General features: G+C 33.1%; 55 protein-coding genes and 1 other RNA gene (1 of these 56 running past the window's edge). 38 read left to right on the top strand and 18 right to left on the bottom strand.

The genetic code is table 11. The annotated features are described in order from the left end of the window. The 7 genes from V1T75_RS14305 to V1T75_RS14275 all read left to right on the top strand — a co-directional run. Window positions 1–77: the 3' portion of a hypothetical protein gene (locus tag V1T75_RS14305; protein WP_330489183.1), read on the top strand. Its footprint begins 838 nt before the window's first position; the window shows 77 of its 915 coding nt (coding positions 839–915); its start codon lies beyond the left edge, outside the window; the stop codon is at window positions 75–77. A 3-nt stretch (window positions 78–80) separates the two neighbouring features. Then, window positions 81–551, top strand: coding sequence for a thermonuclease family protein (locus tag V1T75_RS14300; RefSeq protein WP_330489182.1), 471 nt, complete (start codon window positions 81–83; stop codon window positions 549–551). A 7-nt stretch (window positions 552–558) separates the two neighbouring features. Next, the gene (locus V1T75_RS14295) at window positions 559–795 is read left to right on the top strand and encodes a hypothetical protein (protein ID WP_330489181.1); all 237 of its coding nucleotides are present in this window, start codon (window positions 559–561) and stop codon (window positions 793–795) included. A 93-nt stretch (window positions 796–888) separates the two neighbouring features. After that, window positions 889–2,745 carry a DNA topoisomerase IV subunit B gene (locus V1T75_RS14290; RefSeq protein ID WP_330489180.1) on the top strand — a complete coding sequence of 619 codons (1,857 nt, stop codon included), beginning with the start codon at window positions 889–891 and terminating at the stop codon, window positions 2,743–2,745. An 11-nt stretch (window positions 2,746–2,756) separates the two neighbouring features. Then, window positions 2,757–3,284 (top strand): hypothetical protein, encoded by a 528-nt coding sequence (locus V1T75_RS14285; protein ID WP_330489179.1) that lies wholly within the window; start codon window positions 2,757–2,759, stop codon window positions 3,282–3,284. Between the two features lie 58 nt (window positions 3,285–3,342). After that, window positions 3,343–6,051 (top strand): DNA gyrase/topoisomerase IV subunit A, encoded by a 2,709-nt coding sequence (locus V1T75_RS14280; protein WP_330489178.1) that lies wholly within the window; start codon window positions 3,343–3,345, stop codon window positions 6,049–6,051. Then, window positions 6,051–6,917: a mechanosensitive ion channel family protein gene (locus V1T75_RS14275; protein ID WP_330489177.1), complete on the top strand. Its 867-nt coding sequence runs from the start codon at window positions 6,051–6,053 to the stop codon at window positions 6,915–6,917. The genes V1T75_RS14280 and V1T75_RS14275 overlap by 1 nt, the downstream gene beginning before the upstream one ends. Window positions 6,918–7,110: 193 nt before the next feature. Here V1T75_RS14275 and V1T75_RS14270 read toward each other — a convergent pair whose 3' ends face one another. The 3 genes from V1T75_RS14270 to V1T75_RS14260 all read right to left on the bottom strand — a co-directional run bounded on the left by V1T75_RS14270 (window position 7,111) and on the right by V1T75_RS14260 (window position 8,615). After that, complete coding sequence (locus tag V1T75_RS14270) at window positions 7,111–7,413, bottom strand: hypothetical protein (protein WP_330489176.1); 303 nt, start codon at window positions 7,411–7,413, stop codon at window positions 7,111–7,113. Window positions 7,414–7,566: 153 nt separating this feature from the next. Next, window positions 7,567–7,878, bottom strand: a complete 312-nt coding sequence (locus V1T75_RS14265; protein ID WP_330489175.1) for a DUF6787 family protein — start codon at window positions 7,876–7,878, stop codon at window positions 7,567–7,569. Window positions 7,879–7,964: 86 nt separating this feature from the next. Next, on the bottom strand, window positions 7,965–8,615 hold the full coding sequence (locus tag V1T75_RS14260) for a DUF937 domain-containing protein (RefSeq protein WP_330489174.1): 651 nt from the start codon (window positions 8,613–8,615) through the stop codon (window positions 7,965–7,967). A 131-nt stretch (window positions 8,616–8,746) separates the two neighbouring features. Between V1T75_RS14260 and V1T75_RS14255 the strand changes: the two genes are divergently transcribed. The 3 genes from V1T75_RS14255 (at window position 8,747) to V1T75_RS14245 (ending at window position 11,440) form a co-directional block, all read left to right on the top strand. Next, window positions 8,747–10,072 (top strand): dicarboxylate/amino acid:cation symporter, encoded by a 1,326-nt coding sequence (locus V1T75_RS14255; RefSeq protein ID WP_330489173.1) that lies wholly within the window; start codon window positions 8,747–8,749, stop codon window positions 10,070–10,072. Between the two features lie 6 nt (window positions 10,073–10,078). Next, window positions 10,079–10,915 (top strand): sulfurtransferase, encoded by an 837-nt coding sequence (locus V1T75_RS14250; protein WP_330489172.1) that lies wholly within the window; start codon window positions 10,079–10,081, stop codon window positions 10,913–10,915. 264 nt (window positions 10,916–11,179) lie between these two features. Further along, window positions 11,180–11,440, top strand: coding sequence for a hypothetical protein (locus V1T75_RS14245; RefSeq protein WP_330489171.1), 261 nt, complete (start codon window positions 11,180–11,182; stop codon window positions 11,438–11,440). Window positions 11,441–11,468: 28 nt separating this feature from the next. Here V1T75_RS14245 and V1T75_RS14240 read toward each other — a convergent pair whose 3' ends face one another. From V1T75_RS14240 to V1T75_RS14230, 3 genes are read right to left on the bottom strand one after another with little or no spacing between them, the layout of a single operon-like run. Continuing rightward, complete coding sequence (locus V1T75_RS14240; RefSeq protein ID WP_159615756.1) at window positions 11,469–11,981, bottom strand: DUF7935 family protein; 513 nt, start codon at window positions 11,979–11,981, stop codon at window positions 11,469–11,471. Beyond that, a complete protein-coding gene (locus V1T75_RS14235) occupies window positions 11,971–12,684 on the bottom strand; it encodes a DUF3307 domain-containing protein (protein WP_330489170.1) in 714 nt (237 codons plus the stop codon). Before V1T75_RS14235 ends, V1T75_RS14240 begins: the two co-directional genes overlap by 11 nt. Continuing rightward, entirely contained in the window at window positions 12,681–13,298 is a 618-nt protein-coding gene (locus tag V1T75_RS14230; RefSeq protein ID WP_330489169.1) for a SatD family protein, read from the bottom strand. Before V1T75_RS14230 ends, V1T75_RS14235 begins: the two co-directional genes overlap by 4 nt. Before the next feature lie 229 nt (window positions 13,299–13,527). Between V1T75_RS14230 and V1T75_RS14225 the strand changes: the two genes are divergently transcribed. From V1T75_RS14225 to V1T75_RS14210, 4 genes are all read left to right on the top strand, one after another. Continuing rightward, window positions 13,528–15,858: an ATP-dependent helicase gene (locus V1T75_RS14225; RefSeq protein WP_330489168.1), complete on the top strand. Its 2,331-nt coding sequence runs from the start codon at window positions 13,528–13,530 to the stop codon at window positions 15,856–15,858. A gap of 46 nt (window positions 15,859–15,904) precedes the next feature. Continuing rightward, window positions 15,905–16,537 (top strand): DUF4290 domain-containing protein, encoded by a 633-nt coding sequence (locus tag V1T75_RS14220; RefSeq protein WP_073183666.1) that lies wholly within the window; start codon window positions 15,905–15,907, stop codon window positions 16,535–16,537. Next, window positions 16,538–17,851 (top strand): UDP-N-acetylglucosamine 1-carboxyvinyltransferase, encoded by a 1,314-nt coding sequence (gene murA / locus V1T75_RS14215; RefSeq protein ID WP_330489167.1) that lies wholly within the window; start codon window positions 16,538–16,540, stop codon window positions 17,849–17,851. It begins immediately after the preceding gene. 132 nt (window positions 17,852–17,983) lie between these two features. Next, window positions 17,984–18,748, top strand: coding sequence for a heat-shock protein Hsp90 (locus tag V1T75_RS14210; RefSeq protein ID WP_330489166.1), 765 nt, complete (start codon window positions 17,984–17,986; stop codon window positions 18,746–18,748). Window positions 18,749–18,817: 69 nt separating this feature from the next. Here the strand turns inward: V1T75_RS14210 and V1T75_RS14205 are convergent, their stop codons facing one another. Further along, window positions 18,818–19,009, bottom strand: a complete 192-nt coding sequence (locus tag V1T75_RS14205) for a hypothetical protein (protein ID WP_330489165.1) — start codon at window positions 19,007–19,009, stop codon at window positions 18,818–18,820. A gap of 196 nt (window positions 19,010–19,205) precedes the next feature. Between V1T75_RS14205 and V1T75_RS14200 the strand changes: the two genes are divergently transcribed. From V1T75_RS14200 to V1T75_RS14160, 9 genes are all read left to right on the top strand, one after another. Next, window positions 19,206–19,781, top strand: a complete 576-nt coding sequence (locus V1T75_RS14200; protein WP_443082050.1) for a nucleotide exchange factor GrpE — start codon at window positions 19,206–19,208, stop codon at window positions 19,779–19,781. Between the two features lie 69 nt (window positions 19,782–19,850). Beyond that, window positions 19,851–20,975 carry a molecular chaperone DnaJ gene (dnaJ, locus tag V1T75_RS14195; RefSeq protein WP_330489164.1) on the top strand — a complete coding sequence of 375 codons (1,125 nt, stop codon included), beginning with the start codon at window positions 19,851–19,853 and terminating at the stop codon, window positions 20,973–20,975. A gap of 184 nt (window positions 20,976–21,159) precedes the next feature. Then, window positions 21,160–21,468, top strand: an RNA gene (gene rnpB / locus V1T75_RS14190) — RNase P RNA component class A. 289 nt (window positions 21,469–21,757) lie between these two features. Then, the gene (locus tag V1T75_RS14185; protein ID WP_330489163.1) at window positions 21,758–24,538 is read left to right on the top strand and encodes a bifunctional aconitate hydratase 2/2-methylisocitrate dehydratase; all 2,781 of its coding nucleotides are present in this window, start codon (window positions 21,758–21,760) and stop codon (window positions 24,536–24,538) included. Window positions 24,539–24,727: 189 nt separating this feature from the next. After that, window positions 24,728–26,995 (top strand): aconitate hydratase, encoded by a 2,268-nt coding sequence (locus V1T75_RS14180; RefSeq protein WP_330489162.1) that lies wholly within the window; start codon window positions 24,728–24,730, stop codon window positions 26,993–26,995. Between the two features lie 101 nt (window positions 26,996–27,096). Continuing rightward, window positions 27,097–27,768 (top strand): Crp/Fnr family transcriptional regulator, encoded by a 672-nt coding sequence (locus V1T75_RS14175; RefSeq protein WP_330489161.1) that lies wholly within the window; start codon window positions 27,097–27,099, stop codon window positions 27,766–27,768. Window positions 27,769–27,844: 76 nt separating this feature from the next. Beyond that, window positions 27,845–28,732: an anti-sigma factor gene (locus tag V1T75_RS14170; protein WP_330489160.1), complete on the top strand. Its 888-nt coding sequence runs from the start codon at window positions 27,845–27,847 to the stop codon at window positions 28,730–28,732. A gap of 102 nt (window positions 28,733–28,834) precedes the next feature. Next, window positions 28,835–29,530, top strand: a complete 696-nt coding sequence (locus tag V1T75_RS14165; protein WP_330489159.1) for a peptidoglycan DD-metalloendopeptidase family protein — start codon at window positions 28,835–28,837, stop codon at window positions 29,528–29,530. Window positions 29,531–29,605: 75 nt separating this feature from the next. After that, window positions 29,606–30,079, top strand: a complete 474-nt coding sequence (locus V1T75_RS14160; protein ID WP_330489158.1) for a DUF6495 family protein — start codon at window positions 29,606–29,608, stop codon at window positions 30,077–30,079. A 15-nt stretch (window positions 30,080–30,094) separates the two neighbouring features. Here V1T75_RS14160 and V1T75_RS14155 read toward each other — a convergent pair whose 3' ends face one another. Beyond that, the gene (locus tag V1T75_RS14155) at window positions 30,095–30,778 is read right to left on the bottom strand and encodes an SIR2 family NAD-dependent protein deacylase (RefSeq protein WP_330489157.1); all 684 of its coding nucleotides are present in this window, start codon (window positions 30,776–30,778) and stop codon (window positions 30,095–30,097) included. An 88-nt stretch (window positions 30,779–30,866) separates the two neighbouring features. Here V1T75_RS14155 and V1T75_RS14150 point away from each other — a divergent pair, with 88 nt between their 5' ends. Beyond that, complete coding sequence (locus tag V1T75_RS14150; protein WP_330489156.1) at window positions 30,867–31,538, top strand: TrmH family RNA methyltransferase; 672 nt, start codon at window positions 30,867–30,869, stop codon at window positions 31,536–31,538. On the opposite strand, the gene V1T75_RS14145 is transcribed toward V1T75_RS14150, so the two are convergent. The 3 genes from V1T75_RS14145 to V1T75_RS14135 form a co-directional block, all read right to left on the bottom strand. Further along, window positions 31,531–33,870, bottom strand: coding sequence for a type IA DNA topoisomerase (locus tag V1T75_RS14145; protein ID WP_330489155.1), 2,340 nt, complete (start codon window positions 33,868–33,870; stop codon window positions 31,531–31,533). The two genes, V1T75_RS14150 and V1T75_RS14145, sit on opposite strands and share 8 nt — an antisense overlap. Before the next feature lie 86 nt (window positions 33,871–33,956). After that, a complete protein-coding gene (locus V1T75_RS14140) occupies window positions 33,957–34,661 on the bottom strand; it encodes a LytR/AlgR family response regulator transcription factor (protein WP_330489154.1) in 705 nt (234 codons plus the stop codon). After that, window positions 34,658–35,722: a sensor histidine kinase gene (locus tag V1T75_RS14135; RefSeq protein ID WP_330489153.1), complete on the bottom strand. Its 1,065-nt coding sequence runs from the start codon at window positions 35,720–35,722 to the stop codon at window positions 34,658–34,660. The genes V1T75_RS14140 and V1T75_RS14135 overlap by 4 nt, the downstream gene beginning before the upstream one ends. A gap of 239 nt (window positions 35,723–35,961) precedes the next feature. On the opposite strand from V1T75_RS14135, the gene V1T75_RS14130 reads away from it, so the two are divergent. The 4 genes from V1T75_RS14130 (at window position 35,962) to V1T75_RS14115 (ending at window position 41,728) form a co-directional block, all read left to right on the top strand. After that, window positions 35,962–38,145, top strand: a complete 2,184-nt coding sequence (locus V1T75_RS14130; protein WP_330489152.1) for a DUF5916 domain-containing protein — start codon at window positions 35,962–35,964, stop codon at window positions 38,143–38,145. Between the two features lie 173 nt (window positions 38,146–38,318). Next, window positions 38,319–39,140: a copper resistance protein NlpE gene (locus V1T75_RS14125; protein WP_330489151.1), complete on the top strand. Its 822-nt coding sequence runs from the start codon at window positions 38,319–38,321 to the stop codon at window positions 39,138–39,140. A gap of 184 nt (window positions 39,141–39,324) precedes the next feature. Further along, window positions 39,325–40,758 carry a hypothetical protein gene (locus V1T75_RS14120; RefSeq protein WP_330489150.1) on the top strand — a complete coding sequence of 478 codons (1,434 nt, stop codon included), beginning with the start codon at window positions 39,325–39,327 and terminating at the stop codon, window positions 40,756–40,758. Window positions 40,759–40,765: 7 nt separating this feature from the next. Then, window positions 40,766–41,728 carry a succinylglutamate desuccinylase/aspartoacylase family protein gene (locus V1T75_RS14115; RefSeq protein ID WP_330489149.1) on the top strand — a complete coding sequence of 321 codons (963 nt, stop codon included), beginning with the start codon at window positions 40,766–40,768 and terminating at the stop codon, window positions 41,726–41,728. A gap of 22 nt (window positions 41,729–41,750) precedes the next feature. On the opposite strand, the gene V1T75_RS14110 is transcribed toward V1T75_RS14115, so the two are convergent. Both V1T75_RS14110 and V1T75_RS14105 read right to left on the bottom strand, forming a co-directional pair. Then, window positions 41,751–41,945 carry a hypothetical protein gene (locus V1T75_RS14110; RefSeq protein ID WP_330489148.1) on the bottom strand — a complete coding sequence of 65 codons (195 nt, stop codon included), beginning with the start codon at window positions 41,943–41,945 and terminating at the stop codon, window positions 41,751–41,753. Between the two features lie 133 nt (window positions 41,946–42,078). Next, window positions 42,079–42,921, bottom strand: coding sequence for a DUF2911 domain-containing protein (locus tag V1T75_RS14105; protein ID WP_330489147.1), 843 nt, complete (start codon window positions 42,919–42,921; stop codon window positions 42,079–42,081). A 123-nt stretch (window positions 42,922–43,044) separates the two neighbouring features. On the opposite strand from V1T75_RS14105, the gene V1T75_RS14100 reads away from it, so the two are divergent. From V1T75_RS14100 to V1T75_RS14090, 3 genes are read left to right on the top strand one after another with little or no spacing between them, the layout of a single operon-like run. Beyond that, window positions 43,045–43,548 (top strand): DinB family protein, encoded by a 504-nt coding sequence (locus tag V1T75_RS14100; protein ID WP_330489146.1) that lies wholly within the window; start codon window positions 43,045–43,047, stop codon window positions 43,546–43,548. Window position 43,549: 1 nt separating this feature from the next. Next, window positions 43,550–44,215, top strand: a complete 666-nt coding sequence (locus V1T75_RS14095; protein ID WP_330489145.1) for an MIP family channel protein — start codon at window positions 43,550–43,552, stop codon at window positions 44,213–44,215. Further along, a complete protein-coding gene (locus V1T75_RS14090) occupies window positions 44,202–44,963 on the top strand; it encodes an NAD(P)H-binding protein (protein WP_330489241.1) in 762 nt (253 codons plus the stop codon). The genes V1T75_RS14095 and V1T75_RS14090 overlap by 14 nt, the downstream gene beginning before the upstream one ends. 59 nt (window positions 44,964–45,022) lie before the next feature. Here V1T75_RS14090 and gldG read toward each other — a convergent pair whose 3' ends face one another. From gldG to V1T75_RS14070, 4 genes are all read right to left on the bottom strand, one after another. Beyond that, entirely contained in the window at window positions 45,023–46,663 is a 1,641-nt protein-coding gene (gene gldG / locus V1T75_RS14085) for a gliding motility-associated ABC transporter substrate-binding protein GldG (RefSeq protein WP_330489144.1), read from the bottom strand. Then, window positions 46,656–47,375, bottom strand: a complete 720-nt coding sequence (gene gldF, locus V1T75_RS14080; protein WP_330489143.1) for a gliding motility-associated ABC transporter permease subunit GldF — start codon at window positions 47,373–47,375, stop codon at window positions 46,656–46,658. Before gldF ends, gldG begins: the two co-directional genes overlap by 8 nt. Before the next feature lie 67 nt (window positions 47,376–47,442). After that, a complete protein-coding gene (locus tag V1T75_RS14075) occupies window positions 47,443–47,739 on the bottom strand; it encodes a putative quinol monooxygenase (RefSeq protein WP_330489142.1) in 297 nt (98 codons plus the stop codon). A 5-nt stretch (window positions 47,740–47,744) separates the two neighbouring features. Beyond that, window positions 47,745–48,605, bottom strand: a complete 861-nt coding sequence (locus tag V1T75_RS14070) for an SAM hydrolase/SAM-dependent halogenase family protein (protein WP_330489141.1) — start codon at window positions 48,603–48,605, stop codon at window positions 47,745–47,747. Between the two features lie 119 nt (window positions 48,606–48,724). Here V1T75_RS14070 and V1T75_RS14065 point away from each other — a divergent pair, with 119 nt between their 5' ends. Genes V1T75_RS14065 through V1T75_RS14055 form a run of 3 tightly spaced genes read left to right on the top strand, consistent with a single transcriptional unit; the run spans window position 48,725 to window position 51,294 of the window. Beyond that, window positions 48,725–49,678 (top strand): PhoH family protein, encoded by a 954-nt coding sequence (locus V1T75_RS14065; RefSeq protein ID WP_330489140.1) that lies wholly within the window; start codon window positions 48,725–48,727, stop codon window positions 49,676–49,678. Next, a complete protein-coding gene (locus tag V1T75_RS14060) occupies window positions 49,675–50,295 on the top strand; it encodes a hypothetical protein (RefSeq protein WP_330489139.1) in 621 nt (206 codons plus the stop codon). Before V1T75_RS14065 ends, V1T75_RS14060 begins: the two co-directional genes overlap by 4 nt. A gap of 48 nt (window positions 50,296–50,343) precedes the next feature. Next, the gene (locus V1T75_RS14055) at window positions 50,344–51,294 is read left to right on the top strand and encodes a phosphoribosylaminoimidazolesuccinocarboxamide synthase (protein WP_330489138.1); all 951 of its coding nucleotides are present in this window, start codon (window positions 50,344–50,346) and stop codon (window positions 51,292–51,294) included. A 36-nt stretch (window positions 51,295–51,330) separates the two neighbouring features. On the opposite strand, the gene V1T75_RS14050 is transcribed toward V1T75_RS14055, so the two are convergent. After that, a complete protein-coding gene (locus V1T75_RS14050; protein WP_330489137.1) occupies window positions 51,331–52,440 on the bottom strand; it encodes a bestrophin family protein in 1,110 nt (369 codons plus the stop codon). A 113-nt stretch (window positions 52,441–52,553) separates the two neighbouring features. Between V1T75_RS14050 and V1T75_RS14045 the strand changes: the two genes are divergently transcribed. From V1T75_RS14045 to V1T75_RS14030, 4 genes are all read left to right on the top strand, one after another. Continuing rightward, entirely contained in the window at window positions 52,554–53,015 is a 462-nt protein-coding gene (locus tag V1T75_RS14045; RefSeq protein ID WP_330489136.1) for a (2Fe-2S)-binding protein, read from the top strand. Between the two features lie 12 nt (window positions 53,016–53,027). Then, a complete protein-coding gene (locus V1T75_RS14040; protein WP_330489135.1) occupies window positions 53,028–55,244 on the top strand; it encodes a xanthine dehydrogenase family protein molybdopterin-binding subunit in 2,217 nt (738 codons plus the stop codon). A 128-nt stretch (window positions 55,245–55,372) separates the two neighbouring features. Continuing rightward, a complete protein-coding gene (locus V1T75_RS14035) occupies window positions 55,373–56,626 on the top strand; it encodes an aminotransferase class I/II-fold pyridoxal phosphate-dependent enzyme (RefSeq protein ID WP_330489134.1) in 1,254 nt (417 codons plus the stop codon). 106 nt (window positions 56,627–56,732) lie between these two features. Then, complete coding sequence (locus tag V1T75_RS14030; protein ID WP_330489133.1) at window positions 56,733–57,458, top strand: DUF4294 domain-containing protein; 726 nt, start codon at window positions 56,733–56,735, stop codon at window positions 57,456–57,458. Window positions 57,459–57,671 lie beyond the last annotated feature (213 nt).

The raw sequence follows: 57,671 nt of genomic DNA, 5'->3' as shown, positions 1-57,671 counted from the left end.
AGAAGTTTCAAATAAAAAGAGCCGATTTACCTATTCATATAAATGATGTTATCAACGATTTTATTCTTACCAAGTAAACTATGTACCTAAAAACAATACTATTATTTTTATTAATAACTGTAATAGGGGCAAAAGTACCGAAAGAATTTAGTGCAAGAGTAATTGGGGTAGTAGACGGAGATACCGTAAAGGTGTTATATCAAAACAAACCAATACACATAAGGCTAGAACATATTGATTGTCCAGAAAAAGGACAAGCTTATAGCACCAAAGCAAAACAATTTGTATCCAACAAAATATTTGGAAAAACAGTTAAAATAGTTAACAAAGGGAAGTGGCATTGGAACCGTTTAATCGCCGAAATATATTTTGATAACCATCAAAACATTAATAAAAGCTTAGTTAAAAAAGGGTTGGCAATGCACTTTAAAAAATATTCAAAAAGTAAAGAATATGCCCTGTTAGAAAACAAAGCAAAACAACTTAAAATAGGTATGTGGTCATTACCCAATGTAACGACACCCTGGCAATATAGAAAACAACCAAACTAAATAACAAATGAAAAAAGTCATAATAATGCTACTATCAGTAGGTGTGTTAGTGGCATTTCAAAAAGTAGAAGACAAAAAAGTGTATATCTGTAGTAGTGTAGCAAGCACCAAATACCACTTTAAAAAAAACTGTAGAGGATTATCACAATGCAAAGCAACGATAAAAGAAAGTACAGAGAAAAAAGTGAGGAGATTTGGCAGATTGCTCTGTAAATGGGAGAAGAAAGCATTAAAAAAGAAATAAAACGAACTCTGTTGATAACTATATTAACAGAGTTTTTTATTTTTTCGGGCGAAGTACTATTTTAGCACGGACTTCAATTCACACGATTTTTTTATGACGCAAGAAACACAATATACCGAAGACAATATACGCTCGCTCGATTGGAAAGAACATATCCGTATGCGACCAGGGATGTATATTGGTAAACTGGGGGACGGATCATCACCAGATGACGGAATTTACATTTTGGTAAAAGAGGTTTTAGATAACTCCATTGACGAATTTGTCATGGGAGGAGGTAAAACCATAGAAGTTTCTGTACAAGGAAATAAAGTAATTGTGCGAGATTACGGACGTGGTATTCCGCTAGGGAAAGTAGTGGACGTAGTTTCGAAGATGAACACAGGAGGAAAATACGATTCTAAAGCCTTTAAAAAATCAGTTGGTTTAAACGGAGTAGGTACCAAAGCAGTAAATGCGTTGTCAACCTATTTTAGAGTAGAATCGAATCGGGATGGTAAATCGGCTTCTGCCGAATTTGAAAAAGGAAACTTAACCAATCAAGAAATACTAGATGAAACATCACGTCGTAGAGGTACCAAAGTAACCTTTATTGCAGATGAAACCATCTTTAAAAATTATAAGTATCGTCCTGAGTATATTTCTAAACTATTAAAAAACTATGTGTACCTAAATCCAGGGTTAACCATCGTTTTTAATGGAGAGAAATTTTATTCAGAAAACGGGTTAAAAGACTTATTGGAAGATAACAACAACAAAGAAGATATGTTGTATCCAATAATCCATTTACGAGGCAATGATATTGAAGTCGCAATAACACACAGTAGAACACAGTATTCAGAAGAATACCATTCATTTGTAAACGGACAAAATACCACCCAAGGAGGAACGCACTTAAACGCGTTTAGAGAAGCGGTAGTAAAAACAGTTCGAGAATTTTTTGGGAAAAATTTCGATGCTTCCGATGTGCGTAAATCAATTATTGGTGCAATCTCTATCAAGGTAATGGAGCCTGTTTTTGAAAGTCAAACAAAAACGAAATTAGGTTCTACAGAAATGGGAGGAGACCTGCCAACTGTTAGAACCTACATCAACGACTTTGTAAAAACACAGTTAGATAATTACTTACATAAAAACACTGAAGTAGCCGACAAACTTCAAAAGAAGATACTACAGGCAGAAAAAGAGCGTAAAGAATTATCAGGAATACGAAAATTAGCTCGTGAACGTGCAAAAAAAGCAAGTTTACACAACAAAAAACTACGCGATTGTCGTATACATTTTGGAGACACTAAAAAAGATGGATATTTAGATACGACCTTGTTTATTACAGAGGGAGATTCGGCAAGTGGATCCATCACTAAATCACGTAATGTAAACACACAAGCAGTATTTAGTTTAAAAGGAAAGCCACTAAACTCATATGGGTTGTCTAAAAAGATAGTGTACGAGAATGAAGAGTTTAACCTATTACAAGCAGCCTTAAACATTGAAGACGGACTGGAAGATTTACGTTATAACAATATCGTAATTGCTACCGATGCCGATGTTGATGGTATGCATATTCGCTTGTTATTAATAACCTTTTTTTTACAATTCTTCCCAGAAGTAATTAAAGATGGACACCTGTATATTTTAGAAACTCCGTTATTTAGAGTACGAAATAAAAAAGAAACCATTTATTGTTATTCAGAAGAAGAAAAGCAAGCTGCGATAAACAAACTAAGAGGAAAACCGGAAATTACTCGATTTAAGGGGTTAGGAGAAATTTCTCCTAACGAATTTGTCCATTTTATTGGAGATGATATTCGTTTAGACCCTGTAATGTTAGACAAAGAAATGTCGATAGAACAAATGTTAGAATTCTATATGGGTAAAAATACGCCGAACAGACAAAAGTTTATCATTAACAACTTAAAGGTTGAGTTAGATATTGTAGAAGAGGTTTAAAAAGAAATTATATGAAAGCATCGAAGTTATATCAATTGTATATTATAATTGGGATTATATTTTTTATTAGTTGTTCCTCTAACAAAGAAGAAGAAGAGTGTATGAAAACAGTTACCATCCCGCAGTTTTATACAGTAGGAGACCATATATATCGTTATGATGTAGAGCAGGAGGTGCCATGTGATGCTGTGTTAATTACAGAACCTGTAAATATAGAACCACCTTTACTAGAAGGATTTACGTATGAAGTATTACGCTTTGAATATACTTCAGATACAGGAAACAACACCTCAAGATTAGAGTTTGAGATAAAATTAAATAATCCAAACAATTACTCTGTACAAGGGATTCCTTATTTTACTTTATCAAGCGACGATGTAGTGTATACAACGAATTACGCTAACCTATTGAAGGTACCGTGTACTACTTTAAACGCAAATTCAAGTTGTACAGTAACTTTAGACTTAGAAGAAAATAGGGCTGTTGGCTTTCCAAGTTCACTAGAACTTGTAACTGTAAAGTATTACCTAACAGAGTAAGTTTTTAATTAGAATTAATAATAAATTGTTTAACGAATAAACGTTTAAACATTCATACATGAGTGAAGAAAATAACAATTACGAACACGACGAAGAACTAAACCAACCCCTTGAAAATACAGAGACCATAACCAAGGTTACAGGAATGTATAAAGAGTGGTTTTTAGATTATGCTTCGTATGTAATTTTAGAACGTGCAGTACCCTCAATGGAAGATGGGTTTAAGCCTGTGCAGCGCCGTATCATGCATTCAATGAAAGATTTAGATGATGGACGCTACAACAAAGTAGCAAACATTGTTGGACATACAATGCAGTATCACCCTCATGGAGATGCTTCGATTGCCGATGCTATGGTGCAAATGGGGCAAAAAGAACTGTTAATCGACATGCAAGGTAACTGGGGAAATATTTTAACAGGAGACCGTGCAGCCGCCTCGCGTTATATCGAAGCACGGTTGTCTAAATTTGCGTTAGATGTTGTTTTCAATGCTAAAACTACCGAATGGCAAGCTTCGTATGATGGACGAAAAAAAGAACCTATTAACTTACCTGTAAAGTTCCCTTTACTATTAGCACAAGGAGCAGAAGGTATTGCGGTAGGATTGTCTACTAAAATATTACCCCATAACTTTAACGAGTTAATCGATGCCTCTGTAAAATATTTAAAAGGAAGGAGTTTTACACTTGTGCCCGATTTTTTAACAGGTGGAATAGCCGATGTTACCAACTATAACGAAGGGAAACGAGGTGGAAAAGTAAGAGTAAGAGCAAAAATATCGGCTCTCGATAAGAAAACATTAGTAATTACTGAAGTGCCTTTTGGTACTACTACATCATCGTTAATTGATAGTATTTTAAAAGCTAATGAAAAGGGAAAAATTAAGATTAAACGTATTGAAGATAACACAGCAGCCAATGTTGAAATCTTAGTACATTTACCAGCTAATGTATCACCAGACAAAACAATTGATGCTTTATATGCTTTTACCAGTTGTGAAAATTCAATTTCTCCTCTATGTTGTATTATTGAAGACAACAAGCCAGTATTTGTTGGTGTAAACGAGGTATTGAAAAAATCAACAGATTTTACAGTAGAATTATTAAAGCGTGAATTAGAAATACAATTATACGAATTAGAAGAACAATGGCATTTTGCTTCTTTAGAACGTATTTTTATAGAAAACAGAATTTACCGTGATATTGAAGAAGTAGAAACTTGGGAAGGAGTAATTGAAGCAATTGATATAGGGTTAAAACCCCATACAAAACATCTAAAAAGAGAAGTAACAGAAGAAGATATTGTTCGTTTAACTGAAATAAGGATAAAGAAAATATCGAAGTTCGATATCGATAAAGCAAAACAATTTATTGAAGGCTTAGAAGAAAAAATAGCGGAGGTTAAGCATCATTTAGACAATTTAATCGATTTTGCAATAGACTATTTTAAAGAGCTAAAAGTAAAATACGGAAAAGGCAAAGAACGTAAAACCGAAATCCGAATTTTTGATGATATCGTGGCAACCAAAGTGGTAATGCGTAACTCAAAACTCTATGTAAATAGAGAAGAAGGATTTATAGGAACCTCGTTACGAAAAGACGAATATGTTACCGACTGTGCAGATATTGATGATGTAATAGTGTTTAGAGAAGATGGCTCAATGTTGGTAACTAAAGTAGACTCTAAAACCTTTGTAGGAAAAGGAATTATTCATGTTGCTATATTCAAGAAAAAAGATAAACGTACCGTTTACAACATGATATATCGTGATGGTGCTAAAGGACCTTCATATATGAAGCGTTTTAACGTTACATCAGTAACTCGCGATAAAGAGTATAACTTAGCCAACGGTGATGCCAAATCAAAAGTATTGTATTTTACAGCAAACTCTAATGGAGAAGCTGAGGTAGTTACTATTTTACTCCGAGCAGTAGGAAGCGTGAAAAAACTAAAATGGGACATTGATTTTGCCGATTTAGCGATAAAAGGACGTAGTGTTAGAGGTAACTTAGTAACCAAGTACTCGATTAAAAAAGTAGAGTTTAAAGAAGCGGGAGTTTCAACTTTAAAGCCTAGAAAAATTTGGTTTGACGATACAGTACAACGTTTAAATGTTGATGGTAGAGGAGAATTGTTAGGTGAGTTTAAAGCAGAAGATAAAATTTTAATAGCTACACAGTCAGGAAAAATTAAAGCAGTATCACCAGATTTAGCGATGCACTTTGAAAACGATATGATTGTGTTAGAAAAATGGAAACCTAACAAGCCTATTTCAGCAATTTATTTCGACGGAATTAAAGAACGTTATTTCGTAAAACGATTCTTAGTAGAAACACCCGATAAAGAAGAACTTTTTATATCAGAAGACGAAAAATCAAAGCTAGAAATCATAGCTACAGATTACCGTCCTATGGCAGAGGTAATTTTTTCAAAAAGAAGTTTAGATACCATAGTGGTTAATTTTGAAGACTTTATAGCAGTTAAAGGAATTAAGGCTCAAGGAAACCAATTAACCACCGATAAAATAAGAACAGTTAATTTGTTAGAATCGTTGCCTTATGAAGAGCCAGAAGAAGAAAAAGTAGAGGATATTGAGGTAAATGATGAAGAAGAAATTAAAGAAGAAGCATTAGCTTTAGAAGTAGAAGAAGCAAAGCCTAAAGAATTTGTAGAGTCTAAAGAAGACAAAGCAAAAAGGGCATTAGAAAGAGCACTTCAAAAAAAGAAAAAAGATAAAGATGACGAAAGCCAAACAGCATTGTTTTAATGGATAAATTTTTTCCATACCGGTTTAACTTAAATACCTTTTTTGGAGCTTTAGGATACATTATAGTTGTGTTCTTAGTATCTTGGGCTATTTCAAGATTGGTTAGAGCTATTATTTGGCAACTGATTAAAAGTAAGAAAGAAGATCGTTTTGGGAGAACGAGTATCCAGTTTTTGCGTAATTCCGTATCGTTTGTAATTGGACTCTTAAGTGTCATTTATGTAATTATGACGGTACCTGCTTTTAGAAGTAAAGCAACCTTAATTTTTTCTGGAGCCGGTATTTTAGCCGCTATTATAGGTTTTGCTGCACAAGCAGCACTATCGAACTTAATAGCTGGAGCTTTCATAGTCATATTCCGCCCATTTAGAGTAGGAGATTATATTAAGTTAGATGATACAAGAGTTGGTATTGTTGAAGACATAACATTGAGGCATACCGTAATAAATAACTTTGAAAACAAACGGTTAATAATACCCAACTCTGTAATTAGTACCGATTCTATTTTAAACCATACTATAGAAGACTCTCATGTATTGAGTTTTAACAACTTTAAAATAGGGTTAAAAGCAGACATTGATTTAGCACGAAGAATTATACAAGAAGAAGCTGTAAAGTTACCAACAGTTATTGACTATCGTACACCAGATCAAGTAATGAGTGATGTGCATCAAGTAGATGTTCGTGTTATTGATGTATATCCAGACCATATTCACATGCGTGCTTATGTGTGGTTAAATGAACCATTCCAAGAATTTAAGACGAAATGTGCTTTAAAAGAAGCGGTTCATAAACGTTTTCTTGAAGAAGGTGTACACTTGCCGATACCAATCAATATTAATGAAATAATAAAAAGAGTAAACTAAGGGTGCTTTTTTTTAATATACGTCAAAAGTTATAAATAAGTTTTTTTCGGAAGGATTGGGAACTTCAGCAATTAATCCGTAGATACCTTTATTTAAGATAGCAGTAAAATAAGCTTTATTACCCGTAGGCATATCGTTAACTCCACCTAAAAAAGTGACATCAGAAGGCGCAGGTTCAATTAGCCCTTTAGGATTAAGCCCAATTCATCCAATTTTCTAAGTTTTTCCCCTCAGGATACTTATCAATTAGAAAAAAATGGGTTTGCGGAGATTTGTTAATATAACGAAATGTATTCCATCCAGAAGCTATGGTATCGGACATTTGAAAATCCATACTTTCTGTAACAATTTCAATTACTTGTTTCTTTTTTAGAACTTCTTTTTTTATTTGGGTGGTACTATGAGTTTGCTTTTTATCTTTTTTACACGATTGAAAAATTAAAAATACATAACATATAATTGTGAGAGCCAATATCTCTTTACATAAAGTTTTCATATAGAAAAAAGTTTAGTTGGTAATTCTATTTTAAAACTAGGGAAGTAAAAGAGAGGAATTATTTATTATTTAGCCAAGGAATAATAATGTAAAAATAAAAAATACTTTAGAGAAAAAAAACAGGTAAATAACTGGTTTTAAGGATAGTGAAGATTAGTTGGCTTTTTTAAATAAAAAACTCAGTCCTAAACGGCTTAAGAACTTTTTTTCAAATTCCCAAAAGAACTTAAATTGACCAAAAAGCCATCCAACTAGAGGTAAAGTAGTTTGGTATATGGGAAATATAAGTAAAATTCTTAAAGGATAATATAGCCAAGGAGTCATGGTATCAGGAGATAATCCTAATAAATTGGTAACAGGTTTGGCAACCCAAGCAGCAAAAGAACCGTTTATAGCAAAAACAATAAAAATAGCAGCTAATGCCCAATTACTTTCTATACCCCAACGTTGTTTAAGTTTCTCCATAAATCCTAATATGGAGGCAAAAGTAATTAAAAGAAAAAGGGCAAACAAATGTTTGCCCCTTCATTACATTATATAAATCAACAAAGTTATTTTTTCCCAAATACTCCGCCTAAAAGCCCTCCTAAGAGTCCTCCAGACTTTTGTTGGCTGTTACCAGCATTTCCTAAAATCATTCCCGCTACATCATCAACAATACTACCATCACCATCAGCATCTAATATTTGTTCTAAGAAGCTCTGTTCTTTTTGAGCTGAATTACCGCCAAGTAAACCGCCTAAAAGGCCATTCAAATCACCAGCATTATTTATGTTTTCTTGTCGAGACTGCTTCCCCAGTAATCCCATTAAAATGGGAGCAGCCGTTTTTAAAATATCAGCAACAGCACTGGTGTCCATACCGGCTTTCTGACCAATAACTTTTTCTACTCCTTGTTGTTTACTTCCTAAAACATGACCTAAAATTTTACCCCCATCTTGTAAAACATCAGAGTTAACACCACCATTAAATAAGTCCCCCAAATTATCTAAGATTCCACCATCATGCTTATTTAATGCGCTTTTTAAACTTTCAGCACCTTGAGGTGTAGCAGCATTTCGCTGCATTGCTTTCATTAAAACAGGTAATGCCATTGTTAAAACACTACTAGTTTTGTTAGTGTCTTGTCCTGTAGAGCCAGCAACACCAGATATAATTGCTTTACCAGTATCGCTATTTAATAAATCTAAAATTCCCGTCATTTTTTTATTTTATAAGGTTAGTACTAAGTTTCTAATTAATGGGACACAAGATACAAACTCAAGGTCACTTTTTTTTTAAATAATTCTTTATACCTTACGGCCAGTAAAAAACTAATAGATTAATATATTGTATGAAGAAACTTGCATTACACTGGCAAATTTTAATAGGAATGGTTTTAGGTATTTTATTTGGGTTAGGAATGACTTTTATAGATGGAGGAGTATCGTTCGTATCTGACTGGATAAAACCTTTGGGAACTATTTTCGTAAAACTATTAAAACTAATAGCTGTACCATTAATTATTGCTTCTTTGGTAAAAGGAATCTCTGATTTAAAAGATATTTCAAAGTTTAAGAATATTGGTTTGCGTACTATATTAATTTATATAGGTACCACTGTAATAGCGATAACAATAGGGTTAATGCTAGTTAATATTGTACAACCTGGAGAAGGAATATCAGAAGATACGATAGCGAAACTAACAGCAGACTATGCAAATAGTGAAGGGGTTCAAGCAAAAATTGCAGAAGCCAGCAAACAAAAAGAAAGCGGACCGCTACAGTTTTTAGAAGATATGGTTCCTGATAATGCTATGCAGGCTATGAGTAATAATAAAGCAATGTTGCAAGTAATTTTCTTTACTATTTTCTTAGGAATTTCAATGTTATTAGTAGGAGAGAAAAATGCAAAACCATTAAAAAACTTCTTTGATTCATTAAACGAAGTTGTATTGAAAATGGTAGATCTTATTATGTTAACCGCTCCTTATGCTGTATTCGCATTGTTAGCAAATGTAGTAGTGTCTTCTAATGATCCAGATTTATTACTAGCATTGTTAAAATACGGATTAACTGTTATAGGAGGATTGTTGTTAATGATAGCACTTTACATGATTTTAATAAGCGTATTTACAAAGAAAAACCCACTGTGGTTTTTACAACAAATTAGTCCAGCACAGTTATTAGCATTTTCAACGAGTTCTAGTGCAGCTACCTTACCTGTTACGATGGAAAGAGTTGAAGAACATATTGGAGTAGACAAAGAAGTGTCGAGTTTTGTATTGCCTGTAGGAGCTACTATTAATATGGATGGTACAAGTTTGTATCAAGCAGTAGCTGCCGTTTTTATATCGCAGGCTTTAGGATTCGATTTAACTTTTGGAGATCAGCTGACCATTATTTTAACAGCTTTGTTAGCCTCAATTGGTTCAGCAGCTGTGCCCGGAGCAGGAATGGTAATGTTAGTAATCGTATTAGAATCTGTTGGTTTTCCAGCAGACAAATTAGCCATAGGTTTAGCATTAATATTTGCAGTAGATAGACCATTAGATATGTGTAGAACGGTTATCAATGTAACAGGTGATGCAACCGTATCAACTTTGGTGGCGAAGTCTGTAGGGAAGTTAGGAAAACCACATCCGCATAACTGGGATGAACATTACAATGAAGTTAAATAAAGTTATATGCTTACAGTAAATACTCCCATAGTTTCGGTTGAATGGTTATGTGAAAACTTGAAGGCAGATAACTTAATAGTTCTTGATGCAACGATTCAGAAAGTAGGAACTCAAGCAAATGATAAAAAAGAGAAACAGCAGATTCAAAATGCTGTTTTCTTTGATTTAAAGAATGTTTTCTTAGATGGAGAAGCGGAATATCCTAATACGATTCCGTCAGAAAAATATTTTGAAAAGGAGGTTCAAAAACTAGGAATTAATAATGATAGTTGTATTGTTGTTTACGACGATTTGGGAGTGTATTCGTCTCCAAGAGTTTGGTGGTTGTTTAGAACATTTGGATTTGAAAATATTACAGTTTTAAATGGAGGATTGCCTGCTTGGAAAGAGGCAGGTTATATGGTTGAGTCTAAAAAAGAAAGAACATTGTCTGTAGGAAATTTCAAAGCCACCATTAATAGAAGTAAAATTAGTGTAACAGAGGAAGTATTGAAAGCTTCTCGTGATAAACAAATTATACTAGATGCTCGTTCCAAAGGAAGATTTAACGCGACAGTACCAGAACCAAGACAAGACTTAAGAGGGGGGCATATTCCAAATTCTAAAAGTTTGCCTTATACAGAGTTACAAGTGGCAGGTAAAATGAAATCGAAAGAAGAACTTCAGATTATATTTTCTGAAATAACTCCAAGTAAAGAAGCAATGATTTTTTCTTGTGGATCAGGAATTACGGCATGCATACTTGCTTTGGGAGCTGAAGAAGCAGGAAATACGAATTATAGTGTTTACGACGGTTCTTGGACAGAGTGGGCAAGTAGGTTAGAATTACCTGTAGAAAAATAGTGAAAAAAGATAAAAAAAGGAGTAAATAGGAGTGTAAGTTTTTTTAACTAAATAAGTTATGTTTTTTAGTTTGCTTGAATAAAATGTTTAAGTTAGTAACTTAAACTGATTAATGATGAAAAAAACGATTCTTTTATTTTATTTGTATTTATAAGTACAATTAGCTTTTCTCAAAGAACCTATTGGTTAGGAGAATTTAAAAGTGGTTCAAAAATTTATTTAGCTTTAATTAAGAATGATAAAAATCATGGCTTGCATATAAGAATGTACAGTACTAATAATAATAGGGCTGTGTTAATTTATGCGAATAAAAAGAAAAACTCAGAAACGTATAAATTACAAAAACAATATGGAGGTTGGTCTGATAAAAATTACCTAACATTTTCTAATCTTTTAGGAAAAGATAATGGTTATCTGGTGATAAACGGTAAGCCTTTGAGTATAAGAAAGATAAGCAGAAACGATATTCCTAATTATATAAAAGGATCAAGAACCCAATATAAAAGAACATATGTTACAAATTAAAAAAGCCTCTAATTAGAGGCTTTTTTTATCATATAAGTTTTTTAACTTCCTGTTTTAAAAAGGAAATAGCTGTGTTTGCTGGACTTTCCTGTTGCGAGTAGTCAATTAATACATTTTCACGTAAATCTTTAGCAGTTTCAGAACTCTCTGCTGTATTTCGAAGTTTAGCTATAATAGCTAATTTAGCAGCTAAAACAGCTTTCCAACTATCATCAGAAATATATAACTGCTGTACTAAATTATGTTCAAACTCTTGTTCTATATTACCAATTAAAAGTTGTAAATAGTTATCGGTATCATTTCCTATTGGGTTTACTCTTAATAATAATTTTGAGGGATTGATACGCTCACAAAATAACAACATGCGTTCATAAGCTTGTAGTTTAGTAGGCAAACTTTCACGTTTTTTTTCAACCAAAGCTTTAAAGGTTTTTTCTTTATTGTTTTGTTCAATAAAGCGGCCTAAAATTAAGTAAGCTACACCGCCAGTTACTAATGCAGGTAGGGCATACGCAAGCCCTTCAATAATTTTATCTTCCATAATGCGAATATACGAGTCCTGTTAAAATAGCCAATCCAAAACTTAGTAAAGTTCCAATCAGTACATATTCAGTAAGCTTTCTATCTTTGGATGCCGTTAAATCTCCAAACCTAAATATAGATTTGGCTGCAAGTAAAAAACCAACACCTGCCCACTGGTTAATTGCGATAAAAACAAAAATTAATATACGTTCTAAAAAACCAATGTACCTACCTGCATTGGCTAACGATTGTTCTGTTGATTTATTACCCTTTTCAGGATTCCATTTAGAAATTAAGGTATTTATAATAATCGAAGAGGTATAAGTAACAAAAATTAAACAAGCAAAAAGTAATAAGTTTTGTTGAGTTAAAATAGCGTTGATACTAATGTTAAAAGGAGCGTACATGTACGTGGCTAAGCCTAAGAAGAATATATGTAGTATCTGATCTAAAAAGAAAAATAAACGCTTGCTTTTCTTTTTTTGAAGGTATAATTTTCCAAGATCAACTAAGTAATGAGAAATAACTACCAGTAAAAACACACTCCAATAAATAGGGTTAAACTGTAGGAATAAAAATAATAACACAGCATGAATACCTATATGAGCATAAAGTTTGGTAGACTGTATTTTCTTTTTCTCTTTATCTTTTACCCAATTTTTAGGTTGGAAGACAAAATCACCCAATAAATGAGCAATAAGTAGTTTTAAAAACAGTATCATAGATTATTTATTTTCTGATTCATGAGTTTTCTATAGCGCTTTTCTAACTTCATAATCTCATCATAACCAGCACGTTTTCTTCGTTCGCTAGCACTACTTTCTGAAATAGCTAACTTTTTAGCAATTACTTTTTGAGTGCACTCGGGGTTTTGTATAGACATATTTACAAAAGCAGCAGAGTTAGTTGTCCAATTGTCCATTATTAACAAGCTTAACCCTAAAGAAACTTCAAATTCTTCATTAATATCTTTCCATGGAGTATTCAAGGCTAAATTCTGCTTTTTTAGTAAATGATCAAATGCATAACCAGAATTTACAAAAGCGTCACCATTGGCTTCGGTAATTTTTTCGCTATCAAAACTTTTATCACCTATGCCAATAGCTAAACGAATGTCTAAATCTTTTATTTTCTTAATGTTAGTTTTTAATTCAATGACGAAAAGTAGCGCATCCGCAATGTTTTCAATTTCAATTTGAAAACTATCTCCACGAAAAAGCTCCCATGTTTTTGGAGTTTCTCCAACAGTATTGAAAGATTTTTTCAGTAAAGGGAGCCATGTTTCAGCAGAAACACCACGAGAATTAACAATATCACCAGTAATTACACTTGTCATGTATTTAATTTTTAGTAAAAATAAGCTTTCAAATTGAAAACTCCAAATAATTCGGGTTTTAAAACGAATATTTAAAAATAAGGGTTTTAAGGCGAATATTTGTTAATTCGGGTTTAAACTTGAATTTATAGCACTAAAAATTAGTGAATAAAAAAAAGGGGAGAATCTTTAAAAAACCTAAAAGATTGGTTAATTTTCCATTTTTAAAATACTTTCAATTTAATTTCCATTGAGTACTTATTTAGAGCAACTTAACGAACCACAGAGAGCGGCTGTTTTACAAAAAGACGGTCCAATGATAATTATAGCAGGAGCAGGATCGGGTAAAACGAGAGTGTTGACCTATAAAATTGCTTATTTAATGGAGCAAGGTGTAGATGCATTTAACATTTTATCGTTAACGTTTACCAACAAAGCTGCCCGTGAAATGAAAGATCGTATTGGTAAAGTAGTAGGGTATAGCGAAGCTAAAAATCTTTGGATGGGAACATTTCACTCGGTTTTTGCACGTATTTTACGATCTGAAGCTGATCGATTAGGCTATCCGTCAAATTTTACCATTTACGATACACAAGATTCTGTTCGGTTGATAACGGCGATTATCAAAGAAATGAATTTAGATAAAGACCGATATAAGCCAAAGCAAATCTTAAGTAGAATATCGTCTTTTAAAAACAGTTTAATTACGGTTAGGGCCTATTTTAATAACTCCGATTTACAACAAGCCGACTTAGAAGCAAGCAGACCAAGAACAGGTGATATCTATAAAGAATATGTAGATAGATGTTTTAAGTCAGGAGCTATGGATTTTGACGATTTGCTATTGCGTACTAATGAATTATTAGCACGTTTTCCAGATGTGTTGGCAAAGTATCAAGATCGTTTCCGATATATTTTGGTAGATGAGTATCAAGATACGAACCATTCGCAGTATTTAATTGTACGTGCATTAGCAGATCGATTTCAGAATATTTGTGTGGTAGGAGATGATTCGCAAAGTATTTACGGATTCCGTGGGGCGAATATTCAAAACATCTTGAACTTCCAGAAGGATTATCCAGATGTGAAAACATTCAAGTTAGAACAAAATTATCGTTCAACAAGTAACATCGTACGCGCTGCAAATAGTGTAATTGATAAGAATAAAACGAAGCTAGATAAAGAAATTTGGACAGCCAACGACGCGGGAGATAGTGTAAAGGTAATGCGTACAATTTCTGATGGAGAAGAAGGACGCTTCGTAGCACAATCTATTTGGGAAAACCAAATGAATCATCAGTTAACAAGCGATCAATTTGCTATTTTATACCGTACCAATGCACAATCAAGAGCTATAGAAGATGCACTGCGAAAAAAAGATATTAAGTATAAAATTTACGGAGGTATTTCATTCTACCAACGTAAAGAAATTAAAGACTTGCTATCGTATTTACGAATTTTAATCAACCCGAATGACGAGGAAGCATTAAAACGTATCATTAATTACCCAGCCAGAGGAATTGGAGCTACAACGTTAGATAAATTAACCATTGCAGCGAATCATTATAAAAAATCAATGTTTGATATTTTAAAAAATATCAGCACAGTAGATATCAATCTTAACTCTGGAACCAAAACAAAGTTGCAGAATTTTGTAAACATGATTCAGCGTTTTCAAATTGAAGCACAAACAAAAAACGCTTTTGAAATTGCTGATTTGGTAGTTAAACAAACCCAATTAGTAAAAGATTTACAAAAAGATGGAACTCCAGAAGGAGTTAATAAAGTTGAAAATGTTCAAGAACTTTTAAACGGAATAAAAGATTTTATTACCGATAAAATTGAAACAGGAGAGGATGCATCGTTAACGTCATTTTTAGAAGATGTAGCACTAGCTACAGATTTTGATTCAGACAAACAAGATGAAGAAGCCCGAGTTTCGTTAATGACAATCCACTTATCTAAAGGGTTAGAATTTCCTTATGTATACATTGTTGGATTAGAAGAAAGTTTATTTCCATCGGCAATGAGTATGAATACTCGTAGTGAACTAGAAGAGGAACGTCGTCTATTTTATGTGGCGTTAACAAGGGCAGAAAAAGGAGCGTACTTAACGTACGCGCAAACACGTTATCGCTGGGGGAAATTAACCGATGGTGAACCAAGTAGGTTTTTAGAAGAAATAGATGAGCAGTATTTAGAGTATTTAACACCAAAAGTACCTGAACCTTCGGTAAACAGGTTTATAGATGCTAGCTTGTTTGAAGAGGATTCACCAAGGAAAATACGTTTTCAAAAACCAATTCAAAAAAAGAGAAAAGAATTTTTAGCGAAGAAGGAAAAGCCAACTAGTGTTCCTCCAAAAAGTAAAATGAAAAAAGTCTCAGAAATGAGTCCGAAAATGAATTTGTTTGATGGAGAAATCACCGTAGGAAATGTAGTAGAGCATAACCGTTTTGGTACAGGAAAAGTACTAGCTATAGAAGGGAAAGGCCCCAATAAAAAAGCAGAAATAGAGTTTAGTACCGTAGGTAAAAAGAAATTATTGTTACAATTTGCAAAATTGAAAGTAATCGGGTAGTTAATTCATAATAATTACCTATTTTGCATAGATAAAATATAGAGAAATGACGTTTGATTTAGAATACAATTCGAAAAGATCCAAATTAATCATCCCAGAATATGGGAGGCATATACAAAAGTTAGTGAACCATTGCATCGCTTTAGAAGATAAAGAAGAAAGAAATACAATGGCTAAAGCTATTATTGATGTAATGGGAAATTTACAACCTCACTTGCGTGATGTGCCAGACTTTAAGCACAAACTTTGGGATCAGTTACATATAATGGCAGATTTTCAGTTAGATGTAGATTCTCCATACGAAACACCATCAAAAGAAGAACTACAGGAATCACCTGAGCGATTACCATACCCTAAATCAGCATCAAAGTATCGTTTTTATGGTACAAATATTCAAACCATGATTGATGTAGCCTTGACATGGGAAGAAGGAGATATGAAAGAAGCACTCGTGTTTACGATTGCTAATCACATGAAAAAATGCTATTTAAATTGGAATAAAGATACCGTTGAAGACAGTGTTATTTTTGATCATTTATATGAGCTGTCTGAAGGAAAAATAGATATTCGAGACATTGATGAAGACTTAACAGATAGCAAAAGCTTGTTAAGAAAACGTAGTGGTCAAGGGCAACACAAATCAAAAGGGAAAACAAATACTAAATACAGAAAAAAGTAAATGGCATCATTTAAAATTGAAGGAGGTCACAAATTAAAAGGAACAATAACACCACAAGGAGCAAAAAATGAAGCATTACAGGTGATATGTGCGGTGCTACTAACGTCAGAAAAAGTAATCATAAATAACGTTCCTGATATTATTGATGTTAATAAACTGATTTTTATTTTAGGAGAATTAGGAGTTAAAATAGAAAAACTGTCTAAAAACTCGTATAGCTTTCAAGCCGATGCTGTTAATTTACAATACCTTGAATCGTCAGACTTTAAAAGAGATGGTAGCTCTTTACGAGGTTCTATTATGATTGTTGGTCCGTTATTAGCTCGCTTTGGAAAAGGATATATTCCGCGTCCTGGAGGAGACAAAATTGGGCGTCGTCGCTTAGATACTCATTTTGAAGGGTTTATCAATTTAGGAGCAAAATTCCGTTATAATCGTGAAGAATACTTCTACGGTGTAGAAACAGAAACAGGCTTAGTAGGAGCGGAGATGTTACTAGATGAAGCCTCTGTAACCGGTACGGCAAACATTATTATGGCTGCTGTATTGGCTAAAGGAACTACTACGATATACAATGCAGCTTGTGAGCCTTATATTCAGCAATTATCAAAAATGCTGAACTCAATGGGAGCGAAAATTTCAGGAGTAGGCTCTAATTTACTTACAATTGAAGGAGTAGAAACCTTACAAGGCTGTGAACATACGATATTGCCAGATATGATTGAGATTGGTAGTTGGATAGGTATGGCTGCAATGACACGTTCTGAATTGACAATCAAAAATGTAAGTTGGGACGATTTAGGACAAATTCCTAATGTGTTTAGAAAACTTGGAATTCAGTTAGAAAGAAAAGGAGATGACATATACATACCAGAGCAAGAAAGCTACGAAATTCAAAGTTATATTGATGGATCAGTACTAACTGTAGCAGATGCGCCATGGCCTGGGTTTACCCCCGATTTGTTAAGTATTGTTTTAGTAGTGGCTACACAAGCTAAAGGAACAGTATTGATTCATCAAAAAATGTTTGAAAGTCGTTTGTTCTTCGTCGACAAGCTAATTGATATGGGAGCAAAAGTAATATTATGTGATCCACATAGAGCCACGGTTATAGGTCATGATTTTAAATCACAGCTAAAGGCAACCAAAATGACTTCACCAGACATTCGAGCAGGGATCTCATTATTAATAGCAGCATTGTCTGCTAAAGGTACAAGTATTATTAATAATATAGAACAGATAGATCGTGGGTATGAAGATATCGAAGCACGTTTAAAATCTATCGGAGCAAAGATTGAAAGAGTTGATAGTTAGCAAGTTAAAATAAAATACAAATAGAAATCTCGAATCATTAGATTCGGGATTTTTTTATGGTGAAAAGTTTTAAAATATGGTGTAATTAAAAGAAACTTGTTTCGACTAAGGTGTTTAATTTTAATCAATATTATGAAAACAAGAATCATACTTGTAATGTTATTACTTCAAATAACAATTTTCTCAGCACAAGAAAACTCTCAAACGTTTACATCTTCAATAGAAAAGACTCATAAAAAAGACGCGTTTATGAGTCAGAAATACCTTAAATATACTATCGATATTACTTTTGGAGGGAAAAAACATTTAAAAGGAGTTATCACACAAGAACCAGGAGGAGGAAAAATAAAAATAGAAAAAGAAGATGGCTCACTTATTATTTTTGACGGTGAAGAAGTATATTCATTAGGTGTAGAGGAAAAAGATATGGGAACAGCTCGTTTCGATATTTTTACTTGGGCCTATTTTTTAGGTTTGCCATATAAATTAAATGACCAAGGGACTATTTGGTCTGATTTTGAAAAGAACAAATGGGGGAAAGAGAAATTAACAACAGGAAAATTAACTTTTGCATCAGGAACTGGTGATGCCCCAGACGATTGGTATGTAATATATAAAAATACAGAAACCAATGTACTGGAAGGAGCAGCCTATATTGTAACCTTTGGAAAAGGAAAAGAAAAAGCAGAAAAAGAACCTCATGCTATTAAGTACAATCAAATTAAGCAAGTAAATTCAATACCAATTGCTACAAATTGGACATTTCATATGTGGTCGTTAAAAAATGGTTATGAAGAACAAATTGGGGAGGCAAAACTAGCTAATATAAAGTTCCTTAAAGAAGCAGAATTTATTGTACCTACCAAGGCTAAAATAGTTAAGGCGTTACCAAACTAGTTAAGTAGAAGAAATAAAAAAGCTGTTACCGGAAATGTCCGATAACAGCTTTTTCTTATGTTTTAATTTCTACATTTCTTCATTACAAGTATACTCTTGTGTACAAGCAAAATATTGCTCACAATAAATAGGACCAGTAACGCTTCCAGAGCAGTCACATCCACACTTACTTAGGTCAATTGCTGCACCACCAGTTAAGTTTTTTTGTTGGTTTTTTGAAAGAATACTAACTCCTGAAATGTTTAAAAAATTCTGTTTCATAATGAGGGACTTTTTTGTGTTATAAATTAATTAATAAAAAATTTCTTAAATATATAATTTTGAAATCTTTGAACAAAAGATAAATGTGTTTTTTTACTCTCATACTATAAGTTTTTTGGTAAAGTTACATTACGGTGTCATTATGACACATTTTTTTTATTGGCAGTATTCTTGCTAATCAAAAAGTGTTAAATACATGAAACGATTTACAATGAGTAAAGATCAATATACAAAAGAAGACGAAATTAACGACGCTATTAAAAATGGCGATTTAGGAGAGAATCAAGAAGAAACTCAAGAAAATAAAGAACTTGAGGCTAAGGAAGCGCCAACAGCAGAAGAATTAATTCAAGTAGAGAAGGACAAGTACTTGCGATTATTTGCAGAGTTTGAAAACTACAAAAAACGTACTTCAAAAGAACGTATTGAACTTTTTAAAACAGCAAGTCAAGAATTAATGACAGCTTTACTGCCAATTATGGATGACTTCGACAGAGGTTTGGCAGAAATTAAAAAAACAGAAGACTCAGAGCTACTAAAAGGTATGGAACTTATTAATCATAAGTTTAAAAATACCCTAACTCAAAAAGGGTTAACCGAAATAGAAGTAAAAGCAGGAGATGATTTTGATGCAGAAGTTCACGATGCAATAACACAAATACCAGCACCTTCAGATGATTTAAAAGGAAAGATTATAGATTGTGTAGAGAAAGGATATAAGTTAGGAGATAAAATTATTCGTCACCCTAAAGTAGTAATGGGGCAAGCGTAAAACAATCATCATTAATACAATTATTAGTTCTTAAACCAAATACTTACTAATAATTGAACATTGAAAGTTATGGCAAAACAAGATTATTACGAAATATTAGGAATATCAAAATCGGCCTCAAAAGCTGAAATCAAAAAGGCATATCGTAAGATGGCAATTAAACACCATCCAGATAAAAATCCTGATGATAAAGAAGCTGAAGAAAAATTTAAATTAGCCGCTGAAGCGTATGAAGTATTAAGTGATGACAATAAAAAAGCTCGTTACGATCAGTACGGTCATGCTGCTTTTGAAGGAGGTCATGGAGGCTTCGGAGGAGGTGGTATGAATATGGATGACATATTTAGCCAGTTCGGAGATATTTTCGGAGGAGCTTTCGGAGGTGGTTTCGGAGGTTTCGGAGGTGGCGGTCACCGTCAAGCACGTGTAAAAGGAAGTAACTTACGTATTCGTGTAAAATTAACCTTAGAAGAAATTGCTAAAGGTGTTGAAAAGAAGGTAAAAGTTCGTCGAAAAGTTCAAGCCGAAGGAGTAAGCTATAAAACATGTTCAACATGTAACGGTAGTGGGCAACAAATGCGTGTTACCAATACTATTTTAGGAAGAATGCAAACGGCTACTACTTGTAGTACTTGCCATGGAGCAGGAGAGATGCTAGACAAAAAGCCTAATGGTGCCGATGCACAAGGAATGGTAGTAAAAGAAGAAACGGTTTCTATCAATATTCCAGAAGGAGTAACCGAAGGGGTACAATTAAAAGTAGGAGGCAAAGGAAATGAAGCTCCAGGTAAAAACTCAATTCCTGGCGATTTATTAGTGTTGATTGAAGAAGTACCACACGAAAGGTTAAAGCGAGAAGGAAGCAACATTCACTATGATTTATATATCAACTTTTCAGAAGCAGTTTTAGGAGTATCAAAAGAAATAGAAACGGTTACTGGAAAAGTAAAGATTAAAATAGAACCAGGAACCCAATCTGGTAAGATTTTACGATTAAAAGGAAAAGGGTTACCAAGTATTGAACGTTATGGTCACGGAGATTTCTTAATTCATATAAATGTATGGACACCACAAGAGTTAACGAAAGATCAACGTAAGTTTTTTGAGGAAATGCAAGAAGATGAGAACTTTAGCCCAAATCCGCAGAAATCAGACAAATCTTTCTTTGAGAAAGTGAAAGATATGTTTTCTTAAAAAAATCATAAAAATGATAATTTTTTTCAGATAAAATTTTTTTAAAACGAAAAACAGTTATATATTTGCAGTGTCTAGGAGACGTTCTAGACACTTTTTCTTTTTCATAGCAATTTTCCCACTCAATTCTTTTGAGTGGGTTTTTTTATGAATAGAGGTGTGAACTTTTAGTTATAACCTAATAATAGCAGACCTATCTTATCGACTTATAGAAAATATAAGTAGGAAAGTCTGGACACCATAGAGTAGCATAGCGGATAACATCCGTCCGGTGTAAACCGAGGACAAGTGCAACAGAAAGAATGTACAGGTAATGCTGTAGTGAAACCAGGTAAACTCTATGCGGTGCAATGCCATGTACATTAGAGCTCGAGCGCTACTCGCGCGATTCTAAGGGGTAGGCAGATTGATTCTGAGAGTAATTTCAGAACTAGATAAATGATAAGAACCTTATTTTAAGGAACAGAATCCAGCTTATGGGTCTGCTTTTTTTCCTATTTAGAATCATTATAGCATTTTTTTAAATTCTTTCGAAAATGGTAAATTATCAATTTGATAATTTTTAGGGGTTTTTACGCTTGTTTTTTTGAGATATTTTTAAAAAGTAGACTTTTAAATTAAATTAATTTGGTTTTTTGGCTGTTTTGTTGTTTATTTTTAAAATTAAGGTTAAAATATTACTTTTGCTAGGCAAAAATTAACGGGATAAAGCTGTAACAACCAGTTTTAATAGATAGTAAATTTTTACTATTTCCTTCAAAATATTTTAAACAAAACTTTTTATGAACACATACTCAGATTACCTAAAGGAAATTGAAGTAAGAAAAGGTCAAGGGCTTCACCCAAAACCAATCGATGGAAGTGAATTGTTAACTGAAATCATCTCACAAATTAAAGATGAAAACAACCCTCACAGAAAAGATTCTCTTAATTTCTTTATTTATAATGTTTTACCAGGTACAACAAGTGCTGCAGGAGTAAAAGCAACCTTTTTAAAAGAAATTATTCTTGGTGAATTTGTAGTAGAAGAAATAAGTCCATCGTTTGCTTTGGAGCAGTTAGGACACATGAAAGGGGGAGCTTCTGTAGAAGTTTTACTCGATTTAGCATTAGGTAGCGATGCTGCAATTGCTGAAGCAGCAGCAAAAGTGTTAAAAACACAAGTGTTCTTATATGAAGCAGACACTGAACGTTTAGAAGAGGCTTATAAAGCAGGAAGCAAAATAGCCAAAGAACTTATAGAAAGCTATGCACAAGCAGAGTTTTTTACAAAACTTCCTGAAGTAGAAGAAGAGATTAAAGTTGTTACTTATATTGCGGGTGTAGGAGATATTTCAACAGACTTATTATCACCAGGTGCTGATGCACACTCAAGATCTGATCGTGAATTACACGGACAGTCAATTTTTGAGCACAATAAAGACATGCAAAATGAGCTGTTAGCATTGAAAGAACAACATCCAGACAAACGTGTGATGTTAGTCGCTGAAAAAGGAACTATGGGAGTAGGATCTTCAAGAATGTCAGGTGTTAATAACGTGGCTTTATGGACAGGTATTGAATCAAGTCCATACGTTCCCTTTATCAATATTGCACCAGTAATTGCAGGTACTAATGGAATTTCTCCAATTTTCTTAACTACAGTTGGGGTAACCGGAGGTATTGGTATAGATCTTAAAAACTGGGTAAAACAAAAAGATGCTGCAGGAAATACAATAGTCGATGAAGATGTAGAGCCAGTTTTAAAGCAAGAATATTCCGTAGAAACAGGAACAGTTCTTACAATTAACACAAAGACTAAAAAATTATACAACGGAGCTACTGAATTAAAAGATATCTCTACAGCATTAACTCCGCAAAAAATGGAGTTTATCAAAGCTGGAGGTTCTTATGCAGTTGTTTTTGGTAAGAAATTACAAACATTTGCAGCCAAAGTATTAGGAATCGAAGTTCCTCAAGTATATGCTACTTCTAAAGAAATTTCTGTTGAAGGACAAGGCTTAACTGCGGTTGAAAAAATATTCAATAAAAATGCAGTAGGAACTACTCCAGGTAAAACATTACATGCAGGTTCTGATGTCCGTGTAGAAGTTAATATTGTTGGATCACAAGATACGACAGGATTAATGACTTCTCAAGAATTAGAAATGATGGCTGCTACCGTTATTTCTCCAATAGTTGATGGAGCTTACCAATCTGGTTGTCATACAGCTTCTGTGTGGGATGATAAGTCAAAAGCAAACATTCCTAGATTGATGAAGTTTATGAACGACTTTGGCTTAATTACAGGGCGTGATCCTAAAGGACAATATCCAGCTATGACCGATGTAATTCATAAAGTATTAAATGACATTACAGTAAGTGATTGGGATATTATTATTGGAGGAGATTCACATACCCGTATGTCAAAAGGTGTTGCCTTTGGTGCCGATTCTGGTACCGTAGCATTAGCGTTAGCAACAGGTGAAGCAACAATGCCTATTCCACAGTCAGTTAAAGTAACCTTTAAAGGGAACATGAGAAGCTTCATGGATTTCCGTGATGTTGTTCACGCAACACAACAACAAATGTTAAAGCAGTTTGATGGAGAGAATGTGTTCCAAGGAAGAGTGATTGAAGTACATATTGGTACTTTAACTGCCGATCAAGCCTTTACATTTACTGACTGGACTGCAGAAATGAAAGCAAAAGCTTCTATTTGTATTTCTGAAGATGAAACATTAATTGAATCATTAGAGATTGCTAGAGATCGTATCCAAATCATGATTGATAAGGGAATGGATAACGAAAAGCAAGTATTAAAAGGATTAGTTGATAAAGCGAATACTAGAATTCAAGAGGTTAAAACAGGAATTAAACCAGCATTAAAACCAGATGCAGATGCAAAATACCATGCAGAGGTTGTGATTGATTTAGATGAAATTGCTGAGCCAATGATTGCAGACCCTGATGTAAATAATGAAGACGTTTCTAAGCGTTATACTCACGATACCATTCGTCCTTTATCATTCTATGGAGGAACTAAAAAAGTAGATTTAGGTTTCGTAGGTTCTTGTATGGTGCATAAAGGAGATATGAAAATCTTAGCTCAAATGTTAAAAAATATTGAAGCACAAGAGGGTAAAGTAGCGTTCAACGCTCCATTAGTAGTAGCTCCACCAACATACAATATTGTAGATGAGTTAAAGGCTGAAGGAGATTGGGAAGTATTACAGAAATATTCAGGATTTGAATTTGATGATAATGCACCTAAAGGATTGGCACGTACAAAGTATGAAAATATGTTATACTTAGAGCGCCCTGGATGTAACTTATGTATGGGGAACCAAGAAAAAGCTGAGCCAGGAGATACAGTAATGGCTACATCAACACGTTTATTCCAAGGAAGAGTTGTAAAAGATTCTGGAGAGAAAAAAGGAGAATCGTTATTATCATCTACCCCAGTAGTAGTACTATCTACTATTTTAGGAAGAACTCCTACTATGGAAGAATATGAAAAAGCAGTTGATGGTATTGTTTTAACGAAGTTTAAACCGTCTCAAAAGCAATTAGTAACTTCATAAATGGTAATTTTTTTACTCTTATAATACAAGCCCGTGTATAAAAACACGGGCTTTACTATTTTTCATTTATTCAAGAGCAAGTCTCCATCATAGAAAAAACTTATTTTAACGTAGCATAATTATATGGTTACTCCATTTCTATCCTGTTTTTTTTTGGTAAATTCGTAGAGCAACAAAAAAATTACATATATGGCTTTTGATATTAATATGATAAAAGAGGTATACAATAAAGTAGTTGAACGAGTAGATGCTGCTCGCGAGATTACAGGTAAACCTTTAACATTAGCAGAGAAAATTTTATACACACACCTTTGGGATGGAAAACCTACGGAAGCATTTGAAAGAGGAAAGGATTATGTAGATTTTGCTCCAGACCGTATAGCATGTCAAGATGCAACAGCTCAAATGGCGTTGTTACAATTTATGCAAGCAGGTAAAAACAAAGTGGCTGTACCTACAACAGTACATTGTGATCACTTAATTCAGGCAAAAGTTGGTGCCTCGACAGATTTACAAACCGCGTTAAATAACTCAAATGAAGTATTCAATTTCTTAGAATCAGTTTCTAATAAATATGGAATTGGTTTTTGGAAACCTGGAGCTGGTATTATTCACCAAGTAGTTCTGGAAAATTACGCCTTTCCTGGAGGAATGATGATTGGTACCGATTCTCATACCGTAAATGCAGGAGGATTAGGAATGGTAGCCATCGGTGTTGGTGGTGCTGATGCAGTAGATGTTATGGCAGGGATGCCTTGGGAATTAAAATTCCCTAAATTAATAGGGGTAAAGTTAACAGGGAAGTTATCTGGTTGGACAGCACCAAAAGACGTAATTTTAAAAGTGGCAGAAATTTTAACCGTAAAAGGGGGAACAGGTGCGATTGTTGAATATTTCGGACCAGGAGCCACGGCGATGTCATGTACAGGTAAAGGAACTATTTGTAATATGGGGGCAGAAATTGGAGCTACAACTTCTACTTTTGGCTACGATGCCTCTATGGAACGTTATTTACGTGCTACAGATAGAAACGATGTGGCAGATGCTGCAAACGAAATTAAAGAATATTTAACGGCAGATGCTGAAGTATATGCAAATCCTGAGCAATATTTTGATCAGGTAATTGAGATTAATTTATCAGAATTAGGACCATTATTAAACGGACCTTTCACTCCAGATTTATCTACTCCAGTAGGAAAAGAAATGACGGAGAAAGCACAAGCAAATGATTGGCCATTACAAGTTGAATGGGGACTAATAGGATCTTGTACAAACTCTTCATATGAAGATTTATCACGAGCGGCTTCTATAGCACAACAAGCTATAGATAAAGGGTTAAAAACAAAAGCAGAGTTTGGAATCAACCCAGGGTCAGAACAAGTACGGTACACCGCGGAAAGAGATGGGATTTTACAAGTTTTTGAAAATTTAGACGCTAAGATATTTACCAATGCATGCGGACCATGTATTGGTCAGTGGGGACGTTATGAAGACCCTAAAAATGCTCCTAAAAATTCTATTGTGCATTCATTTAATAGAAATTTTGCCAAACGTGCAGATGGAAATCCAAATACACATGCCTTCGTAGCTTCACCAGAATTGACTGCTGCTATTGCAATTGCTGGACGTTTAGATTTTAATCCGTTGACAGATAAATTAATTAATGAGAATGGAGAAGAGGTCATGTTAGATGAACCAACAGGTTGGGAATTGCCTCCAAAAGGATTTGAAGTTGATGATAATGGATATATTGCACCTGAAGAAGACGGAAGTGGTATAGAAGTAGTAGTAAGCCCTAATTCTGAACGTTTGGAACTATTAACACCGTTTGAACCTCTAGGAGATACTATTAAAGATGCTAAATTATTAATCAAAGCATACGGAAAATGTACGACAGACCATATATCTATGGCAGGTCCTTGGTTACGTTATCGTGGACACTTAGATAATATCTCTAACAACATGTTAATTGGGGCAGTAAATGCGTTTAATATGCAAACAAATTTTGTTAAAAATCAATTAACAGGTGAGTATGATGCAGTGCCTAAAGTACAACGCGAATATAAAGCGAAAGGAATTAAAACAATTGTAGTAGGTGATCATAACTATGGAGAAGGGTCTTCGCGTGAACATGCAGCTATGGAGCCTCGTCACCTAGGAGTGGCTGCTGTATTAGTAAAATCATTTGCACGTATTCATGAAACAAACTTGAAAAAACAAGGAATGTTAGGGCTAACATTTGCTAACGAAGCAGATTACGATTTAATTCAAGAAGACGATACATTCAACTTTTTAGACCTACATGAGTTTGCTCCAAACAAACCATTAACTATTGAAGTGGTTCATGCAAATGGATCAAAAGATACGATTATTGCAAATCATACTTATAACGAAGGGCAGATAAAATGGTTTAAAGAAGGCTCAGCCTTAAACTTAATAAAGAAACAAAATGCCTAAGAGGTATTTTTAATAATAAAACTCGAAAGCTCTGGAATTTTCCAGAGCTTTTTTTGTAATGTTTTTTAGTTTTTTCGACCTAAAACTTAAAAGTCAAAACGATGAGTGCACTTTGGTATTTAGAGGATGTTAACTTGTTTAAAATATTATGCCCGCATAAATATCCTGCTTTCAAGGAAAACCACACCTTAAATAGATATAAAAAGAAAGACTATATCTATTTTGAGGAAGACACCGCAAACAAAATTTACCTAATAGATAGGGGGAAAGTTAAAATTGGCTATTATACAGAAGATGGAGAAGAGGTAATTAAGGCCATATTAACCAAAGGCGAAATATTTGGAGAAAAAGCCATTTTGGGAGTCGAAAAACGAAATGAATTTGCCCAATCGATAGATAATACAACAGAAATTTGCCCAGTATCTAGAGATACTATGTATTCATTAATGCGAGATAATGTATCTGTAAGTTTTAAGATATACAAATTTATTGGGTTGCGAATGAAAAAGTTAGAAAGAAGACTTCAATTATTACTATTTAAAGATACACGTACTCGTTTGTTAGAGTTTTTTAAAGAACTGTGTGAAGAATATGGACATGAGTGTGAAAAAACAGGAGATCAAGTAATTGAACATCCCTATACACAAAAAGATATTGCCACTCTAATAGGAACTTCAAGGCCTACATTAAATACCTTAATGAACGAGCTAAAACAAGAAAAAGTGATTGATTTTAACAGAAAAGAAATACGATTACTTAAAAAAGTAGCATAAATGTAAGCTAGCTAACATTTTAATAGAAAATGTGCAGGTAACTTTGTTTTTGTATAAATTCAAAATTACAAAAACAATGAAAAAAATATTTTTAACACTGGCGGCAGTGAGCGCATTAACTTTTACGGCTTGTAGCGATGACGATGACAATACACCAAAGACATCAAACTTAAGTTTAAATGTAAGTGGGTTAGAAAATTTAGGAGCAGACTATGTGTATGAAGGTTGGATAATCGTAGGAGATAGGCCAGTGTCAACAGGAACGTTTAATGTAAATGATTCAGGGACATTATCGCAAAATTCTTTTGTGATTGATTCAGATATGTTATCAGTAGCATCTACTTTTGTTTTAACCATTGAACCGACAAACGATTCAGATCCAGCACCTTCAGATACTAAAATTTTAGCAGGAAATTTTTCAGGAAATACAGCTTCAATAAACTCTAATATTGTTGGAGATTTTAGTAGCTCTTGGGGTAAATTTATTTTAGCAACTCCAACAGATGGAGAAAATACAAATGAAAGAAGTGGTGTTTGGTTTTTAGATCCAGGAATGCCACCGCAAGTAGGTTTAGGATTACCAGAGTTAGATGAAGGATGGAAATATGAAGGATGGGCTGTAATCAATGGAGTACCAGTAACTACAGGTAAGTTTACAAAACTTGCAGCAACAGATGAGTTTGATGGTTTTAGTGGACCTATAGATTTGCCAGCACCTAATGGAGCTGATGGATTCTTTCCAGGAGAAGATTTCCTTATGAATGCTCCAGACGGGCTAACCTTTCCAACAGATTTAAGAGGTGCAACTATTGTAATTACAGTTGAGCCGAATCCAGACAATAGCCCAGCACCCTTTACATTAAAACCATTAGCTAAAACAGTAGCTGATGATGCTCAAGAACATGTAGCTATTGATTTAGGAGCTGGTCCTTTGGTAACCATCACAGGAACCGTTTCAAGATAATAAACTATATCAGAGGTAAAATTTAATTAATACCTCTAATTCCCCTTATTTTAAGAGTAATCAACTATTTTTGATTACTCTTATTTTTATATAAACTATTTTATGACAGATTTTTTAAGAAGTATATCTCAGCAACCATTACCTGTAGTTGACACAAGTATATCTTTTAATGAATACAAACCAATTTCAATAGCAGCCTCTAATAAAGAGCTAACCTTTGATGTTGCTTCATCAAAAGAATGGGAAGCATATTTAGAAAGTTATTTATTAAAACATAAAAAAACAGTTGCTTTTGGAGGCTACTTAGAAATAAGAGATATTTATAGTAGAAGTGAACATTTCAATAAATTATCAGAAGAAAATCAACGAAATATTCATTTGGGAATCGATTTATGGTGTGATGCAGGCACAGGTATTTTAGCAGTATTAGAAGGTGAAATTCATAGTTTTAAAAACAATGTAAATTACGGTGATTACGGACCTACAATTATTATAAAACATTCAATTGAAGGAAATGAGTTTTATTCATTGTACGGTCATTTATCATTAGCGTCTTTAGCAGGCATATCTGTTGGTAAAAAAGTCAAACAAGGAGAGAAGATTGGAACTCTAGGGGATAGTTCTGTAAACGGAGACTACGCTCCGCATTTGCATTTTCAGTTAATAATAGATATTGAAGATTATAAAGGAGATTACCCAGGCGTGTCTTCAAAAAAGACCTTAGATTTTTACAAGCAAAATTGCCCTAATCCTAATTTATTATTAAAATTGCCTCAAGAAACCCTCATAGAGGAATGAAGTAAAACAAGATAATCGCCCTAAGTAAAGAGACTGAAAATAATTAGGGTTAATTAATTATTAAAATTTAGATTTTTGAAATATAGACAACTTACAAAAGAGCAGTTTGAAGGATTACACGAAGAATTTGCACGTTTTTTAGCATCACAAAACATTGATAAAAAAGAATGGGATGAACTAAAAAAAGAGAAACCACATGTAGCAGAAGATGAAATGAATGTGTTTAGCGATGTTGTTTGGGATGATGTATTAACGAAAACAGAGTACTTAGAACATTTTTCTCCAAATTTAGTAAACCTATTTAAATGCGAAGAAAAAATAATACATCGTATTGTGATAAAAATTAATAAAGAGGTCAATGTTTTAGAGCAAGATGGGTTTGAATGGTTACTAAAAAACCCAAATGATGAAGCACTTGAATTTTTACGAGGTTCAAAAAACTATCAAGAAGAAAGAAATGTTGAAATTTTTGATTTAATTGAAAAAGGAAGTACTATTTCTAAAGGAGAACTGTACGAGTATTTTAATCAATTAACATCAAATGTATAATGCTCGATACCAAGCTTATTTTAGCAGCGTAATTAACGTATCTGTACCAGAACTAGCAACGTCTTCAATAATAGTTAAGTTATGGAAGGCGTTTTTGTTTACAGCAGGCTTAGGATCTATAAAATAAATAGGTGTATTGTGTGGTACATAGTTAATCAAACTAGCTGCGGGATATACCTGCATCGAGGTTCCTATAATTACTAAAATATCTGCTTGTAAGGTTATTTCAGCCGCTTTTTCCAATAACGGAACATCTTCACCAAACCAAACAATATGCGGGCGTAATTGAGCATTTTCTTCACATACATCACCCATAACAATATCTTTATTCCAATTATAAACAAGATGTTTGTTTTTAGTACTGCGAGCTTTTAATAGTTCGCCATGTAGGTGTATTACATTTTTGTTTCCTGCTCTTTCGTGTAAATCATCTACGTTTTGCGTAATAATATCAACTTCAAAATTATTTTCTAAAGAAACTAGGTTATGATGTGCTTTATTAGGAGAAACTTCTAAAAGTTGTCTTCTTCGTTGATTATAAAAATCTAACACCAATTCAGGGTTTGCATGAAATCCTTGTGGAGAAGCCACTTCATAAATATCATGACCTTCCCACAAACCATCAGCATCTCTAAAAGTTTTAATACCGCTTTCGGCACTAATTCCTGCCCCTGTTAATACAACCAATCGTTTTTTCATAAATATAAATTTTGTTGCAAGTTTAAGAAAATAAATACTAGGCTGTCGCCCTGCGACTAAAAATAGGAAAATTCACTATGTTTGTTGCATGATAGATGATGGATTATTAGCCTATTTAGAAGGCTATATTACTGAGAAAAGAAAAGAAACCTTTTATAAGGTTTTAAATGAACGCACGCGTCATTTTACGGTAGTGTTAGAAGATATTTACCAACCACACAATGCCAGTGCGGTGGTAAGAAGCTGTGATATCTTTGGCATACAAGATGTATATGCAATTGAGAATAAATTTACCAATAAAGTATCAAGGCATGTAGCAAAAGGAAGCCAGAAATGGTTAGACATTCATCGGTATAAAGAAGACGGAGACAATACCAAAGCCTGTTTAGAAGATTTACGAGCAAATGGGTATCAAATTATAGGAACCACTCCACATACTGATTCTTGTATTTTGCCCGATTTTGATGTGACAAAACAATCAGCATTTGTTTTTGGAGCTGAAAAAGATGGGATTTCAGATTATATCAAACAAGAAGCAGATGGATTTTTAAAAATTCCGATGGTTGGTTTTACCGAAAGCTTAAATATTTCAGTAGCAGCAGCTATTACCCTACAAGATGTAACTACACGCTTGAAAAGAACAGATATACATTGGCAACTTTCAGAAGAAGAAAAGAAGATACTCTACTTTAAATGGATAAAAAACACCATTAAAAATCCAGAGAAATTAATAGAATACTATTATAAAGAGCTTACTTAGAAGTCAATATTTTAGATACTAACTCTTTGGTTAACGGTTGTCCGTTAGCCATTTTTTTGATGTTTTCAAAAGTAAACACAAAATCACAACCATTTTTGTAATTAGAACATCCATAGGCAGACTTTCCTTTTAAAACAATTCCTTTGTTGCATTTAGGACAAGCGAGAGTGTCTGATTGAGATTTAGCTTCGTTGAACTTACGTTTCTCGCTATCGTTTGAAATAGTATTAGAACTCGTTTTTTTAGGTTCAAACTTTAAATTGAAATGATTGTCAAAACGAACCAAGCCTTCTACTTTTTTATTTTCTTGTTTGAAGCCTTTTAAATTCGTTGTGTATCCTTTATCAAGTAAACGAATTAGTTGGTTTTCAGATATTTTTTTATCCATAAACTCAAAAGGAAGTGTAAAATCACAACCGTTTTTATAGGCAGAACACCCATAAGCAGTACTTCCTTTTAATAAATGCCCTTTTTTGCATTTTGGACATTCTTTACCAACGACAGTTTTCTTTTTAGAAGTTGTTTTTTTAGGTGGTTGTTTCGTTTTTTGAACCTCATGAGAAATTCGTTTCGTTTTAGAGCTCGAACGAACTTCGTAGACTAAATCGTCCACCATTCTTTTCATCTGATTGATAAACGTAGCTGCATGATATTCTCCACGTTCAATTTCTTTCAAACGCTTTTCCCAAAGCCCCGTTAATTCAGCAGACTTTAACAATTCATTGTCAATTAGATCAATCAAATCGATGCCTGTTTGGGTAGGAAGAATTAATTTTTTTTGACGTTCAATATATTTTCTTCTAAATAAGGTTTCAATAATACTTGCACGTGTAGATGGTCGTCCAATACCATTTTCCTTCATCAATTCGCGCATCTCATCGTCATCTACTTGCTTTCCAGCAGTTTCCATAGCACGTAGCAAACTCGCTTCGGTATAGTTTCGAGGAGGTTTAGTTTCCTTTTCTAAAAAAGAAGGTTCGTGCGGACCTTTTTCTCCCTTTTCAAAAGTAGGAAGTACATCTTTTTCTTCTGTTTTTTTAGAGTCATTTCCATAGTCAAAAACAATTCGCCAACCTTTGGTAAGTATTTCTTTTCCTGAAGTTCTAAAAGGAACTTTATCTGCTTCTCCTTTAACTTCTGTTTTAGAAATATCACTATCAGGATAAAACACGGCAATAAATCGTTTTACAATAATATCATATACTTGTTGCTGATTGTATTGCAGGTTAATTTCTATTCCTGTAGGGATAATAGCATGGTGATCGGTCACTTTTTTATCGTTAAAAACTTTACTCGATTTACGTATTTTCTTTCCTAATAAAGGTTGTGTTAACGAAGCATATTGTTTTAGCCCTTTTAAAATATTCGGGACTTTAGGATAAATATCATTCGGTAAAAAAGTAGTATCTACTCTTGGGTAGGTAACCACTTTCATTTCATATAGTTTCTGAACAATTTTTAAGGTTTCATCTGCTGAAAATCCAAATTTGTTGTTACAGTACACCTGTAAGCCCGTTAAGTCGAAAAGTTTTGGTGCGTATTCTTTTCCTTTTTTCTTCGTAACCGAGGTTATCTCAAAATCACTTTCTTTTACTTTATCAGCAAAAGCTTGTCCTTCTTCTTTTTTAAGAAAACGACCTTCTTCACAACTAAATAAGGTTTCACGATATTGAGTTTGTAACTCCCAATAAGGTTCAGGTTTAAAGTTTTGAATTTCTTTATAACGATCCACCAACATAGCCAGGGTAGGAGTTTGTACTCTACCAATAGACAACACTTGTTTGTAACCACCAAATTTTACAGTGTACAAACGAGTAGCATTTAATCCTAATAGCCAATCACCTATAGCACGAGAAAACCCCGCATAATATAAATTGTTATAATCGTCGTTGTCTTTTAGGTTTTCAAACCCTTCTTTAATAGCCTCTTCCGTTAGGGAGGAAATCCATAATCGTTGGATTTTACCTTTGTAATTTGCTTGATTGATAACCCATCGTTGAATGAGTTCTCCTTCTTGTCCAGCATCCCCACAGTTGATAACCACATCGGCTTTTTCAAATAAAGACTTAACAATTTTGAACTGTTTCTGAATACCACTATCATTAGTTACTTTCGTATCGAAACGTTCAGGAAGCATGGGAAGGTTGTTCAAGTCCCAGCTTTTCCAGTGTGGTTTGTAATCTTTAGGCTCTAAAAGGGTACATAAATGACCGAATGTATACGTAACAGCATAGCCATTCCCTTCGAAATATCCATCTCGTTTGGTATTGGCTCCTAAGATATTAGCAATCTCACGGGCTACACTTGGTTTTTCGGCGATACAAACTTTCATTTACATAAATTAGAAAGCCGAAATTACTAAATTATTTGTGAATGTTAAAGGTTGTTTTTTGAGGAAATTTTAACAACTGTAATTAATTATGAATCCATAAAAGTTAGATTGTTTCGAAAGTTTTCACCAATAGGGATTTCAATTTTCTCTATTTCAATGTCGTTTTTAGTATATGCAGTAATTTTATCTATATTAACAATGTATGAGCGATGTATCCTGATAAATCGCTGATCTAACTTTTCTTCAAAAGCGGATAGACTAAATTTGGTAATATGCTTTTCTTTTTCTGAATGTATTTGAATGTAGTCTTTTAGACTTTCTATATACAAAATAGAATCGAAATGAACTTTTACCTGCTTTCGGTCTTTTCTTATATAAATAAAAGAGCTTTTACTTTTGGGAATAGAAACCGTTGAAGGACTAATAATTGGTTCTTTTTGTGAAGCCTTAAACTTTTGTATGGCATTAAAGAAGCGTTGAAAAGTTATGGGTTTTAAAATATAGTCGATTGCATTTAATTCAAACCCTTCAACAGCATAATCTCTATAAGCTGTGGTAAAAATAACTTTAGGTTTGTGCACAAGGTTTTTAAAAAAATCAGTGCCTTTTAAAACAGGCATTTCAATATCTAAAAACAATAAATCGATAGTTTCTTTTTGAAGTATATTACTGGCTTCAATAGCACTACTGCAAGAAGCAACTAGTACAAAATCATCTAATTGAGATAAGTGTGTCTTTATGAGACCTCTCGCTAATTTTTCATCATCAACAATCAAACATTTGTACATCATTTTACAGGTAATTTTAAAAACAAGTTAAAGGTATAAGTATCTTCCTTAATGTCTAAAGAATAGTTAGTAAGGTATAATAATTCCAATTGCTTTTTTACGTTGGTTAGTCCAATACTCTTTTTATTTCCAGCGATACTATTTTTTGCTTTTGAATTTACTATATGAAACCTTATAAACTCTTCTTTTACAGAAATATTTATATGTATAAAAGCTTTCTTTAATTCTTGAGAAACCCCATGTTTAAAAGCATTTTCTATAAATGTTAAAAGAATCAAAGGAGCAATTGTAACATCGGATGTTACTTCTTTATTAAAACTAATATCTACACGCTCATCATACCTAACTTTTTCCAAAGCGAGATAGTTTTCTATTAGTTCAATTTCTTTATTTAATGAAACGTATTTGTCGTTACATCCATACAACATATAATCTAACATTTCTGAAAGCTTAGCAATTACCTCAGGAGCTTCATCTGATTTTTCTATTGATAAAGCATATAAATTATTTAACGTATTGAATAAAAAATGCGGATTCAATTGGTGCTTTAAAACAGATAGTTCTGTATACATTTTTTGCTCATTAAGTTGTAAGTAAGCTTGTTGATCTTTGTAAAACTTAGCGATAACCAGTAGTATAGTAGGAGTTAAAATGATTGTAGATTTTCCCAGAAATACTCGGAGATCCAATAATTTTTCCCAAAACATCTTACTAGAATCATATACGTTGTTATTACTAGACTTAAAATATTTAGGAATGTGATAATATTCATGAAACCCAACAAAAAAGATAAACACACCAACTAATAAAAGCAAAAGAGATATTGTAAATTGAATATTTTTTTTGGGGACTAAAAAATTAGGAATTAAAAAGTTAAGGCAAGTGTAAGCGACAATAAACTGACATAAAACATAAATAGCATAATGTTCTAAAACTTCAGGATAACCACTGTAATAATTCATGTTTACAGTACCAATAAAATAGAGGTACACTCCCAACCAAAACAAAAACTGTTTTACTGTCGGAAGCTTAAAAAAATGTAGGATGTTTTTTAAAATACTCATGTGTGCGCTAAAATACAATTTTAAAAAAAAGGCAGATAAAAAGTAGCTCAAAGCTTGTTTTTTGTAGTTAGTAGTAAAAAAATCATAGACCAAACTAGGTTTCTTTTAAATATAACTTTCCGACAATAAAAGCAGCTTGTTAGTCTACTTTTTAAAATACAAGTAGATCTCTAAAATAGTTTTGTTTGCTAAATGTGCTTAAAAATAAGGAGCACGCTGTTAATTTTTAATTTAAGTAAATGAAGAGAATTGTATTTTTTTTAATGTTAGTTTTTAAAATGTTTTATGTTCAAGCCCAGTCTGATGTAAAAACAAGCAAAATAATTTTTAGTGATAGTAGTATTCAATTAGACGGAAAATTAAATGAACCTATATGGAACAAATTAATTCCTGAAGGAGAATTTCTTAATTATATACCTAATAATGGAGATTTAGCGTCTAACAAAACTGAGGTAAAAATGTTTCATAACGGTAAAAAGTTATATATAAGTGCTGTATATCAAGATACAACTGATGTTGTTCAAATTGGGTCTTTAAAACGGGATGATATTGGAACATCAGGAGCTGATAGCGATTCTTTTGCGATACTTTTAGATACCTACAATCAACAACAATCAGGTTATTTTTTTATCGTCAATATGGGAGGTGCTTTAGTAGATGCATTGGTATCCAGAAATGGTGATGGTTTTAAAGTAAGTACTAGTTGGAATACTGTTTGGAATGCAAGAACATCTGTAAAAGGAAAGTTAAAAATAGTTGAAATAGAAATTCCTTTAAAGGCACTAGGCTATAAGGTTGATTCTGCCGAATGGGGAGTCATGTTTCACACGAGAAATATTAAATTAAATGAATGGACAACGAGCACATTAATAGATCGTAATTATACGCAATTTGATTTACGATTTACCAAAGTGTTCGAAGTAGAAAAGTTGTCGAAAAATAAATCATCCAGATTTGTTGTTACACCATCAGTAACTACAAATTATTCAAAGGATGTAATTGGTAATGTAGAAGATACCATGGTTAAACCAAGTGTAGATGTACAATTTAATGTAAGTTCTTCTTTAAAGTTAGATGCTACTATAAACCCTGATTTTTCACAAATAGATGTAGATAGGCAAGTTACAAACTTAAGTAGGTTCTCCATATTTTTTCCTGAACGACGAAACTTCTTTTTAGAAAATAGTGATTTATTCACAAGCTTAGGAGTTAGTGGTGTAAATCCTTTTTATTCAAGACGTATTGGTGCGGATAGCGAACTATCTTTTGGAATAAAATTGTCTGGAAATATGACTAAAAAAACACGATTAGGAATACTGAATGTTGCCACCAAAGCCAAAAACGATAATCCTGCTCAGAATTATGGAGCGTTGGTGGTACAACAACAACTATCCAAATTTTTCACAGCAACAGGGTATTACGTTAATAGACAAGAGACAGATGGTTTTTCTTTTATGGATGATTATAATAGAATTACTGGAATTAATGTAAATTATCAATCGAAAAATAATAAATGGACAGGATTAGCAAATTTTTCGAGTAGTTCAACAAGTAATGTTTCTGGAAAAAATAAATTTTACAATACAGAAGTTTGGTACAATAATATTAATGTTTCTGCGTATGCTGGAATCAGAAAAGTTGAGAAAAACTATATTACTGATGTTGGTTTCGTACCTCGTTTATATAACTATGACGCCGTTTTAGATGAAGTTATACGTGAAGGGTATACACAAGCCAGTGGACGCATTCGTTTGACCAAATTTTATAAAAATGCTAAATTCTTTGATCACCATCGTTATTTAAATTTGTCTAACGATACCTATTGGGATGATCAAGGAAATGTTAGTCAATCAACTACGGTGTTAAATAATGATTTGGTGTTTAAAGATCAATCGTTTTTGTACGGTGGATTTCGTCATGAATATGTAAATCTAAAATATGCATTTGATCCTTTAAATAACGGAAAAGCCATTACAGCAGGAAAGTATAAGTATTTCGATGCTGGTTTTGGATATGCCTCAGCTTATAATAAAAAGTTCCAATATGGAGGAAATATAAGTTATGGGAGTTATTATAATGGTTATAAAAACGGTATTAGTATGAATGCAGAATATAGATTAATGCCCTTAGCACGTTTGCAGGTTCGGTATGAAAGAAACAGAATAAATTTAAAGGAGTTAGGAAAAGAAACCTTTCATTTAGCCCGTTTTACTGGAGAAATATTCTTTTCTAACCGATTAAATTGGACTACTTATGTACAGTACAATACTCAGTTTGATAATTTTAATATCAATAGCCGTTTGCAATGGGAATACAAGCCATTATCTTATATATACTTAGTAGTTTCAGATAATTATAATCAAGATATATCACGTAAAAACTGGGGGCTAGCTTTAAAAGCAAATTACAGGTTTGATTTCTAAGAAAACACAAGTAAAATTGAATTGATTTAGAAATAACTTAAGACAAGTTTTAAAAAGGAAAGAAGCTCAATTTATTGGTACAATATTTGTCTGTTTATAAATAAATCCAGTATGTATACTAAAAACAGCAGAGAACAAAGTGTTTTAATTGTTAAGTTAAAGTAAGATAAAAAATGCGAGCATTAAAATTTTTAGGAACCTTATTATTAGTTCTTTCTCTATTCGTAGGATGCAATTTTAAGAATCAGAAACTAAAGGAGAGTAAAGAAGAAGTTAATGAAATGAAAGAACCTGTAACAGTGACTTATAAAGTTGCGTCAAAATATTTTATTAAAAACGATGTAGATGAACTACCTAACAAAATAAATAGTAGAGAGGAATTTGAAAAGTATTTTGGAGCGGCAGCACTTATGGGAAAAGACGGTAAGCCAACAGCAATTGATTTTGAAAAAGAATACGTAATTGCTGTTACTGTTAAAGCTAGTAATAAATCAATTGAGCTTCAACCAATATCTCTTACCAAAGCAGGAGAAGAAATTAATTTTGACTATTCTGTTACTGAAGGTGGAGAAACTAGGTATACTTCACAACCTGTGTTGATCATAATAGTATCAAATAAAACAGAGGGTAATGTAAATACAAATCCAATAAAGACGGTGATTGTTGACGAGCATAATGCAAAAAACTCTTTAGACTGGAGTGGAAAATATGAAGGAGTATTACCGTGTGCAGATTGCGAAGGAATTAAAACCACCATTCAGTTAAAAGATAATGGAACTTATACCATGACTACAAAGTATATAGGAGAAGGGGAAGAAGAGACAGTAGAAGGACGTTTTAAATGGGATATTGCAGGAACTGTTATTACGTTGCTAAATGAAGAAAAAGAATCATATAAGTTAAAAGTTATTGAAGGAGCTATACAGAAACTAGATATTGAAGGTAAAGAAATAACAGGAGAACTAGCGCAATTATATTTTTTACAAAAAAAGTAAATTAAGGCATATATCATTTGAAGAAAAACGCTTACCATTGGTAAGCGTTTTTTACTCTTAAATACCCCCAAAAAAAATATGTTTATAAATTAACGAGGGTAAAAGCAAGATCGTCTGTTTTTTTGTTATTTTTAATTGTATATAAATAACTATTTACAAGAGATAATAAATTTTTAAAAGACTAATGAAAACAATAGAGCTTATAAAACCTAATACATTTAACAACGAGAATCATTGGTATCCTAAGGTGCTGAATGCCACAATTCATCCAATGGTAAACTTTTTTTTAAATTTAGATAAGGAACGAATTATTGCTAGGTATTGTCACTTACATCCAAAAGTAAATGCGGATAAACTTAGAGAAATTTTATCGTATGAATGTAAGTACTTTTTATGGGGAGGAGCAGATTTAATCAATTCAACATCAGCAGATGGAGATAAAAACATGGTTATTATAGAAAATAATTCATGTCCATCAGGCCAAAAATCAATGCCTTTGTTAGATGATAATAAAGAAGACGGAGTATATCGCTTGTTAATTGAAAGAACGTTTAAGCCTATCTTAGAGAAAAAGCGAAAACTTGTTAAAGATGGTAGATTAGCGGTACTTTATGATAAAAACTATATGGAAACATCAGGGTATGCAGCCGTTATAGCTGATGTTTTTAAAGAAGATGTTTTTCTTGTACCTTATTATTCAAACAAAGATAACGATCATATAAAAATAGAAAATGAAATCTTTTATCTAAAACAAGAAGAAGAATGGATTCCGTTACGAGGTATTTTTAGATATGTAACTCAAAAGCCATGGAATAGATTCCCAATTAATAGTAAAACAAAGATTTTAAATCCGATTATTACTTGTTTGGCTGGAGGAAGAAATAAAATGGTAGCTGCCAAAGCATATGATATTTACAACACGGAATTAGAAGAATATGGAATGAAAATAAATATCCCAGATACTATTTGGGATGTTAGCAAGAATGAAATTCCGTTGTGGGTAAAAAAAATGGGAGGGCAAGCAGTTATAAAAATACCTTATAGTAATGCAGGACAAGGAGTTTTTACGATTGTTAACGAACAAGAACTAGAAGAGTTTATGAAGTTAGAAATCGAATATGAACGTTTTATTGTACAGAGTTTAATAGGTAACTATAATTGGAGTTCAGTAAGCACAAAAGGCAAATATTATCACGTTGGTACAATGCCAAATGCTAAAGGAGAAACATTTGTGTCAGACATTCGTATGATGATTAGTAGTACAAAAGATGGAATAAAACCATTGTGTATGTACTCGAGAAGAGCATTGTTACCATTGGAAAACGACTTAAAAAGTAGTAAAGATTCTTGGCAAATGTTAGGAACAAACTTATCGGTTAAGTTAGGTGAAAATGAATGGACCTCAGATACTAATCGTTTGTTAATTATGGACAGAAGAGATTATAACAAGCTAGGTTTAGGAATAGACGATTTAATAGAAACATTTATTCAAACCGTACTCTCTACTATTGCTATCGACAAAATGTGTATTAGTTTAATAAATTCAAATAAAAAGTTTAAAAAGAAACTATTTACCTCATTAAATAACGATAGCACGCTGTTAAACGAATTATATTAAAATGAGTATGGGACACCAAATTGAATATATTACCGAGTTTGATGTGAATCAAACACCAAAAAATTCTATTAAAAATTACTGGTTAAAAGTAACATCTAACGCAATGGGAATTCCCACGTGTATTCCTGTTATGGTAGCCAGAGGAAAAGAAGATGGTATTGTATTAGGGCTTACAGCTGCAGTTCATGGAAATGAATTAAACGGAATATCAGTTATTCAACGATTGTTTAAAGATTTGGATACAGAAAATTTAAAAGGAACAATTGTAGGAATTCCTGTGGTGAATGTACCTTCGTTTGTTCGAGGAACAAGAGTTTTTAGCGATGGGGTAGACATTAACAGAATAATGCCAGGAAAAGATAATGGAAATACCAGTGAAGTATATGCCAATCGTTTTTTGAATTTGGTAGTAAAGAAGTTTGATTATTTGTTAGACCTACATACAGCTAGTTTTGGTAGAGTGAATTCATTTTACATCAGAAGTGATATGAACAATAAAGTCACCGAAAAATTAGCCTTATTACAAGATGCTGAAATTATAGTGCATACCCCTCCATCTGATGGTACTTTACGTGGAGCTGCTGAAGAACTAGGAATTCCATCTATAACTATCGAAGTTGGTAATCCACATAGCTTTCAAAAGAAAATTATTAAAAGTGGAGTAGCAGGCGTGCACAATGTATTGGCATATTTAGGAATTACCGATGATGAGTACGAAACCTCGAAAAGAAATACCGTAGTTTGTAAAAAATCGTATTGGTTATATACTCAAGAAGGAGGATTGCTTACAGTACATGTAGATTTAAGAGATATAGTGGAAGAAGGAGATCATATCGCTACATTACGGGATGTGTTTGGTAATAGAATTAAGAAATACCACGCACCAGAAAGAGGGATTGTAGTAGGGAAGAGTGTAAACCCTGTAAATCAATCAGGAGGACGTATTATTCACTTAGGAATTATAAAATAACTAGTTTTTAATTCAAAACTAGTTATTCGCCTGCTTTTTTAGCTTGCAGGTTACTATTGGCAATCGCCATAATCAGCAAACCAATCCCAATACCAATACTCAAGCCATGTGTTAGGTCTGATACTTTTACATAGCGAGTAAGTATTTGTGAAGAGGCAATGGTTAAAATTCCTATTGATAATAATATCAATGATTTTTTATGATATAAATTTTTCATAGTATAATTCTTTGGTAAGGTATTGGTAGAAAAAGAGTATCATTTGTTACATAAAAAGAAAGCTTTGAGGAAGTATAAGATAAAAAAACTCGCTATTTGCGAGTTTTTTTATCTTGTAATTTAGTATAAAGAATTACTTCATTTCAGCAAGAAACTCTTTGTTCATTTTTACATAATCAGCATTTTCAGCTTTTTCAGCACCAGCTAATGAAGCTTTAGCTGCTTTAACTGCTCCTTTTTTGTCACCAGCTTTAGCTAAGATTAACGACTGTTGACGTAAGTACCAAAAACGAGGTTGGTCTTTAGTCATGTCAACCGCTTTGTTAATCCAGTTTTTTGCTTTGTTAATGTCTTTTCCTTCTTGTAAATAATACACCGCTGAAGAAAAATAATCATTAGCAGAAGGTCCCCCCATCACTTGCGCAATACTTTTTTCTACTGCTTTATCAGTAGGAGTATTAAACTTTACACCTACATAAGCATTCTCCCATAAAATTCCTAACACAGCAGAATCGTTTGTTAAGTCGTCAATACTCATTGTAAACGTTTCAATTTTCATAGGCATAGCTTCAACTTTGGCAGTAGTAGATACAGCAACTTTAGCATCATCCCATTTTCTTGGAGTACCCCAGTTGTTGGCGTCAGAATAAAATAGTACTTCCCAAGAATCTTTTCCTGGTTTAGTATATAAAGCGTAGGTTCCTTTTTTTAAGGTTTTACCGTCAATAGTAACATCGTCACTAAAAGTAACTTTTGTGTTTGCGTTTGCACCAGTTCTCCATACTTTTCCATAAGGAACTAAATCACCAAAAATAGCTCTTCCTTTCATACTCGGACGAGAATATTCAATTGATACATCTGTTAAACCTACAGTTTGCTCTAACTTAGCAGTAGGACTAGGGGCTGGAGTCTTTAATTGTGCATTGATATTTGTTGATAAAGCAACAACAAACAAGCTTAAAAGTATTTTTTTCATGTTGATAGATTTGTTTTTTAATTAGTTTTGTTAAAATTACGAGGAATTCTTGGGATTAATGTTAACAAAAACTTAAAATACCTAAGAGTTGTTTTTAATAGATATTTGCAACCAAAGTTACGAATGACAAAAAAAGGAACACATAGAAATAACGGAGCTATTGGGGCTTTGTTAGATGAGTATGAAAAATCAATAACCGAGTTTAAAGCAGTTATTAAGGATGTAAATTCAAATGCACTAATTCAAATAGTGGATAGTGAAACTAATGATGAAGATTGTAGGTCCATTCAAACTATAATAACGCATGTAGTTAGGGCTGGATATACCTATGCTATTGAAATAAGAAAATGGTTAGGAGAAGAGGTAAAGTATAAAGAAAAAGAGATATTAAGTTCTGTTCTGGAGTATAATGAGGCATTGGATACAATGTTTGCTTATAATGAACAACTCTTTAATGATTATCCCAATATACAATTAGAAGAATTAGAACCTCACAAGAAAGTACAGGTTAGGTGGGGACAGAAATATGATGTAGAACAACTTTTTGAACATGCTATCGTACACATACTAAGGCATAGAAGACAAATAGAATTATTTAAAGAAAAATTAGTAGATAGAAATTCCTAAAATGAAAAAATACATAGCTGAAAGTATAGGAACCTTTGCTTTAATTTTCTGCGGAACAGGAGCAATGACAGTAAATGAAGTTACCAACGGTGCAGATCTAACACATATTGGAGTGGCAATTACTTGGGGATTGATAGTAATGGCTATGATTTATGCTTTTGGAGAAATTTCTGGAGCACATTTTAATCCGGCCGTAACCATCGCTTTTGCCTATGCTAAAAAGTTTTCATGGAAAGAAGTACCTAACTATATTATAGCGCAATTGTTAGGCGCTATACTAGCAAGTGCAATACTTTGGATTTTATTTCCCACGAGTGAGTTCTATGGAGCAACACTACCCTCAGTAGTACCTTGGCGAGCCTTTATTTTAGAACTGCTATTAACTTTCTTTTTAATGCTAACGATCATAAACGTATCTACAGGAAGTAAAGAAGTAGGAGTAATGGCAGGGATCGCTATTGGTGGAGTAGTATTGTTGGAAGCGATGTTTGCAGGCCCTATAACAAAAGCCTCTATGAACCCAGCACGCTCTATAGCACCCGCATTAGTTTCTGGTCACTTAGAGCATTTATGGCTGTATATACTAGCACCAATTATAGGAGCTTTATTGGCAGTGATTTCATGTAAACTTGTAAAAGACGATAATTGTTGTGATGAAAAATGTTAGTGTTTTAGGCTGTGGATGGCTAGGAAAAGAACTAGGAATAGCATTAGTTAAGAATGGATATACCGTTAAAGGTTCAACAACTTCTAAAGATAAACTTCAAGAATTAGAATCGGTTGCAATAGCCCCTTATTTAGTTGATATTTCAAAGGAACATATTTCATCAGAATTTTTAGATGCTGATGTATTGATAATTGCGATAACCTCTAAAGAAGTAGAAAACTTTAAAAAGTTGATTTCTTCAATAGAAAAGTCAAACATAATTAAGGTTATCTTCATTAGCTCTACCTCGGTGTATCCTAGTTTAAATAAGGAAATGATTGAAGAAGATAAAACTGTAGATTCTCCGCTAGTAGAAATAGAAAACCTATTTAGAAATAATAATAAGTTTCAAACAACTATACTTCGTTTTGCTGGATTATTTGGAGGGGAAAGGCAACCAGGAAACTGGTTTGCTAATAGAAAAATACCACATCCAAAAGGCTATGTAAACATGATTCACCGTGAGGACTGTATCGCAATTATACAAGAAATTGTAGAACAAAATGTTTTTGGAGAAGTATTTAATGCTTGTGCAAATGACCATCCAACCAGACAAGAATTTTATATAAATGCTAGAAAAACTCTAGGAAAACCAATTCCTGAATTTGATGATTCAAAACCATTAGTTTACAAAATAATTAGTAGTAAAAAACTTCAAAAAGTATTGAGTTATCAGTTTATACACAACAATTTATTGAGCATTTATTAGTTTTAGCCAACAGCCAACAGCCAACAGCCAACAGCCAACAGCCAACAGCCAACAGCCAATTATTGATACTTCTTCTTCCTCCAGTAATTAAACCCAATACCAAACAGGGCTAACAAAACTAACGGAATACCAATATTGATAAATTGCCAAGAACGTTTTTCAGCAAAAGCACGTTGCTTATCCAATAAATTCATTTGAATGGTTTTATTACGCAGTTGAATCAATCCAGAATCATCTAATAAATAATCAATCGCATTAATTAAAAACTCTTTATTACCAAACTGTTCTCCTGTCCATTTATCCAGTGATAAATCGTGAGGTTTTCCTTTTAAAATCTGATTTCTACCTACATCACCATCAGCAATTACAATCATTTTATTGTTTGTACTCTCAGCTTTAAAATCAGGAGTGTTAAAAGGTTTTATTCTATTTTTATAGGCAGAAGGAATGTTTCCTTCTATAAGAACGGCTAATAATTGCGGACCAGAAGCAAATTCATTTTCTTTAGGTTCTTTCGCAATACTTTGTAATTCAATAAAGTTGGGAGTTCCTGTTTGTTTGGTAAGTACAGAAGTTACTAATAACGGAGTCTTTTTTAAGTTTCCTTTTAACGTATCTATTTGAGTAGTAAAACGAAAACGAACAGGTGCAACATTTTTAGTAATCGGGTGGTTAGGATTACCATTAACTAGTGGATGATAAAACCAATTTAAGTGTTGAAACTGTGTTTGATTACCTACATTTCCTGTAGCTAACGGAATTTTAGCAGCATATAAATCCTGTATCAATTTATTGTTTACACGAACTTGATACCCAAACAATAAGTCCGTTAAATTCAAATCACGAGGAAAAGCCAACATTTTTCCTTCATTATACAAACTATCGGTATCCGCATAGTTATTATCTAACATCCATAAACTTTTACCACCATTGGCAATAAATTGATCGACGGTAAGCTTTTCCTCTTCGGTAAAGCGCTCAGTAGGTTTAGCAATAATTGCTAAATCGTATGCTCTTAAGTCTTTTAAAGTTTTTTGCGGATTATTAGCAACACTATCTAATGTAAACTTAGCCAAACGATATTTTTTACCAATTTCACTTAACAAACTATATTGATAAATATCTTGTAGTTCACCATTACCAGCTAATACCGCTATTTTTTGTCTTTCTTTTAAAGTAATACTATGTAGTGCATTCGCAAAAGAATACTCTAATTTTTCAACAGCATTTTGTAGCTGAGCTTCTTGAGTCTTAGCAATTGAGTTAGGAAGTAAAGAAATTAACTCTACTTTTTTACCATACGTAATTTCAGCCCAAGGAAAAATAATAGCTTCAGATAACTTTCCATCTTCTTCTACAGTTAACTGGCTAGGCATCATTCCTCTTTTTACCAAACGTTCACGAATATTATCAGGGTTGATAAAACGGAAACGAATATTAGAATTTTTAGCTTGTAATTCTTCTAAAAACTGGCGTGTTTCTATTTGTAAACGTTTAAATTCCGCAGGAAAATCACCTTCTAAGAATACATGAATCGTTAGTGGGGTATCAATTTTATCAATAAGACGTTCACTTACTTCAGATAAGGTATAACGTTTGTCTTGTGTTAAATCAAAACGTTGGTAAACAACGTTAGCCAAGTAGTTAACAATAAATAATACTATGAAAGCGAATGCGGTATGTTGTATTTTCTTATTCATTTTTTAACTGTTGTTTAGTGATGAATAAAAAGAAGACAGTAACACTGATAAAATAGATTACATCACGAGTGTCTACCACACCACGGCTAATACTTTTAAAGTGTTCGTTAATACCAAATTGTTGTAAGGTGTATCCTGAGTTTCCTAAAGAAGAGCCTACAGCGTCAAAACCATAAAATAAAGCAAAAGTGATAAACACACTTAGAATAAACGCCACAATTTGATTTTTGGATAGGGTAGAAGTAAACAATCCAACTGCGGTATAGGTTGCTGCTAAAAATAACAACCCTAAATAAGAACCTATAGTACCACCTAGATCTAAATTCCCAACCGGACTTCCTAATTGATACACAGTATAAGCATAGGTTAAGGTAGGGATTAATGCGATAACAACTAATAAAAGAGCAGCAAAAAACTTACCTAATACAATTTGCCCATCGGTAAGCGGTTTGGTTTTTAAAATCTCAATGGTTCCACTATTAAACTCATCAGCAAAACTTTTCATCGTGATGGCAGGAATTAGAAATAAGAACAACCATGGAGCCAAATAAAAAAAGCTATTTAAATCGGCAAAACCCGCATTTAAAATATTGAAATTATCTTTAAATACCCATAAAAATAAACCATTTACAAGTAAAAATACCCCAATTACCAAATAGGCAATAGGAGAGGCAAAAAATGAGTTAAATTCTTTCTTTAGTAGTGGTAACAATGTATAACTGTTTAGTTGTTTATAATGTTTAATTATTTTTATAAGACTATTGTCTAACGCCTATGGACTAAGGTAACGATTCAACTTTATCCACACTCCAAGCAAGAGGCTTGTCGTTAAATAATACTTTGGTTTGTGCCCAAACACCTTTAAATAAATCAGATTTTCTGTAGTTTTCTAAATCTTGCTCAGTTTCCCAGTAACTATAAGTGAAAAATATGTTTGAGTTTGTTTTGTCTCTGTACAATTCTAATAAACGGCAACCAGGTGATTTTCGTATAAATTCTTTTTTGGCGTTAAAGTTGTTTAAAAATACTTCAATTTTTTCTGGCTGAAAGCTCATTTTTACAATTCGTACAAACATACATTTTAATTTATAGGGATAAACTCTGGTTTAACAGGATTTTCAAATTCAACAGTAATGGTGTCACGATATTCTAAACCCAGTAAGGTAGAAGCTCCACCAACCGTTTCTAAATTGCTTCGGTAAATAGCAATTTCTAAAAAGCCAGCAGAATTAAAAATAGCTAACTTTTCACCATCGTATTGTCTTTTATCAGTAACCGAAAAATCAACAATTTCGTTATATCGGTTGTAAATTTTAGAAAAAGTATAGCGTCTAGCTGTAACTTTATAATCACGACCTTTTCCAATGGTATTGAATTGTTTTTTGCTAATGTTCGTAATTACATTTCCATAGTTATCAATGTAAATAACACCACCTGCAATGATAGTTTGCTGCTCGTTTATTTTCGGCTTAATTTCAACAATCTTTTTATAAGTTTCAATCTCTCTACCAATAACACTCAAACTACCACCACGAGCAATATGAGAAGCAACTTGTACAAAAACATCCAATACTGGAAAACTACTCTCAATACGATCGTGAATATTAATTTCAACAATTTTAGTAGGTTTGATTTCAGAAGCAATCATTGAAATTAGCCCGTTATCAGGACAAATAAAATAATGATTGTCTAGTTCTAGTGCAATGTGTTTATTATCTACACTTAATTCTGAATCGACCCCAATAACATGAATTGTTTTATCAGGAAAGCTCTTATAAGCATTCTTTAAAATATAAGCAGTTTCAGTAATGTTAAAAGGAGAAATTTCATGCGTAATATCAACAATCTTGGCATCAGGTAACTCAGAATAAATAGCTCCTTTTACAGCCCCTACAAAGTGGTCTTTCGTTCCAAAATCAGTAGTTAATGTAATAAGAGACATTAATTTAGGTGTTTGTTAATTAATTTGTGAAAAATTATGCTGAAATTTTAAACAAAACTACGTAATTCAAGAAAAATAATCATTATTTTTAGTGTGAATAATATTAAAACTTTTATCATTTGAACGAACGCGTAATTGAATTAACAGAAATCAACCCAAACGATTTTTTTGGAGCTCAAAACAGCACTATTACTCAGTTAAAAAGCTTCTTTCCTAAAATAAAAATAGTTGCTAGAGGAAATAAACTTAAAATTTTTGGTGAACCTGAATTGTTAAATGAATTTGAAAAGCGGCTAGAGATGCTTATCAAATACTTTAACAGATACAACAAGTTAGATGAAAATAGTATTGAGCGAATTTTAACATCAACTGGCAAGGAAGAAGAAATACGAAAATCGGGGAATGCTAAAGACGTGTTAGTACATGGTGTTAGTGGAAAGTTAATTAAAGCACAAACAGCCAATCAGCGTAAAATGGTGGAGCTAATGCAAAAAAACGATATGTTATTTGCTGTAGGCCCCGCTGGTACTGGTAAAACATACACAGCAGTTGCTCTGGCGGTAAAAGCATTAAAAGAAAAAGAAGTAAGACGAATTATATTAACAAGACCAGCTGTTGAGTCGGGTGAAAACTTAGGATTTCTTCCAGGAGATTTAAAAGAGAAGTTAGATCCATACATGCAACCTTTGTACGATGCTTTAAGAGATATGATTCCACATGAAAAACTAGAATCACATCTCGAAAAAGGAGTCATACAAATTGCCCCCTTAGCATTCATGCGCGGTCGTACTTTAGACAACGCTTTTGTAATTTTAGATGAAGCACAAAATACCACGCATTCACAAATGAAGATGTTTTTAACACGTATGGGAATGCATGCAAAGTTTATCATTACGGGCGATCCAGGTCAGATAGATTTACCTAGAAGACAAGTGTCAGGGCTTAAAGAATCGTTATTAGCGTTAAAAGATATTGATGGAATTGCACAAGTGTATTTAGATGACAAAGATGTAATCCGCCATAGATTGGTTAAGAAAATTATCTCAGCCTATAAAAGTATAGAAACAGAATGATAAAAATTGATAAAGATAAACTAGGTCTTCAAGATTATTTTTATATCGGTTATTTATATTTAATTATTTTAGGATTAGTTAGTGATGCCATTTTTTATGGGGTTTTTGGAGTAACCTATTTAAACTATACGACTATATTAGATGCTTTAATTTCTCCAGTAAGTTTATTGGCTAATAACTGGTTGATGGCATTAATTTTAGCTGTGTTATTTGCATTAATGTATTTGTATTTTTCTAATTGGATGTTTAAAATTTATGCATACTTAAGAGAAAAAAAATGGTATCAAAAAATATACGATATTGAAAAATGGGACAAAAAATACGAAAGGTTAAGAAGTAAGAAAAACCCGATGCTTGGATTAATGTTTATGTTTTTTATGCTATTCGTTTCTATGCGATTAGGAATGGCCTTAGGAATTAGGAGTAAAGTGTCAGAAAAAGAAATAAAACCAAACTATACCTTAGTTTTTAAAGATAATTCAAAGTTAAATGTTAAAAAAGTAGGGCAAAACTCCGCTTATTTTTTCTATTTCGTTCCTGGAGAAAAGACAATTAGTGCCACTCCAATAGCTGATAATTTAAAACAGATAAAACGTTTTAAAAAGATTGATGAATAATCTGTCTAAAAGATTACATTTGCGCCACAACAACACAACAATATACTAATGAATACAATTAACGAAACGAATTTTCAGTTTCCAGGGCAAAAGACAGTTTACAAAGGAAAAGTAAGAGAAGTCTATAATATTAATGATGATTTATTGGTAATGATTGCTTCAGATCGTCTTTCTGCATTTGATGTGATTTTACCACGTCAAATTCCTTTCAAAGGGCAAATTCTAAATCAAATTGCAACCAAAATGATGAACGATACAGCAGATATTGTCCCAAATTGGTTATTAGCAACTCCGGATGAAAATGTAGCAGTAGGACACTTATGCGAACCTTTTAAAGTAGAAATGGTCATTCGCGGATATTTATCGGGGCATGCAGCCCGTGAATATGCAGCAGGAAAGAGAATGCTTTGTGGAGTAGCAATGCCTGAAGGAATGCAAGAGAATGACAAATTTCCAAAACCAATCATTACACCGTCAACGAAGGCAGATAATGGAGAACACGATGAAGATATTTCTCGTGAAGCTATTTTAGCAAAAGGAATTGTTTCAGAAGAAGACTATTTAGTATTAGAAGACTACACAAGAAAGTTATTTCAAAGAGGAACCGAATTAGCTGCTAAAAGAGGATTGATTTTAGTAGATACCAAATATGAGTTTGGGAAAACTAAAGATGGTAAAATTGTATTGATTGATGAAATCCATACACCAGATTCTTCTCGTTATTTTTATGCTGATGGATATGCAGAACGTCAAGAAAAAGGAGAGAAGCAAAAACAATTATCAAAAGAGTTTGTACGTCAGTGGTTAATTGAAAATGGTTTTCAAGGAAAAGAAGGACAGCAAATTCCTGAAATGTCCGATAAAAAAATCAATGAAATCTCTAATAGATATATTGAATTGTATGAGCAAATTACAGGAGAAACTTTTGTAAAAGCAAATACAGAAAATGTGCTGGAAAGAATAGAAAAGAAGGTAACTACCTTTTTACAGAATAAATAAAAATAAAAAGCCTGATTTCTCAGGCTTTTTTGTTGGTTACATCTGTACATCTTTAACAGCTTCTATTGGCGCTGGAATGTCGTTAGGGTCGTCTTCTATGATTTGACGAATGTCAATTTCAATAGCTCGAGACATGGTGGTAATAGGGATATCGTTAGGAGTACCTTCAAAGGGGTTCTCTGAAACTTCTCCAATACGTTCCATTGTATGAAAAATCCAAGAAATAACTACACTAAATGGAATTGTAAACCATACAAAGTGTTCGCCTATCAATTCAATTAAATGATGAAAACCTTCCTCAGGATAAGGTTTCCAGTTTTGAGTAAGATCAACAACTTGTTTTCCTATTTTATCAAATTCGTGCATCATTCCATAAGGTAATAAAATAACGAAAATCCAAATGAAAAATCGGTTTAAAGTAGCAAACTGTCTGGGGTATGGAAAGTTTTTTATGCGTTCAGCTTTTCCTTGTAAAGCAAAAAACTCAACTAGCATCTTTTCCATCTCTAAAAAGGCGAATTCCCATAAATACCCTTTCTCTTTCAGTTCCCTTAATTGATTTGATTGTAATTTTAAACAAGCACCTTGCTTGTTGCGTTGGTTTAAAACAAACGCTTTGTCCTTGTCTATTACATAGCCTGTCAACTCTTCATCAAGGCTATTTACCCGTTCTTTTACATTGAAACGCGTATCAATATATTCTCGATCAGATTTGTTAAAGTTAGAAATTTCCCATGGTTTTGGTGCTCTTAGTGAATGTCGTAAAGCAGTCATCCAAGCAACATGACGCATAATTAACTGCTTTTTAATTTTAAAAAGTTCTTCTTTTGAAAGTTTAACAGATGCGCGTTCATTGGTTATAAAATCGTTAGTCATTATGGCAAATGATCGAGAAGCATTTACAATACCTCCCCAAATTTTACGGGCTTCCCATAGCCTATCATAAGAAGCATTGTTTTTAAATGAAATAATAAAGGCCAAAGCAGTACCCACTAAACCAATAGGTAACCAAGGTAGATGAAGCCAATACCAACGTAGTCCGGTGTAAAGTAATACAGGAATAAGTGATAAAATAATAAAAATATAAATATAGCGCCTAGTCCAAGACAGCATGTCCTTGAGTGAATAATTTCTCTTAGTATACATGAGAGTTGTTTTTAGTTGATAAACTAAAATACAAAAAACACAATTAATTTAAAGAAGAATGAAGACTTCATAATTTTTTGTAACTTACATGAATTCTAAAAACGACTTTTAAAATGCCAAATTATACATTAAAAATTAACGGAAAGTCGGTATCCTTTACTGCAGATGCTGATACGCCATTGTTGTGGGTTTTACGAGATGAACTCAATATGGTAGGAACTAAGTTCGGCTGTGGAATAGCACAATGCGGAGCCTGTACTGTTCATGTAGACGGAACAGCAATGAGAAGTTGTCAACTACAAGTCTCTATGATTGAAAAAGAAGAAATAACTACAATAGAAGGATTGTCTGCAGAAGGAGAGCATCCGCTTCAAGAAGCTTGGAAAGAAGTAGACGTTCCGCAATGCGGATACTGTCAAGCAGGTCAAATTATGACGGCTGCATCATTTCTAAAAGAAAATCCAAGCCCCTCAAAAGAAGAGATAAGAGAAGCCATGCAAGGAAACATTTGTCGTTGTGCAGCTTATAATAGAATAGAAAAGGCAGTTGCTTTAGCTGCCGAAAAAATGTCTTAAAATTTTTCAATCATGAGCACACAAGAAAACAAAGTAACGTTTAGTAGAAGAAATTTTTTAAGAGCCTCTGCGCTAGCCAGTGGAGGCATCATGATTGGCTTTAATTTATTCACCGCATGTAAGCCAAATGTAAAACCATCTGTGGATGTTGAAAACTTAAATTTCAACGATTTTAATGCGTTTATAAAAATATCTGATGAAGGTTATGTAACTATTTACTCACCAAATCCAGAAATAGGTCAAGGTGTAAAAACTTCGATGCCGATGATTATCGCCGAAGAATTAGATATAGATTGGGATAAAGTACATGTAGTACAAGCCCCACTAGACACAAAAAACTATACACGTCAATTAGCTGGAGGAAGTCAGTCTATTCGTCACGGATGGACAGCTTTGAGACAAACTGGAGCAACAACAAAGCAAATGCTAATAAATGCGGCAGCAGTAAAATGGGGAGTAGAAGCTAGTACTTGTTCAGCTTCAAAAGGAACAATAACCAATGCTAATGGAGACAAATTAGGATACGGAGAAGTAGTTAAAGAAGCAGCAACTTTAGAAGTACCAGAAAAAGTAACCTTAAAGAAACCTTCAGAATTTTCTATTATAGGTAACAATGCTACCAATGTAGATGTCGGTAACATAGTAACAGGAAAACCTTTGTTTGGATTAGATTACAAAGAGGATGGGATGGTTTATGCAGCAGTAGTAAGACCACCTTCTTTTGGTGAAGAATTGGAATCATTTGATGCATCTGAAGCTAAAAAAATTGCTGGAGTTATCGAGGTGGTTACTATCGGAGAAAAAGCAAGGAATTTTATTGAATCCGGTAAAAATAACTGGACTTTCAAATTACCAAAATCAGATAAAGTAGTAGTAATAGCTAAAAACACATGGGTAGCAATCAAAGGGGCAAAAGCCATCAAAGCGACATGGAAAGTAGGGACTGAACTTGAAAACACAAAGTTTCACGATGAAAAATTAGTAAGCTTACTAGATGGAGATAAACTTGATGTAAGAAGAGAAGATGGAGACGTTAAAAAAGCATTTTCAGAAGCAGATAAAGTTATAGAACGTACCTATCATTCTCCTTTCTTACCACATAACTGTATGGAGCCAATGAACTTTTTTGCGAATGTAACATCAGAAAAAGTACATTTAATAGGACCTGTACAAACACCAGAATATGCAGCTCAAGTAGCATCAGAAATGTTAGGTCGTAATTTAGAACAGGTACATGTAGAAATGACTAGAATGGGAGGTGGATTTGGAAGAAGGTTGTATGGAGACTTTGTATATGAAGCTCTTGAAATATCTGATAAAATTAAGAAACCAGTAAAAATGGTTTCAACAAGAGAAGAAGATATGACAGCAGGGATTTACCGACCAGCTATTAAATATAAAATAGCAGCATCAATTAAAGATGGAAAAGTAACAGGGTATCATTTAAAAGAAGCAGCAATTAATGATAATATGTATGGATTAATTCCACATTTCTTTCCAGCGGGATGTATTCCAAATTATAAAGTATCTACAGGAAATTACAAAAGTAACATTAGTACAGGAGCATGGAGAGCGCCATACACGAACTTTTTAGGATATGCAGAACAATCATTTTTTGATGAATTAGCACAAGAACTAGACATTGATCCAGTGCAACTACGTTTAGACTTATTAGAAAATGTAAAAGAAACAAAAGATGAGAATATCCAGTATTCAGGAAAAAGAATGCAAGATGCAATTCGACTAGCTGCAAAAAAAGGAAACTGGGGAAAATCAAAAGAAGGAGTTTATCAAGGATTTTCAGCGTATTACAGTCACAATACTCATGTAGCAGAAGTAGCAGAAGTAGAACTAAAAGAAGGAGTACCGGTGGTAACCAAAGTCGTCGCAGCAGTCGATTGTGGCATCGTTGTAAATCCAACAGGAGCAATCAATCAAGTTCAAGGGGGGATAATTGATGGTATTGGACATGCAATGTATGGGAATTTAACTTTTAATGAAGGAGCACCATCAAGTAGAAATTTTGATAATTATCGACTGATAAGAATAAATGAAACGCCAAAAGTTGATGTGTACTTTGTAGAAAATGAATTAGCTCCAACGGGTTTAGGAGAACCAGGTTTACCACCAGCAGGAGGAGCAGTAGCAAATGCAATTCATAAAGCTTTGGGTAAGAGATTGTATAAACAACCATTTATAGAAGAATTAAAATCAAATATTTTATCCTAAAAACGAACGAACTTTGTAGGTTTGACAAAAGAGTGTTTTTGTTATTTATTGAAAACGAAACACTCGGTAATTTTTGAAAATCTGTCAAAAAGCACTACTTTCGCAACCTATAAAAATCAAAAATAACAATGGTTAAAGATTTATTTGAAAGAATTAAAGGAGATAAGGGACCTTTAGGAAAATGGGCAGATAAAGCAGAAGGGTATTATGTGTTTCCTAAATTAGAAGGACCAATTTCTAACCGTATGTCTTTCAATGGGAAAAAAGTAATAACTTGGAGTATCAATGACTACTTAGGATTAGCAAATCATCCAGAAGTATTAAAGGTAGATGGAGAATCAGCCGCTACAGATGGAATGGCCTACCCTATGGGAGCTCGTATGATGTCAGGACACACAAAATACCATGAACAGTTAGAGCAAGAATGTGCTGAGTTTGTAGGAAAAGAAGCTGCATATTTAGTAAACTTTGGATACCAAGGAATGGTCTCTGCAATTGATGCTTTAGTAGGGAAAGATGATATCATAGTATATGACATGGATACACATGCATGTATTATTGATGGAGTTCGTTTACACGCCGGAAAACGTTTTGTATACCGTCACAACGATATAGAAAGCTGTGAGAAAAACTTAAAGCGTGCTACCAAAATGGCAGAAAAAACAGGAGGCGGAATTTTGTTAGTTTCTGAAGGAGTATTTGGTATGCGAGGAGAGCAAGGACGCTTAGCAGAAATAGTAGCCTTGAAAGAAAAATACAATTTCCGCTTATTAGTAGATGATGCTCACGGATTCGGAACATTAGGAGAAGGAGGAAGAGGAACAGGATTTGAACAAGGAGTGCAAGACGGAATTGATGTGTATTTTGCAACATTTGCTAAATCTATGGCAGGAATAGGAGCGTTCTTTGCAGGAGACAAAGATGTGGTTCAATACCTGCAATATAACATGCGATCACAAATGTTTGCTAAATCACTACCAATGCCAATGGTAAAAGGAGCATTAAAACGTTTGGATATGATTCGTACCATGCCTGAACTAAAAGAAAACCTTTGGAAAATAACCAATGCATTACAATCAGGTTTGCGCGAAGCAGGTTTTGATTTAGGAACAACACAAACCTGTATTACACCAGTATACTTAAAAGGAGAAATTCCTGAAGCCATGGCAATGGTGAATGATTTAAGAGAAAATCATGGAGTATTTTGCTCAATTGTTGTATATCCCGTAATACCAAAGGGATTAATAATATTGAGGTTAATTCCAACAGCACGTCATACAATTGAAGATGTAAATGAAACAATTGTAGCTTTTTCTGCAATCCGTGAAAAATTAGAAAACGGAACCTACAAACAAGTAGCAGCTACAATTATGGCAGAATAATAAGAAATTAAAAAAATAAATAAAAACTCATGAAATACTTCATGAGTTTTTTTGTTTTAAAAAGAGAAATGATACATTTGGAATCCCTTTATTTATAAAAAATCAAATGAAAAAATTACTATACTTATATTCAATATTGTTTGTAACAATCACAAACGCTCAAATTAAAGATACATTACCAAACTTTAATGATGAGTATATATTGATTAAAGAAGGAGATAGCTTAATGATAAAATTAAATGAAGTAACCATACTCCCAAAACATAAGTTTAAAGAAAAAAAAGACATCCTTTATTATTACTGGCTACGAAAAAAGGTATTCAAAGCGTACCCTTATGCAATCTTAGCAGCAAAAAGAGTAGATAGTGTAAATTCACGATTAGCTAGAATAACATCAAAAAGTAAAAAAAGAAAATATGTAAAAAGAATTCAAAAGTATTTAGAAGAAGAATTAACAGCCCCCTTAAAGAAGTTAACAAGAACAGAAGGAAGAATTTTGTTAAAGCTAATTCATCGTCAAACAGGAAAAACAGCCTTTGATAATGTAAAAGAATTAAGAAGTGGTTGGAAAGCTTTTTGGTACAATACCACAGCAAACTTATTTAAGCTATCATTAAAATCAGAGTATAAACCTGAAACGGAAAACGAAGACTATTTAGTTGAAGATATCATTCAGCGAGCATATATAGAGGAGAACTTAGAGTACCAAGCACCTAAATTACAGAAAGACTATTTAAAAATAGTATCAAAAAGTAGGGGATATGTAGATGTTACGGAATACAAAGAGATGTTTGCTCAGATGCGTAAGAAACGAAAACTCAAGAAAAAGTAATCAAATTATGTATTAGCGTAACTTACTTTAGTCTATGTTGTACTACATATATAAGTCACTTCCGTGTTAATGATAGTATTTAAAGCGGGTGTTTAGAGCACAAGAGTAGGTATTGTTTTGATTGGTTAGAAAAAATTTTCAGATATAAAGAGTTAGATTATAGCGGGTTAAAAAATAGTTTTAAAAAAAGATAAAAAAAGTCATTGTTGTAAA

The sequence above is a fragment of the Tenacibaculum sp. FZY0031 genome (genome assembly GCF_036350695.1).
In the GTDB taxonomy this organism is placed as follows: Bacteria; Bacteroidota; Bacteroidia; order Flavobacteriales; family Flavobacteriaceae; genus Polaribacter.
The sequence above is the reverse complement of the archived record's forward strand: the minus strand, read 5'-3'. Positions and strand labels throughout refer to the sequence as shown.

What these genes read in the sequence shown, in the direction of transcription:
- V1T75_RS14300 (WP_330489182.1), top strand. Translation starts at nt 81, where the DNA reads ATGTACCTAAAAACAATACTATTATTTTTATTAATAACTGTAATAGGG.
- V1T75_RS14295 (WP_330489181.1), top strand. Translation starts at nt 559, where the DNA reads ATGAAAAAAGTCATAATAATGCTACTATCAGTAGGTGTGTTAGTGGCA.
- V1T75_RS14290 (WP_330489180.1), top strand. Translation starts at nt 889, where the DNA reads ATGACGCAAGAAACACAATATACCGAAGACAATATACGCTCGCTCGAT.
- V1T75_RS14285 (WP_330489179.1), top strand. Translation starts at nt 2,757, where the DNA reads ATGAAAGCATCGAAGTTATATCAATTGTATATTATAATTGGGATTATA.
- V1T75_RS14280 (WP_330489178.1), top strand. Translation starts at nt 3,343, where the DNA reads ATGAGTGAAGAAAATAACAATTACGAACACGACGAAGAACTAAACCAA.
- V1T75_RS14275 (WP_330489177.1), top strand. Translation starts at nt 6,051, where the DNA reads ATGGATAAATTTTTTCCATACCGGTTTAACTTAAATACCTTTTTTGGA.
- V1T75_RS14270 (WP_330489176.1), bottom strand. Translation starts at nt 7,413, where the DNA reads ATGAAAACTTTATGTAAAGAGATATTGGCTCTCACAATTATATGTTAT.
- V1T75_RS14265 (WP_330489175.1), bottom strand. Translation starts at nt 7,878, where the DNA reads ATGGAGAAACTTAAACAACGTTGGGGTATAGAAAGTAATTGGGCATTA.
- V1T75_RS14260 (WP_330489174.1), bottom strand. Translation starts at nt 8,615, where the DNA reads ATGACGGGAATTTTAGATTTATTAAATAGCGATACTGGTAAAGCAATT.
- V1T75_RS14255 (WP_330489173.1), top strand. Translation starts at nt 8,747, where the DNA reads ATGAAGAAACTTGCATTACACTGGCAAATTTTAATAGGAATGGTTTTA.
- V1T75_RS14250 (WP_330489172.1), top strand. Translation starts at nt 10,079, where the DNA reads ATGCTTACAGTAAATACTCCCATAGTTTCGGTTGAATGGTTATGTGAA.
- V1T75_RS14245 (WP_330489171.1), top strand. Translation starts at nt 11,180, where the DNA reads ATGTACAGTACTAATAATAATAGGGCTGTGTTAATTTATGCGAATAAA.
- V1T75_RS14240 (WP_159615756.1), bottom strand. Translation starts at nt 11,981, where the DNA reads ATGGAAGATAAAATTATTGAAGGGCTTGCGTATGCCCTACCTGCATTA.
- V1T75_RS14235 (WP_330489170.1), bottom strand. Translation starts at nt 12,684, where the DNA reads ATGATACTGTTTTTAAAACTACTTATTGCTCATTTATTGGGTGATTTT.
- V1T75_RS14230 (WP_330489169.1), bottom strand. Translation starts at nt 13,298, where the DNA reads ATGACAAGTGTAATTACTGGTGATATTGTTAATTCTCGTGGTGTTTCT.
- V1T75_RS14220 (WP_073183666.1), top strand. Translation starts at nt 15,905, where the DNA reads ATGACGTTTGATTTAGAATACAATTCGAAAAGATCCAAATTAATCATC.
- murA (WP_330489167.1), top strand. Translation starts at nt 16,538, where the DNA reads ATGGCATCATTTAAAATTGAAGGAGGTCACAAATTAAAAGGAACAATA.
- V1T75_RS14210 (WP_330489166.1), top strand. Translation starts at nt 17,984, where the DNA reads ATGAAAACAAGAATCATACTTGTAATGTTATTACTTCAAATAACAATT.
- V1T75_RS14205 (WP_330489165.1), bottom strand. Translation starts at nt 19,009, where the DNA reads ATGAAACAGAATTTTTTAAACATTTCAGGAGTTAGTATTCTTTCAAAA.
- V1T75_RS14200 (WP_443082050.1), top strand. Translation starts at nt 19,206, where the DNA reads ATGAAACGATTTACAATGAGTAAAGATCAATATACAAAAGAAGACGAA.
- dnaJ (WP_330489164.1), top strand. Translation starts at nt 19,851, where the DNA reads ATGGCAAAACAAGATTATTACGAAATATTAGGAATATCAAAATCGGCC.
- V1T75_RS14185 (WP_330489163.1), top strand. Translation starts at nt 21,758, where the DNA reads ATGAACACATACTCAGATTACCTAAAGGAAATTGAAGTAAGAAAAGGT.
- V1T75_RS14180 (WP_330489162.1), top strand. Translation starts at nt 24,728, where the DNA reads ATGGCTTTTGATATTAATATGATAAAAGAGGTATACAATAAAGTAGTT.
- V1T75_RS14175 (WP_330489161.1), top strand. Translation starts at nt 27,097, where the DNA reads ATGAGTGCACTTTGGTATTTAGAGGATGTTAACTTGTTTAAAATATTA.
- V1T75_RS14170 (WP_330489160.1), top strand. Translation starts at nt 27,845, where the DNA reads ATGAAAAAAATATTTTTAACACTGGCGGCAGTGAGCGCATTAACTTTT.
- V1T75_RS14165 (WP_330489159.1), top strand. Translation starts at nt 28,835, where the DNA reads ATGACAGATTTTTTAAGAAGTATATCTCAGCAACCATTACCTGTAGTT.
- V1T75_RS14155 (WP_330489157.1), bottom strand. Translation starts at nt 30,778, where the DNA reads ATGAAAAAACGATTGGTTGTATTAACAGGGGCAGGAATTAGTGCCGAA.
- V1T75_RS14150 (WP_330489156.1), top strand. Translation starts at nt 30,867, where the DNA reads ATGATAGATGATGGATTATTAGCCTATTTAGAAGGCTATATTACTGAG.
- V1T75_RS14145 (WP_330489155.1), bottom strand. Translation starts at nt 33,870, where the DNA reads ATGAAAGTTTGTATCGCCGAAAAACCAAGTGTAGCCCGTGAGATTGCT.
- V1T75_RS14140 (WP_330489154.1), bottom strand. Translation starts at nt 34,661, where the DNA reads ATGATGTACAAATGTTTGATTGTTGATGATGAAAAATTAGCGAGAGGT.
- V1T75_RS14135 (WP_330489153.1), bottom strand. Translation starts at nt 35,722, where the DNA reads ATGAGTATTTTAAAAAACATCCTACATTTTTTTAAGCTTCCGACAGTA.
- V1T75_RS14130 (WP_330489152.1), top strand. Translation starts at nt 35,962, where the DNA reads ATGAAGAGAATTGTATTTTTTTTAATGTTAGTTTTTAAAATGTTTTAT.
- V1T75_RS14125 (WP_330489151.1), top strand. Translation starts at nt 38,319, where the DNA reads ATGCGAGCATTAAAATTTTTAGGAACCTTATTATTAGTTCTTTCTCTA.
- V1T75_RS14120 (WP_330489150.1), top strand. Translation starts at nt 39,325, where the DNA reads ATGAAAACAATAGAGCTTATAAAACCTAATACATTTAACAACGAGAAT.
- V1T75_RS14115 (WP_330489149.1), top strand. Translation starts at nt 40,766, where the DNA reads ATGGGACACCAAATTGAATATATTACCGAGTTTGATGTGAATCAAACA.
- V1T75_RS14110 (WP_330489148.1), bottom strand. Translation starts at nt 41,945, where the DNA reads ATGAAAAATTTATATCATAAAAAATCATTGATATTATTATCAATAGGA.
- V1T75_RS14105 (WP_330489147.1), bottom strand. Translation starts at nt 42,921, where the DNA reads ATGAAAAAAATACTTTTAAGCTTGTTTGTTGTTGCTTTATCAACAAAT.
- V1T75_RS14100 (WP_330489146.1), top strand. Translation starts at nt 43,045, where the DNA reads ATGACAAAAAAAGGAACACATAGAAATAACGGAGCTATTGGGGCTTTG.
- V1T75_RS14095 (WP_330489145.1), top strand. Translation starts at nt 43,550, where the DNA reads ATGAAAAAATACATAGCTGAAAGTATAGGAACCTTTGCTTTAATTTTC.
- V1T75_RS14090 (WP_330489241.1), top strand. Translation starts at nt 44,202, where the DNA reads ATGAAAAATGTTAGTGTTTTAGGCTGTGGATGGCTAGGAAAAGAACTA.
- gldG (WP_330489144.1), bottom strand. Translation starts at nt 46,663, where the DNA reads ATGAATAAGAAAATACAACATACCGCATTCGCTTTCATAGTATTATTT.
- V1T75_RS14075 (WP_330489142.1), bottom strand. Translation starts at nt 47,739, where the DNA reads ATGTTTGTACGAATTGTAAAAATGAGCTTTCAGCCAGAAAAAATTGAA.
- V1T75_RS14070 (WP_330489141.1), bottom strand. Translation starts at nt 48,605, where the DNA reads ATGTCTCTTATTACATTAACTACTGATTTTGGAACGAAAGACCACTTT.
- V1T75_RS14060 (WP_330489139.1), top strand. Translation starts at nt 49,675, where the DNA reads ATGATAAAAATTGATAAAGATAAACTAGGTCTTCAAGATTATTTTTAT.
- V1T75_RS14055 (WP_330489138.1), top strand. Translation starts at nt 50,344, where the DNA reads ATGAATACAATTAACGAAACGAATTTTCAGTTTCCAGGGCAAAAGACA.
- V1T75_RS14050 (WP_330489137.1), bottom strand. Translation starts at nt 52,440, where the DNA reads ATGTATACTAAGAGAAATTATTCACTCAAGGACATGCTGTCTTGGACT.
- V1T75_RS14045 (WP_330489136.1), top strand. Translation starts at nt 52,554, where the DNA reads ATGCCAAATTATACATTAAAAATTAACGGAAAGTCGGTATCCTTTACT.
- V1T75_RS14040 (WP_330489135.1), top strand. Translation starts at nt 53,028, where the DNA reads ATGAGCACACAAGAAAACAAAGTAACGTTTAGTAGAAGAAATTTTTTA.
- V1T75_RS14035 (WP_330489134.1), top strand. Translation starts at nt 55,373, where the DNA reads ATGGTTAAAGATTTATTTGAAAGAATTAAAGGAGATAAGGGACCTTTA.
- V1T75_RS14030 (WP_330489133.1), top strand. Translation starts at nt 56,733, where the DNA reads ATGAAAAAATTACTATACTTATATTCAATATTGTTTGTAACAATCACA.